The organism is Burkholderia sp. SJZ089, assembly GCF_007828315.1.
GTDB classification, from domain to species: domain Bacteria; phylum Pseudomonadota; class Gammaproteobacteria; order Burkholderiales; family Burkholderiaceae; genus Burkholderia; species Burkholderia gladioli.
In genome coordinates this window covers 1-57671 of sequence record NZ_VIUM01000001.1, presented here as the reverse complement: position 1 = coordinate 57671, position 57671 = coordinate 1, and the positions used below count along the sequence as shown (strand labels likewise).

Below are 57671 nucleotides of genomic sequence, written 5' to 3'. Positions count from 1 at the left end.
GACCTGGACGCCGCGATGCGCGAGGGACGCTTCCGCACCGACCTGTTCCACCGGCTCTGCGTGCTGCGCATCGACGAGCCGCCGCTGCGCGCGCGCGGACGCGACATCGAGGTGCTGGCGCGCCATATCCTGCAGCGCTTCGATGCCGACGGCGGCGGCCGGATCCGCGGCTTCTCGCCCTGCGCGATCGACGCGATGTACCGCTACGCCTGGCCCGGCAACGTGCGCGAGCTGATCAACCGGATCCGCCGCGCGATGGTGATGGCCGAGCATCCGGTGCTGTCGGCCGAGGACCTGGACCTCGGCGAGTTCGCCGCGCAGGCGCCCCGCACGCTGGCCGAGACGCTCGAGGCGGCCGAGCGACAGGCACTCGACGCGGCCTGGCGGCGGCACGGCGAGGACCCGGCCGCGGCGGCGGCCGAACTCGGCATCGCGCCGCCGCGGCTGGCGGAACTGCGGCAGCGGCACCGGCTCGATACGAGCCTCGGCACCGAGCTGGAGCATTGAAGAGAAAACGAGGCCGGAGCCGGCCTCGAAGAGAAAGACGACGCGCTCGTGCCACTCAGGCCATCTCGGCCTCGAACACGCGGTTGCGCCCGCTGGCCTTGGCGCGATAGAGCGCCTGGTCGGCCGCGTCGATCACCACCGCCACGTTGGTCGGGTAACCGGCATCCGGGCGCCAGGTCGCCACGCCCACGCTGACCGTCACATAGCCCGACTCGGCGCCGGCATGCTCGATCCCGAGCTGGCGCACCGAATCGCGGATCCGCTCGGCCACGGTACGCGCGCCGGCGCTGTCGGTGTCGGGCAGCACCACCACGAACTCCTCGCCGCCGTAGCGCGCCACCACGTCGTGCGAGCGCAGCGCCTGCTGGGCGATGCGGGCCGATACCGAGGCCAGCACCTCGTCGCCGAGCGTGTGGCCGTATTCGTCGTTGTAGCGCTTGAAGTGGTCGATATCGACGAACAGGATCGCCAGCGGTCGGCGCGCACGCACCGCGCGGCGCCATTCGCGCTCCAGCGAGGCATCCAGCGAGCGCCGGTTCGGCAGCCCGGTCAGGCTGTCGGTGCCGGCCAGGCGCGCCAGCGCCGCCTCGGCCTCGGACTTGCGCCACAGCGAATGGGCCAGGAACGCGCTCAACACCACGAAGGCGATGCCGAAGGCGCCGGTCAGGATCCCGAAGCGCCAGGCGCGGCGCCGCCATTCCGCATAGACGTCCTGCTCGGCCACCGCCACCTGCACGATCACCGGCAGCCGCGGCAGGCGCTGGAACAGGTAGCTGCGGCGCACGCCGTCGATCGAGGCGGTGTCGACGAAGGAGCTGCCGCCGCTGAGCATCCGCGTGTAGGGGCCGGTGCCGCGCAGGTCGCGGCCGATCAGGGTGGCGTCGCTGGGCGCGCGCATGATCAGGCGGCCATTGGTGTGGATCAGCGCGATCGCGCCGTGCGGGCCCAGCGTGAGCCCGGCGAACAGGCGCCGGAAATACTCGAGCCGCACCGACAGCACCACCACCCCGGCGAACTTGCCGTCCGGGCCGTTCAGGCGCCGCGACAGCGCGATGCTGGGATCCTCGCCGTGCAGCACCGTCGCGTAGGGGCTGCTGACGAACAGGCCGGCATCGGGATCGTCGCGCTGCACGGAGAAGAAATCGCGGTCGTCGAAGCGCTCGTCGCCGGTGTCGATCTCGTTCGAAGACAGCGTCATGCGCCCGTTCGCGTCGAGCACGTAGATGCCGCCGATGTCGTTGGCCGCTGCCGCGCGATCGAACAGCAGGCGCCGCCGCATGCCGACCGGCAAGCCCGCCAGCGCCGGGTCGCGCAGGCCTGCCGCGACGCCCTGCAGGACCAGGTCGTCGATATGGAGGCTGCGCGCCACGTCGCGCTCGATCATCAGCAGGGTGTTGCGCGCCCCGTCCTGCGCGCGTTCGAATGCGTCCACCCGGCTGTCCCGAAGGATCGCCGCGCAGATCGTCATCATCACCAGGGCGATCGCGACGCCGCCCGCGATCACCAGATATCCCAGCGGCATCCGGGGCGACGGATCTCTCCATCCGCGCCGTCCGGCAGTACTGTCATCCATCGTTGTCGTGCGGACCGCCGAGCGGAGCGGTATCCGTGAAGTGTGCCGAGCGGCCATTATCACCGATGCGGCGCCGCGGAACCACGTCGATTGCGGGTTCCCGTACGCCGTGTCGCGAAACGCGCGAAACGATCGCGCGCAACATTGCGCACCGCGTCAATCAATGCCTGCGCGGCGGGCGAGGGGCGCGCGTCGGTGCGCAGGATCAGCCCCACCAGCTCGTCGGCGCCCTCGGCCGGCAACGCCAGGCGCACCAGGGTGCGAGCAGCCAGATCGTATTCGGCCGCATATCGCGGCACGAACCAGACGGCATCGTTCTCCAGCGCCAGCGCCCGGCCCACCGAGACCGACAGCACCTCGACGAAGGCTTCCAGCGGCGGCGCCCCGCAGGCGGCCAGCATCTGCTCGGCCGACTGCCGGATCAGGGTGCCGTAGGGCGGCACCACCACCGGATAGCGGCCCAGTTCGCCGGCCGGCACGGGATGGCCGGCCAGCGGATGGCCGGCGCGCACCAGCGCCACCAGCGGCTCGTTGTAGAGCTGCTCGAAGGACAGGCCGATCATGCGTTCGGGCTCGGAGAGCCGGCCGATCGCGCACTCGATCTCGCCCGACTTGAGGCGCTCCAGCAGCCGCGCGTTGGGATCGGTCGCGATCCGCACGATCACGCGCGGCAGGCGGGCGGTCAGCGCCTTCATCACGGCCGGCGCGAGCGAGGCGGCCACGGTCGGCAGCATGCCGATCTCGAGCGTGGCGGCCGCCTCGCCGCTCTCGCCGGCCAGCAGGCCCACGCCCTGGCGCAGCGCCAGCACGCAGGCGCTCGCGTGAGGCAGGAACAACTGGCCCTCGCGGGTCGGCCGGGCGCCCTGCCGGCCGCGCTCGAACAGCTTCACGCCGAGCAGCGACTCCAGCTCGGCGATCGTCTTCGAGACCGCCGGCTGCGTGATCGACAGGCTTTCGGCGGCCTTCTGCACGCCGCCCAGCTGGGCCACGGCCAGGAAACACTGCAGGTGCCGGAACTTGACCCGGCCGTCGGCGATACGGTTTTCCATAACGTCTAGTTATACGAGATAAGACAAAACGTCATTTTGCATAACTTTCGCTCTTGGCTAAAGTCTCGTCATCCCAGCCAATACCAGACAGGAGACACCGCGATGGACGATTCCATCCTCAGCCCGCGCGACTGGCCCTCGCATCCCGCCTATGTGCACCCCGAATACCGTTCCTCGGTCAAGCGCGGCCCGACGCAGCCGCTGGTGCCGCTCAAGGAGAAGCTGCGCAACCAGTTCGTGCCGGTCTACGGCACCGACGACCTCGGCGCGCTCGACCACGACCTGACGCGCAATGCCGTGAAGAACGGCGAGCCGCTGGGCGAGCGGATCATCGTCACGGGCCGCGTGCTCGACGAGGGCGGCAAGCCGGTGCGCAATACCCTGGTGGAGGTCTGGCAGGCCAATGCCGCCGGCCGCTACGTCCACAAGGCCGACCAGCACGACGCGCCGCTCGACCCGAACTTCCTCGGCGCGGGCCGCTGCCTGACCGACGACCAGGGCCGCTACCGCTTCCTGACCATCAAGCCCGGCGCCTATCCCTGGGGCAACCACCCGAACGCCTGGCGCCCCAACCACATCCATTTCTCGCTGTTCGGCGATTATTTCGGCTCGCGCCTGGTCACCCAGATGTACTTCCCTGGCGACCCGCTGCTGCAATACGACCCGATCTTCCAGGGCACGCCAGAACAGGCGCGCGATCGCCTGGTGTCGCGCTTCACGCTCGACGTCACCGAGGAAGGCTACGCGCTCGGCTACGAATTCGACATCGTGCTGCGCGGCCGCGACGCCACCCCGATGGAGCGCTGATCATGACGACGCTGAAACAGACCCCTTCCCAGACCGTCGGCCCCTACTTCGCCTACGGCCTCTGCCCCGAGCAGTACAACTTCGACATGAAGAGCCTGTTCTCGCCCGACATCGCCGAGCCGCACGCGGCGGGCGAGCACATCGTGCTGATCGGCCAGGTGTTCGACGGCGACGGCAAGACCATCCTCGACGCCATGCTGGAATTCACCCAGGTGGACGCGAGCGGCCGCTTCCCGGCCTCGCGCGCCGAGGCGGCGACGAGCGGATTCACGGGTTTCGCGCGGGTCGGCACGGGCACCGATGCGCAGCATCGCTTCGTGGTGCGCACCGTGAAACCGGCCGCAACCGCGGCCGGCGCGCCGCATGTGGACGTCACGGTGATGATGCGCGGCGTGCTCACGCATGCCTTCACGCGCCTCTACTTCGACGACGAATCGGCCGCCAACGCGGCGGACCCGGTGCTCGAGACGGTGCCGGCGGCGCGCCGCCAGACCTTGATCGCGCGTCGCGAAAGCACGGTGAACGGCGTGAGCGTCTATCGCTTCGACATCCACATGCAGGGCGAGCGGGAAACAGTGTTCTTCGATCTGTGAAGCCGGCATGACCGGCCGGCGTGGCCGGCTCGGCAAGTCGATGAAGGCCGGGGCCGATGCCCCGGCTTTTTTCGTGCGCCGGCGGAAGCTGGGGAGCTGCCCCAGCCATGCCGTGCCGCTCAGCGCGCGTAGACGGCGTCGCGCAAGGCGATCGTCAGCGGGCCCGACATGCCCTCGTAGGCGGTATTGGTGAGCAGCAGCACGCTGAGCCCCAGCGCGCGGTCGATGAACCAGGAATGGCCATAGACGCCGCCCCATTGCAGCGTCCCGGCGTGCTGCGGGGTGCCGGCCGCGGCCGGATCGTCGAGCACCGCGCTCAGGTAGCCGAAACCCCAGCCGGGGCCGCGCGTCTCGGCGCCGATGCCGGCCTGGTCGCGCCGCGCCGCGTCGGCCAGCGCCTCGGGCAGGAACCCGGGATTGGCGCGGATCGCCTCGAGCGCGCGCAGGACGTCGTCGGCCGAGCCGTACATGCCGGCGCCGCCCGAGGGATAGGCGCCCGGCTCGAACACGCGCGAGGGCGCGAAACGCACGGCCGCGCCATGGCCTTCCGGCAGCGGCACCTCGATGCCGTCGCGCATGCGCACCGGCTCAGGCTGGCCGTCGTGGTAAGGCACGGCGAAGCGCTCGGGCTCTGCCGAGACGAAACCGCAATCGCGCATGCCGAGCGGCTGGGCGACCAGCGACGCCACCGCCGCGGCCAGCGGCTGCCCGGTGGCGCGCTCGACCACCGCGCCGAGCACGTCGAGCGCCAGCGAATACTGCCAGCCGCTGCCCGGCGCGAAGGCCAGCGGCGCCGAGGCGAGGCGGCGCAGGTTTTCGTCGAGATCGAAGTCGCGCAGGTCGATGCCGTCCGAGATGCCGAGCCGGTCGTACACGGAGCCGGCGCCCTCGAGCAGCCAGTAGCCGAGCCCCGAGGTGTGCGTGAGCAGGTGGTGAATCGTGACGAGCGGCTCGCTGCCGTCGGCCAGCCGCGGCCGGAATTCGGGCAGCCAGCGCGTGACCGGCGCGTCGAGCGCGAGTTCGCCGCGCGCCACCAGCCGCAGCACCGCCAGCGCGACGATCGGCTTGGTCACCGAGGCGAGCCGGAACAGCGTGTCCTCGCGCATCGGCCGACCTGCCTCTCGGTCGGCCAACCCCTGGGCGCGGCGATACAGGATCTCGCCGTGCCGCGCGACGATCGCCACCGCGCCGACCAGGCGCCGTTCGCGCAGCGCCTGGTCGAACACGGCATCGAGACGCGCGGCCAGCGAGGCGGCATCGAAGGAGAAAGCGGTCGGGTCGAGCGAGGCAGCGGTCATGGCGAGGTCCGATGGCGGAAAATCCCGATTCTAGACAGAGCGGCCCCGGCTTGCATCGGGCTTGCGTTCGCCCCCGCGCCGCCGATACAGTCACGCTTCGGGCTCGACGCCGCCTGGCTGCCGGCTCGCGGTCGATTCCCCCCGGGCGCCGCTTGCCTGTCGTGCTTGCCCGCGGCGCATGTCCACCAGCCACCGGCGTTTATCCGCTTGTCTCCGGCTGTTTATCCGCTTCCCGTCCCGCCTGACTTCTCCCCCATGCCCGCCTCCTCCAGCTTCGCCCAAGCCGCCACCGACCTGATCGCGCTCGGCACGCTCGCGCTGCTCTACCTGCTCGGCCTGGGCTGGGCCGGCTGGCACGCGCTGCGCGCCACACGCGGCCGGCTCTACTGGGTGGCCTGCCTCGCGCTGATCGCGGCCGGCACGCTGGCGGCGGTGTTCGCGCGCCCCGACACGCCCGACAGCGGCGAGATGCCGGCCGGCTTCGCGCTGGGCGTGATGGTGAGCTTCGCGGGCCTGGCCGCGACCGCGGCCGGCTGCGCCTGGCAGGCGATCCGCCGGCTGCGCGAGCCGCGCGCCTGAGCACGCGCAGGCAGCGACCGACGCGCGACGCGCGCCCCGCTCGACGGCCGCCTTCGGCCGGCCTTTTTCACCCGCGCGCGGTCATCGCCCACCCAAGCCCGCTATCATGTGCGCAATTTCAGCGCTCGCCGATTCGGCGAGCCTACGGTTGGAGAACTCATGGCCTTGCCTCAGGACAGCGTCAACATGGCGCTCTTTTGCGACTTCGAAAACATCGCGCTCGGCGTGCGCGACACGAAGTTCGAGAAATTCGACATCAAACCGGTGCTCGAGAAACTGCTGCTCAAGGGCAGCATCGTGGTCAAGAAGGCCTATTGCGACTGGGATCGCTACAAGACCTTCAAGGGCGCCATGCACGAGGCGAGCTTCGAGCTGATCGAGATCCCGCACGTGCGCCAGTCGGGCAAGAACTCGGCCGACATCCGTCTGGTGGTCGACGCGCTCGATCTTTGCTACACCAAATCGCATGTCGATACCTTCGTGATCATCAGCGGCGACTCGGATTTCTCGCCGCTGGTCTCGAAGCTGCGCGAGAACGCCAAGCGCGTGATCGGCGTGGGCGTGAAGAACTCGACCTCGGACCTGCTGGTCGCCAACTGCGACGAATTCATCTTCTACGACGACCTCGCCCGCGAACTGCAGCGCGCCCAGGCCAAGCGCGAGTCGCGCGCCGGCGCCGACAGCGGCAAGCGCGCGGCCGACGACAAGCAGCGCAAGCAGGACGGCGACGCGCGCAAGCTCGAGGCGATCACCATCGCGGTCGAGACCTTCGACGCGCTCGCCTCCGAGCGCAGCGACAGCGGCAAGATCTGGGCCTCGGTGCTCAAGAGCGCGATCAAGCGGCGCAAGCCGGGTTTCAACGAGACCTACTACGGCTTCCGCGCCTTCGGCAACCTGCTCGACGAGGCGCAGGCGCACGGGCTGCTGGAGATCGGCCGCGACGAGAAGTCGGGCACCTATGTGTCGCGTCCGGCCCAGGGCGCGGCGGCCGAGCCGGGTTTCGGCGTGGAAGCGGCGAAGGCCGACGAGGCGCTCGGCGGCGGCGAAGCCCCGGCAGCGGCGCCGCAGCAGCCGGCGCGGCATGGCGGCGGCTCGCGTCATCGCGACCAGAAGGAGCACAAGCAGCAGAAGGAGCGCCGCGCGCACCAGGACGGCGGCCGTCGCCACGAAAGCGAGGCGGAAGCCGAAGCGCTCGCCCAGCCGCTGCAGGCCGAGGCGAAGCGCGAATCGCGGCACGACGGCGAGCGCCGCCACGCCAACAAGCACGACGAAGGCAGGCACGGCAAGGGACGCGGCTCGCGCAAGCCGGAGCAGATGCCGCTGATCGAGGACGCGCCGGCCCACGAAGCGTCCACGCCGGCCGAGCCGGTGGTGGTCGAGAGCACGCCGGCCATGCCGGACGAAGTGGTGCCGGCCTTCGCCGATCACGGCGACGACCTGCCGGCGGCGACGCAGGCCGACGAAGCCCCGGCCACGGCCGCCAAGTCGACCCGAGCGAAGAAGACGCCGGCTCGCGCACGCAAGGTAGCCGCGAAGAAAACCGCGGCCGCGGCGGTGGAAACGAATGCCGCGGCCGAAACCATGGCGCCTGAGGACCTGTTGTCCGGCACGGGCGAAGCGGCGGCCGACGACGAGGCGGCACCGGCCGCCCCTGCCAAGCGCGCCCGCGCCACGCGCGGCGGCACCACGCGGGCACGCCGCCCGCGCGGCACGGCCGGGACCGGCAACGAGTCCTGAGATCGGCGCGGCGGCTCGGGCATGATCGACGACGCCACGCTCGACGTCCTGCGCGAGGAATGCGCGGCCTGCTTCGGCACGGCCGCCGTCTGGCCGCTGGTCGAGCAGGCCTATCGCGAGCCGCAGCGCCATTACCACACGCTCGCGCACCTGGCCGAGCTGTTCGCGCAGCTCGCGCCCTACCGCGACGCGCCACATCGGCTGGCGATCGAGCTGGCGGTCTGGGCGCACGACATCGTCTACGCCACCACGCTTGCCGATTACGCCGACAACGAAGCGCGCAGCGCCTCGTGGCTGGCCGCGATGGCGGCGGCGCTGTGCCCGCCCGCCTGGCAGCGCGAGCACGCCGACGCGCTGCGCTTCGCCTGCGAACTGGTGCTCGCCACCAAGTCGCATCGGCTGCCGGCTTCGGCGCTTGCCGATCCGTCGCGCCGGCAGGCGGCCGCGCTGTTCCTCGATGCCGACCTGGCGATCCTGGCCGCGACGCCCGAGCGCCTGCTGGCCTATGACCGCGAGATCGCGCTCGAATGGGGGCAAACGCCCGCGGCGCCTTCGGCGCCGTTCCGTGACGGCCGGCTTCAGGCGCTGATGCAGCTACGCTCGCAAACGCCGCTGTTCCTGTCCGATGAATTCGCGCCGCTCACGACGCTGGCGCATGTCAACCTCGATCGGTTGATTCGCCTCTACTCTCCCCGCCCCGGCGACTGACGCGACCGGCGCCGGGCGGCTTCGTTCAGGAAGTCGATCCGCCCTGCTTTCCCGCCGCCTCGTCGCGCGCTTCCTCGCTGCCCGCCGCCCGCGCGCCGCTCGCCTCGTCCGGCGCCGCCTCGCGCGTCGCGCTGATCACGCGGTGCACGAAGCGCAGCTTGGCCACCACCGCCGGCGACAGCGCGAACGGATAGGCATCGGCCACGCCCATGCTGCGATTCAGGCTGTTCAGCGCATAGGTCAGCGGAAACCAGCGCCGCATCAGGTTGCCGAAGCTGGCCTCGTCGACCGAGGTCTGGTCGTCCAGATGCGGCAGGCTGTCGTCGTCGGGATCGAGCACCAGCCCGCAGGCATTCGCGGTATCGAGCGTGTCGACCATGTGCAGGTAATGCGCCCAGGTTTCGGCCCAGTCCTCCCAGGGATGCATGCTCGCGTATTCGCTGATGTAGCTGTCCTCCCAGCCCGCCGGCGCGCCGTTCTGGTAATGCGCGTCGAGCGCGGCCTGGTAGTCGGCGCGCTCGTCGCCGAAACGTTCGCGGAAGGCCTCCTGCCAGTCGCTGCCGACGATCAGGCGATCGAAGTAGTAATGGCCGATCTCGTGGCGGAAATGCCCGACCAGGGTGCGATAGGGCTCGTGCATGGCCGCTCGAACGCGCTCTCGCTCGGCATCGTCGGCTTCGGCCAGGTTGAGCGTGATCAGGCCATTGGCGTGACCCGTCATCACCGGCTCGCTCTCGGTGGCCGCCTTGAAGGCGAAGCTCATGCCGCGCTCCGGCGCCAGCAGGCGCGATTCCACCGGCAGCCCCAGCATCGTCAGCGTGTAGACCAGGCGCCGCTTGGCCGCCTCGGTGCGATACCAGAGCGGGCGATTGTCCGGGTTGGAGAGGTCGGGAATGGTTTCCGTCAGCGCGCAGGACTCGCAATAGCTGGCCGGCGAATCGGCCGGGACCATCCAGTTGCAGACGTTCTCGACCGAATAGTTATGGCAGGGCCGGTAAAGCTGCCCGGCCACCGAGGGATGCAGGCTGCGCCACTGGCCCGAGGAGGCGTCGATCTCGAACGCCCCCACCTCGCCCACCTCGGGCAGGTAGCCGAGCGGCGCCTCGCAGCGCTCGCAGCGCACGTTCTCGAAGAACACCAACTGCCCGCAATTGCCGCAATGAAAGGTCTTCATCGATTTTCGTCCTCGCCTCGTCCTCGTTGTGGTCCGGTCCCGCCGCCGGCGGGCCCCTGCGCCGGTTCAGCGCCGGCCGCCCTCAGCGCTTGCCGGCACGCTGCGCCGCCACGCGGCGGCAATGCTCGAGGTAGCCCACCTCGTGGTTGCCCATCAATTCGATCACGCTGCGCCACAGCCAGAACGGCGCGTCGATGGTCTTCGAGCGCACCCGCTTGAGTTCCGCCAGCCAGCGCGCGCGCGTGCTCGTATCCATCTGCCGCGCGTGGGCGAGGCCCACCACGTGCGCCAGGTAGCGCGCGATGCGCAGCGCCTCGGCCTCGTCGACGCTGCCGATCTCGAGCTTGAGGTCGGCCGGCAGCAACTCGCGCACGATCACCGAACGCTCGGACAGCGTCGCCGCGCACATGCGGTTGCCGAGATAGGGCGAGAGATGGCGTGCGCCTTCCACCACGCGCTTGCCGTTGTCGCGCGGCATCTCGCTGTCGCGATAGCGCGGCGCCAGCGCCGTGGTGCCCTCCTTGATGTCGACCAGGCACAGATCGTCGCCCTCGCTGGCGGCGCCGTCGACGTCGAGCAGCACCGCGTAGCGCAGCCGCCCCAGCGAGCTGCAGCCCTTGACCCAGTAGGCGGCGTCGAGCAACTCGACGTGCTCGGCCGGCCGGTTGCCGCGCAGGCCGACGGCCAGCTCGGCGATGGCGGGCGTGTCGACCAGCGCGGCGATGCCGTTCGACTCGGCGCGCGAGAGCGGCCAGAAGCGCTTGCCGAGCGGCAGCACCGGCTTCACGCCCATCAGCCGCTCGCGCGCAAGGTGCTTCCAGGTGCGCTCCAGGGCGGTGCGCATCACGATGCGCACCACGTCGGGCTTGGGGATCGCCGCGCGCTTGCGCTTGCCGGCGGCCAGCGCATGCGTGTAGCCCTCGTGGACCTGCTCGATGATGCGCGCCGTGACGATGCCCGGCAGGTCGGAGCTGCGCGCGGCGGTGGCCAGCGACAGGCTGAGCCGGATCAGGTCGTGCACCGGATTGCCGATCACGGTCTGATCGAGATCGCGGATCTGGATCTCGATCTCGCCGGTATCGTTGGCCACCGGGCCGAGGTTGCCGGTATGGCAATCGCCGCAGATCCAGATCGCCGGCCCCTCGGGCAGCGTGCCGACCTTCGCGTCGGCCAGCCACTCGTAATAGCGCGCCGTGTTGCCGCGCACATAGGCATGCACCGAGCGCGCCATCTTGCGATTGCGGCGGATCGCCAGCGTCTGGGCGCGCTGGCGCGGACGAACATAGGTGACGACCGGTGGATTCTTCACGCGCACTCCTCGCGGCTCTCGGGGCTGAAGGAAATCCGGGCCCGCTCGGAACGCGGGCCGGCTGCAATCTCGAAATTTAAGCACATCCGACCCGATTCGAAAGTCGAGGCGCGGCTCGAATGCGCCGCAGCATGAAGCGCCGCCCTCGCCGGCCCGGCAGCCGGCCTGGATGGCGGGCGCGTCGCCGCCGCGCGTTTCATGCGGCGCAGCATGAAACGTGCCGCATCGCGCCCGGGAAGCAATCGAATCGCCTCATGCTCGCGGCGGAGGACGACATCGGCATGACATCGAGCGCGCGCTACGCTGCCGGCGTGTCGATCGCCTCGGCAGGCGCCGTGCCCTCCCCCGATCGACTCGTAAAGTCGTTTACCTCAAACCGATAGTTTGCTATCGAATGGAATTCCGATATCATCCGCCGGATGTCGAATCTCCATGCCCTGCGCCTGGCCGTCAGCAGCACCCTGGTCACCGCCGCCCGCAAGTGGCGCCGGACCAGCGACTCGCTGCTCACCGCCTACAACGTGTCCGAGGCCTGCGCCACGCCGCTGCTGATCGCCGGCCGGCTGGGCGAGGCGGTCCGCCAGGTCACGCTCGCCGAGCACGTCGGCATCGAGGGGCCCTCGCTGGTGCGGCTGCTCGACCAGCTCTGCGCGGCGGGCCTGGCGCGCCGCGACGAGGACCCGGCCGATCGCCGCGCCAAGACCGTCACGCTCACCGAGGAGGGCCGCGCCGTCACGGCGAAGATGGAGGAAGACCTGCGCGTGCTGCGTTCGCGCGTGCTGAAGTCGGTCAGTCGCGCCGATCTCGAGGCCACGCTGCGAGTCCTGAACGCCTTCAACGACTCGGGCGATGCCGGTGATCGGGGCACGCCATGACCTACCCGAGCCTGCGCGACTGGCTGTTCTCGGGCAAGACCTTCGCCGCCTCGATGCTGGCGCTCTACCTCGGCCTTTATTTCCAACTGCCACGCCCCTACTGGGCGATGGCCAGCGTCTACATCGTCTCGAATCCCTTCGTCGGCGCGACCCGCTCGAAGGCGCTCTACCGCGCGCTGGGCACCGCGCTCGGCGCCTCGGCCGCGATCCTGCTGGTGCCGCCCTTCGTCGAGACGCCCTTCCTGTTCAGCGTGATCGTGGCGCTGTGGACCGGCACCCTGCTCTACCTGGCGATGTCGGACCGCACCGCGCGCAGCTACGTGTTCCTGCTGGCCGGCTACACCATGCCCTTGATCGCGCTGCCCACCGTCACCGATCCGACCACGGTGTTCGACGTGGCGATCGCGCGCACCGAGGAGATCATCCTGGGGATCGTCTGCGCCAGCGTGGTGGGCAGCGCGATCCTGCCGAACCGGCTCGCGCCGACCCTGATCGAGCGCGCCGACGGCTGGTTCCGCGACGCCGCCTTCTACGGCCGCGAGACGCTCTCGGGCCACCTGGCCGGCAAGGCGCTGTCGGCCTGCCGGCAACGGCTGGCCGCCACCCTCAACGCGCTGGAATTCCTGCTCAGCCAGCTCGGCTACGATCACGCCCATCCGCGCGTGCTGGCCCGCGCCGAGGCCCTGCACGGCCGCATGCAATTGTTCATGCCGCTGATGTCGGCGCTCGCCGATCCGCTGGTCGCGCTGATGCGCGAGCTCGAGACACTACCGGCCGAGCTGGCATCGCTGCTGGCCGACGCGGCGCGCTGGTTCGACGCGCCGCTGCCGGCGCCGGCCGATGCCACGGGCGCGATCGCCGACCCGGTGGCGGACCGGCTGCGCGAGCGCATCGCCGCGCTGCAGCCGACCGGCGACGCGATGATGAGCTGGGACGGTGCGCTGCTGTCGAACGCGCTGTGGCGGCTGCGCCAGGTGGTGGACGTGTGGCAGGACTGCCGCTCGCTGCGCGCGCTGATCGACAACGAGGCCGGCATATGGCAGCCGCGCTACCGCCATTGGCGGCTCGGCGGCACCGAGCGCTTCTACGATCGCGGCATGATGCTGTTCTCCACGCTGACGGCGGCCGGGGCGATCGTGCTCGCCTGCTGGCTGTGGATCTCCTCGGGCTGGAACGACGGCGCCGGGGCGGTCACGCTGGCGGCGGTGGCCTGCTGCTTCTTCGCCGCGCTCGACGAGCCCGCGCCCCTGGTGTTCCGCTTCTTCCTCTCGACCTGCGCGAGCGTGGTGTTCGCCGGGCTCTACCTGTTCGTGGTGCTGCCGCACGTGCATGATTTCGTGATGCTGGTGCTGATCTTCGCCGGGCCCTTCATCCTGATCGGCACGCTGATCCCGCGCCCTCAGTTCAATCTCGTGACGATGCTGGTGGCCGTCAACACCGCCACCTTCATCAGCATCCAGGACGCCTACTCGGCCGACTTCCTGGTGTTCCTGAACAGCAATATCGCCGGTGTCGCCGGGCTGCTCTATGCCTTCGTCTGGACCCGCGCCACGCGCCCGTTCGGCGCCGAGCTCGCGGCGCGCCGGCTGCTGCGCTCGAGCTGGGAGGACGTCGCCAAGTCCGCCTCGCGCCAGCCGATCGCCGACCAGCGCAACCATGCCTCGCGCATGCTCGACCGCGTCACGCAATTGCTGCCGCGCCTGTCTGCGTCCGACGATCACCGCCATCCCTCGATCGAGACCTTCCGCGACCTGCGCGTCGCGCTCAACGCGCTCGACCTGCACCGCTCGCTGCGCCGCCTCGACGGCGACGTGCCCGAGGCGATCGACCGGGTGCTGGCCGGCGTGAACGCGCACTACACCGCCTGCGCCGAATCCAACGCACGCCAGCCGGCCTCGCCGGCCCTGCTCGAATCGATCGACGACGCGCTCGACGCGGTCGCGATCCGCCACCTGGTCGGCGCCACGCAGCAGGGCACGCCGCCGCGCGGCGAGCGCGCCCCGGGTGACGCGCAAGCCGGCGGCCCCGCCGCACCGGCAACGCCTGCCGCTCCGATTGCGCCCGACGCAGCGGCCTCGCCTGCCGCGTCCCGCGCCGCGCGCCCCGCCGCCGCGCTGCAGCGCGGGCTGCGCGACGCGCTGCATGCGCTGGTCGGCCTGCGCCTGTCGCTCAATCCCGCGCTGATGCAGGCGCTGCCGCCCGCCGCCGCGCCCGGCGCCCCGCGCACCTGATCCCGACGACACCATGCCCATTTCCTCGCGACCATGATCGGCGAATTCGACATCTTCGGCGTGTTCGTGCCGGCACCGCTGGTGCTGATGCTGATCGCCTACCTGATCAACATCGCGGTGCGCGCGCTGCTCACGCGCACCGGCATCTACCGCTTCGTCTGGCATCGCTCGATCTTCGACCTCGGCATCTACGTGTTCGTGCTGGCCGGCGTCGTGATCGCCTCCCATCATTTCGTGGCTACCTGACAACACCAGGAACCCAATAACGTGAACGCGAAAAGAACCTGGTTTTCGGCGGGGCAGATCCTGCTGACCCTGATCGTGGTGGTCGTCGCCGGCCTCGTGCTGTGGCGCATCATCAACTACTACATGTTCTCGCCCTGGACCCGCGACGGCCACGTGCGCGCCGACGTGATCCAGGTCGCGCCCGACGTGTCGGGGCTGATCACCGAGGTGCGGGTGGTCGACAACCAGGCCGTCTCGCAGGGCCAGGTGCTGTTCGTGATCGACCGGGCGCGCTACACGCTCGCGCTGCGCCTGGCCCAGGCGACGCTCGAGCAGCGCGCGGCGACGCTGGCCCAGGCGCGGCGCGAATACGCGCGCAATCTCAAGCTCGGCAACCTGGTGGCCAGCGAGCAGCTCGAGGAAAGCCGCACCCGCGTCGACCAGGGCGAGGCCGCGCTGGCCGACGCGCAGGTCAATGTCGATACCGCCAGGCTGAACCTGCAGCGCACCGCCATCGTCAGCCCGGTGGACGGCTACCTGAACGACCGCGCGCCGCGCGTGGGCGAATATGTGTCGGCCGGCCGCGCCGTACTGTCGGTGGTCGACCAGCATTCGTTCCGTGTCGACGGCTATTTCGAGGAAACCAAGCTGCACGGCATCCATATCGGCCAGCCGGTGGACATCAGCGTGATGGGCGAGCCGCGGCCGCTGCGCGGCCATGTGCAGAGCATCGTGGCGGCCATCGAGGATCGCGACCGCACCCAGAGCGCGAACCTGCTGCCCAACGTCAACCCGGCCTTCAGCTGGGTGCGGCTGGCGCAGCGGATTCCGGTGCGCGTCGCGCTCGACGAGGTGCCCGACGATTTCCGCATGATCGCGGGCCGCACCGCCACGGTGGCGATACGCGCGCCCGATGCGCGCGACCCGCGCAAGGCGCCTGGCGCGGCGCGGCCAGCCAGCGGCGCTGAGCCGGCTTCGGCTTCCAGCGCCCCTGGCACGCCCGGCTCCAGCGCCGCCATCAACACCCTTTCGCCGGCCGAGGCGACGGCGGCTCCCGCCAGCGGGGCCTCGCGATGAGCGGCCCGCGATCGCGCCGGCGCGCCGCGCTCGCGCCGCTGGCCGCCGCCGCGTTGACGGTGGCGCTGGGTGCCTGCAGCACGGTCGGCCCGAACTACCGCTTGCCGAAACAGGCCCTGGTCAACGCGCCGCTGGCGAACGCGCCGCTCGACGGCGCCGACGACGGCAGCTCGCTGGTCTCGCACGGCGCGGTGCCGGCCAACTGGTGGCGGCTCTACGACGATCCGGTGCTCGACGGCCTGGTGCAGCTGGCCCTGCAGTCCAATACCGACCTGCGCGTGGCGGCCGCCAACCTGGCCCGCTCGCGCGCCGCGCTCGACGTGGCCGACGCCCAGGGCGGCTTCTCCGGCGGTTTAGCGGGCGGCGCGCAGCGCGCCCAGGAATCGGCCGAGCAATACCTGCTGACCGAGAAGCTGCCGGTGGTGAACGAAGGCGCCTTCAATATCAACGTGTCCTACGAGTTCGACCTGTTCGGCAAGCTCAAGCGCGGCGTCGAGGCGGCGCGGGGCGATACCGACGCGGTCAAGGCCGCCGGCGACCTGGCCCGCATCACGGTGGTGGCCGACGTGGTGCGCGCCTATGTCGAATCCTGCTCGGCGGCCGAGGAACTCGAGATCGCGAAGCAGTCGCTGGCGCTGCAGCAGCAGCGCGTGTCGCTGTCGCGCCGGCTGCGCGACGCGGGCCGCGGCAGCCAGACCGAGGTGACCACCGGCACCACCCAGGTGCGCACGCTGGCGGCCGACATCCCGCGTTTCGAGGGCCGCCGCAAGGTCGCGCAATACCAGCTCGCGGCCCTGCTCGCGCGCGCGCCGGCCGAACTGCCGCCTGCCGCCCTGGCCTGCCAGCGGCTGCCCCGGCTGAGCCAGCCGATCCCGGTCGGCGACGGCACCGCGCTGCTGCGGCGGCGCCCCGACGTGCGCGAGGCCGAGCGCAAGCTGGCCGCCTCGACGGCGCGCGTGGGCGTGGCGATCGGCGACATGTATCCGAGCGTCAGCTTCGGCGCCTCGGTCGGCACCACCGGGATCTTCGGCGACCTGTTCTCGCCGACCACCAACCGCTGGTCGTTCGGCCCGCTGATCAGCTGGACCTTTCCCGCCAACGGCCAGCGGGCCCGCGTGCGCGAGGCCGAGGCCGCCACCGGCGGCGCGCTGGCCCAGTTCGACGGCGTGGTGCTGAACGCGCTGCGCGAGACCCAGAGCAGCCTGGCCACCTATGCCGCCGATACGCAGCGCGCCGACGCGCTGCGCACCGCGTATCAATCGGCGCGCGACTCGGCCGACGAAACGCATCGCCTCTATGCGGCGGGGCGCGAGTCCTTCATTTCGGACCTGGATGCCACGCGAACGCTGACCAGCGTGCATGCGCAGGTGGCCGCGGCCGAGGGCCAGGTGGCGGCGGATCAGGTGCGCCTGTTCCTGGCGCTGGGCGGCGGCTGGGATGGCGAGACGGGGGCGGGCGCCGAAGGCGGCGCGAGCGGCACGTCGGTGCCCGCCGCGGCGCCGGTGCCGGCCTCGGCCGCCGCGCGCTGATTCCGAGGCAAGACGGCGGCACGGCTTGCGCCGCCGCCTTGCCGCCGGGGTATCGAGTCACCACTGAAGAATCGCCACGCGGCATCGCGCGTGGCGATGCGGCTCGAAAATCCACCCTCTTCGCGGCGCCGCTGCCATCTCGCGCTATCGACGGCAAGCCGCGCCGCCATGACGATCACCTCGCGGCGCGCAAGGCGGCCTGGCTCAACGCACCGTCTCGACCTGCGGCCCGGCGGGCGCGACGGATCGCGCAATCGACCAGGAACCCGATCGCCAGCGCCGCCGCGCCGATCGCGAACAGCAACGCGTGCCGGCCGCCGCTCAGGCTGAAGATCGCCGAATAGGCATAACCGCAAAGCGCCTGCGAGGCCGCGAACACGGTGGTCGCCCGGCTCCACATCGCATGTTGCCGCGCATGCCGGTCGGGCAGCGTCTGGTGCACGCGGGCCAGCATCAGCGGCACGATGCCGGGCGGGAAGCTGCCGATCACGATCGTCAGCAGGCCCACCGCCACCAGCTTGGTCGACAGCGCGAGCGCCGCGACCACCAGCGCCTGCACCAGCATCACCGCGCGCATCGAGCGCGTGGGCCCGAACCGGTCGGCGAGAAAACCATACAGCGGCGGCCCGGCGATCGCGCCCACCCCGTACAGGATCCAGAACAGCGCGCCGAGATGGGCGCCCGCGCCCAGGCCGCGCGCCACGAAATCCACCAGGAACACCATCGCCGGCACCAGCCCGAGCGCCATCAGCCCGTATTCGACGTAGAGCAGCAGCACGGTGCGCGGCGTGTCCGCCGGTAGCGGCGGCAGCGCGGCCTGCGCACCGGCATCGCCGCCGGCCGCACCCGCCGCCGTCGCGGCCACGCCCGTGCCCGGCCAGCAGAACCAGCTCGCCGCGCTGAGCAGCGCCGAGAACAGCGCCAGGCCGAGCCAGGTATCGCGCAGCCCGAAGCCGAGCAGCAGCGGCACCAGCGTGCCCGAGCCGGCGATGCCGAGCCCCAGCCCGAGGAACACCGCCCCGCTCGCGGTGCCCTTGCGCGCGGCCGGCACGTGCGGCAGCACGGTGGCCGCCACCAGCACCATGATCGCGCCGCCGGCGATGCCCGAGGCGAGCCGCCAGACGAAGAACCAGGCTTCGGAAACCGGGAACGCGCAGGCGGCGAAGGCCAGCGTGACCAGCAGCATCATCGCGCGCAGCACCGCGCGGTTCGAGAAGCGCCGCGCCAGCGGCCGCCCGGCCAGCGCGCCGAGCAGGTAGCCGGCGAGATTGGCGGCGCCGAGGAACACCACGTCGGTGGCGGCGAACCAATGCGCCTCGATCAGCGACGGCAGCAGCGGCGTATAGGCGAAACGCGCCAGGCCGATGCCGACCAGGCTCGCGCACAAACCCGCGAAGATGGCTCGCCAGATGGCGGCGGCGCCGGGCGCGGCCTGGGCGCCGGCCAAGGATGGGGTGGACATGAGGCAAGGACTCCTGTGACGCCGCGCGAGATTCGCGCCGGCGCATGACGGAAAACGACCGGGGAAAGCATGGATGCCGGCTTATTCTTGACATCGATGTCAAGTTCGACACTCTAGTCAAACTTGACAGTGCCGTCAAAGATTTGTTTAATGGCGCCCGACAGTCGTTTCAAGCAGGAATCGGGAGGACCACCATGGCCGGCGTAAGACAGTTCGACGAAGGCGAGATGCTCGACAAGGCGCTCGCCCTGTTCTGGAAGAAGGGCTATGCGGATACCTCGATGCAGGAACTGGCGGCCGCCACCGGCGTGCAGCGCGGCTCGCTCTACAACGCCTACCAGGACAAGGAAACGCTGTTCCTGCGCGTGTTCGAGGTCTATGCGGCACGCTTCCTGGAAGGCGCGCGCCGCACGCTCGAGGCGCCGCGCCTCGACCAGGCGCTCGAGGCCTTCTTCGCCTACGTGATCGCCTCGATGACCACCGGCACGCCCACCCGCGGCTGCCTGTCGACCAAGACCGCGGTGGCCGGCGATCGCATCGACGAGCCGATCCGGCAGGCGCTGGCGGCCATGCTGGACCGTTTCGAGGCGGTGCTGGCGGCGCGCCTGGCGCGGCCCGACCCGGAGCTGGAGCCGAGCGTGCCCGCGAAGGAAGCGGCGGCGCTGATCATCACCTTCACGCGCGGCATCGTCGTGATCGAGCGCGTCTACCAGGAGCCGCGGCGCCTGCATGACAATGCGCGCACGCTGGTGGCGATGCTGCTGCGCCCGCGTCGAGCCGCAGCGGCGCCGGCCTGAAACGTGGCCTGGAACGTGGTTTGGAAAGCGGGCCGCGACGCCGCCCGGAACAGCGGCCGGACATCGGCGGGAACCGCTCCCGCCCGGCGCGGTTCGGCCCGGCATGGCCGCCGCGCGTAACGGAAGTGTCACGCGCGACGCCCAACCGCTGTACCATCGCGGCTCGAACCGCACCACCCAGCATCATCCGCCATGCCAGCCAATTCGCAGCCGCGCACCTATGCCATGCCCGAGCGCAGCGACCGCCTCGACTTCTACATCCGGGACCAGACCACCCGGCAGCCGATCACCGAGCCGCATCGCCACGCCTATTTCCAGATCCAGTTCAACCTAGGCGGCGACACGCAGCAACGCATCGGCGGCGTCACGCGCCCGTTCCCGCGCGGCGCGCTGGCCTTCATCCTGCCGTTTCGCGAGCACCTGATCCCGCATCCGCCGGGCGCGCACTTCATCGTCATCAACTTCTCGCAGCAGTTCCTGCGCAGCGATCTCGACGTCGATCCGCTCGACCTCGACGACGTGCCGGTGCAGCGCGTACCGGAACTCGCGCCGTTCCGCTTCCAGGAGCGGCTCGACTACATCCTGACCGGCGACGCCTTCGAGGACGCGCGCCGGCTCGCGCAGCGCATGCTCGACGTGAACCGGGAACGCAGCTTCGGCTCGGTGACCCTGCTGCGCGGCTACCTGCTGCAGTTGATCGGCCTGGTCAGCACCCAGTACGCGGGCGCGCTCGGCAAGCTGGCGCAGAGCCACGGCGCTCAGAAGGCCGGCCGGCGCGACGCGCTGGCCCGCGTGATGCGCCACATCCGCGCCAACCTGACCAGCGGCGAGCTGACGCTGACCGGCACCGCCGAGGCCGCCTTCCTGTCGCCGAACTACCTGGCCCACCTGATCCGCAAGGAAACCGGCAGCACCTTCACCGAGCTGGTGACAGAGCGGCGCATCGCGCTCGCGCAGTCGCTGCTCGCGCATACCACGCGGCGCATCGCCGATATCGCGCACGACGTCGGGTTTCGCGACGAGGGGTATTTCTCGCGGCGCTTCCGCGCCTGCGTGGGGATGTCGCCGAAGGACTATCGCGAGGCCAACGGCGAGGATGCCGAGGCGCGCGCGGCGGGCTTGGCGGCCGCCGAGGCCGAGGCCGGCGCGGGTGCCGCGGCGGGTTCGGAGCGCGAAACCGAAGTCGATGCCGATGCAGAAACCGGCGCCGCGGCGGCCGGCATCGATGCAAACGCCCCTGCCGGCGACTCGCGCGCCGCCGGCACCGAAACCAAGGCCGCAAACACATCCGACGCCCCCAGCGGCGCCTGAACCCGCGATCGGCCCGCCCCGGCGCGCCGGCCGCGCGAAACGTAGATTTGTCCAGAATCTCGACAGCTTCGTCGCATCGCGCCCGCCGGCGGCTTGTTATCGTTGCATCGTGCCGCGAGCCGCGGCCCCCGCCAACCGTCCAAGCCAGGAGTTACGCCATGAGCGCCCATTCCGCCGACTACGTCGTCACGCCGCCGGCCCCCGTTTCCGTCGCGGTCGCCGATTCGTCCGCCCGCTTCCCGCTGCGCCGCGTGTTCTGCGTCGGCCGCAACTACGCGGAGCATGCCCGCGAAATGGGCGCCGATCCGAGCCGCGAGCCGCCGTTCTTCTTCGGCAAGCCCGCCGACGCGGTGGTGCCCGCCGAAGGCACGATCCCCTACCCGACGCTGACCTCCGAGCTGCACCACGAGATCGAACTGGTGATCGCGATCGGCCGGGGCGGCAGCCGGATCGCGGCGGCCGACGCGCTCGACCACGTGTGGGGCTACGGCGTGGGCGTCGACCTGACGCGTCGCGACCTGCAGGCCGAGGCCAAGAAGCTGGGCCGCCCCTGGGACTGGGCCAAGGGTTTCGACGCCTCGGGCCCGGTCACGCCGCTGCATCCGGCCGCCAAGCTCGGCCATCCGCAAAACGGCCGGATCTGGCTGACCGTCAACGGCCAAGCGCGCCAGCAAGGCGACCTGGCCGACATGATCTGGCCGGTGCCCGATATCGTCGCCTACGTGTCGCAGGCCATCGAGCTGAAGGCGGGCGACCTGATCTTCACCGGCACGCCGGCCGGCGTGGGCGCGCTGCAACCGGGCGACCGCGTCGCGGGCGGCGTCGACGGCGTGGCCTCGTTCGAGTTCACGATCGGCGCGAAACCCGAATCGGCGTCCTGAAAACCGAGCCCCGGCGGACCCGCGCGGCGAGTCCGCCGCAGCGCCGGCGCCTTCCCGACGACGGCGGGCCCGCGGCGGCGGCCTGTCGGGGCTCGCCCGCCATGCCGGCCGCTCGGACCGCATTGACCCGCATGGCCCATGCCTCGATCGACAGGCCGCGACGGCTTCGCGCCCTGCCGGCCGCCGTCCTCGCTACATTTCCTCGACGCGGAAACCGCCCGACGCAGGCTATGATGAGCGCCCGTTTGGCTCATCCTTCCCCGAAATGTCCGATTTCCCGACGACGATGCTGCTGCCCTGGGCAGCGATCTTCGCCGCCGCGCTGCTCGCGTGGTGTCCCCGGCTCCGAGTCGCGAGCCTGATCCTGGCCCTGGTCGGCTATGGCGCGGCCTTCGCGCTGGGCCAGCTCGCGCCGATCGCGCTGGCGCCGCTGGCCGGTCTCGCGCTCGCCGCCTGGGCGATCGCCGGCACGCGCGCCTGGCCGCTGCGCATCGCCGGCGGCGTGCTGTTCACGGTGCTGGGCTACGCCCTGTCGCAACACTGGCTGCCCGGCTTCCACAACCTGCGCGTGATCCACGCGCTGCGCATCACGCCGGACGCGGTGCCGTTCACCATGTACCTGAACGCCGACAAGGCGCTGGTCGGGCTCTGGCTGCTGTGGGTGCTGCCCTCGGCGGTGCGCGCCGCGCGCTGGAGCAAGGCGGTGCCGATCGGCGCGGGCGCGGCCGCGGGCACCGCGCTGGTCTGCCTGGCGGTCGCGCTGACGGCCGGCGCGGTGGGTTTCGCGCCGAAATGGCCAGCGTTCGGCTGGCTCTGGCTGGTCAACAACCTGTTGATCGTGGCGTTGGCCGAGGAGGCCTTCTACCGCGGCTGGGTGCAGCGCGGCCTGGAAATCGCGCTGGCGCGCGTGGGCGGCGGGCAATGGCTGGCGGTGCTGGTCGCCTCGCTGCTGTTCGCGGCCACCCACGCCTCGGGCGGCATCGCGCTGATCGGCTTCGCGGCGCTGGCCGGCATCGGCTACGGCCTGGCCTACCGCTTCGGCGGCCTGCGCGCGGCCTGGCTCGCCCACGCGGGCTTCGACCTGATCCACTTCGCGCTGTTCACCTACCCGCTGCGCGCCGCCACCGGTGCCTGACGCATCAACCCGGCGCCCGCCCGCGCGGCGCGGCGCCGTCATCCTCCGCGGCTCGATTCCGAGCCCCGGCGCACGCCGCGCGTCCATCCGACCGCGAGCGCGCCGCCCTTCCAGGAAGACTTACTTGATCTGGTCGGCCAGCGGCTGCAGGAAGGCCGAGAAGCCGGTCAGCATGATCTGCACGCCGACGCACAACAGCAGGAAGGCCGACACGCGCTGCGCGACCTTGGTGCCCTCGGTGCCGAGATAGCGGGCCAGCACCTCGGCGCGACTGTAGGTCTGCCAGATCACCAGCGCGACCAGCGCCGACACGGCCACCGAGACGATGCTCGAGAGCAGGAATTCCGAGAGCTTGTGGGTGCGATTGGCGTTCAGCGCGATCGCGGTGGCAATCGAGCCGGGGCCGACCGTGAGCGGAATCGTCAGCGGGAAGAAGGCGCGCGCCATCACGTTGCGCGGGTCGATCGGCTTGACGGCCGCGTCGCCGCCCGGCACGTCGGGCGCGTTCAGCATCTGCCAGCCCGACACGGCCACCGCGAAACCGCCGCCGATGCGCAGCGCCTCCATCGAGATCCCGAAGAAATGCAGCACCGGCGTGCCGAGGAAGAAGGCCACCAGCAGCACGATGAAGGCGTTGATCGCCACCTTGCGCGCGAGCACGGCGCGCTGCCGCTCGGTGAGCGAATCGGTGCGCTCGAGGAACAGGAAGGCGATGCCGAAGGGGTTGATGATGCCCATCAGGCCGGTAAAGCCGAACAGGATCTCGGAAATCAGGCGGTCAATGATCATCGGTCGGAAGGATCAAGGGATCGTGCGAAAGCGGGATGCGGATCGAGCCTCGGGGCCGCTCGCGAAGGCGGCCGAATCCCGGGCCGGCGCCATTGTAGTGCAGCGCCGCGCGCCCGCGCTGGCCATTTGGACGAATGGGCCGCGGCGAGCGCGGGGTTCACGGTCGAGGGGGCTCGCGGGCAAATCCGCACATCTGCGCGGATTGGGTCGCGTATTACTTTACACGTTATACCCACTCCATTATGATCCAGTCATTCTGATGCAAGCGCACCGCCGCGCTGTTCGCCGGCGAATCGCCGCCGGCCTGGCGTGCCGTGGCACAAGTGGCCCGGCGCAAGCTGGCCATGCTCGATGCGGCCCAGGCGCTGCGCGACCTGGCCGTGCCGCCCGGCAACCAGCTCGAAGGCCTGTTCGGCGATCGCGCGGGGCAATACAGCATCCGGATCAACGAGCGCTGGCGCCTCTGTTTCGTCCGGAGCGGCCGGGGGCCCGAGCTCGTCGAGATCGTCGATTACCACTGATTCAGCCGCGAGGTCCGCATGAATGCCAAGAGTGTGAAGCCCGTCAACGCGATGCCCGCCATCCACCCCGGCGAAATCCTGCGCGAGGAGTTCCTGGTGCCGCTCGCGCTCAGCGTCAACGCGCTGTCGCTGGCGCTGATGGTGCCGGCCACCCGCATGCACGAGATCGTCAACGAGCGGCGCGGCATCACCGCCGACACGGCCTACCGCCTGTCGCGCTACTTCGGCACCACGCCGGAGTTCTGGCTGGCCCTGCAGGCCGACTACGACATCAAGACCCTGCCGAACCGCGACGAGATCGACCGCAAGGTCGATGCGCGCCCCAACGGCGCGGCGGCCTGAGCCGGCGCCGGCCGCTCCATTGGTCGCATCCGGGTATCGCGGGGCCGGAACACCGGCCCGCGCCTGTTAGAATTTCCCCCGCCTCCACCCCGACCCAAGGATCCCCGATGCCGCACTCCTCGAATGCCCTGCCTCGCTGGACCCTCTGGGCGCCTATCGCCGCGTGGCTGATCCTCGGCCTGTCGCGCTTCATTCCCGGCGAGAGTTTCGCGATCGCGCTGATCGCGGTGGCGCTGGCCGGCTCGGTGTTCGCGGCCGTCCACCATGCCGAGGTGGTCGCGCACCGCGTCGGCGAGCCGTTCGGCACCCTGGTGCTGGCGGTGGCCGTGACCATCATCGAGGTCGCGCTGATCGTCTCGGTGATGCTGTCCTCCGGCCCCGAGAAGGCCGGCCTCGCGCGCGACACGGTGTTCGCGGCGGTGATGATCGTCTGCAACGGGATCGTCGGCCTGTGCCTGCTGGTCGGCGGCTGGAAGCACGGCGAGCAGGATTTCCAGGGGCGCGGCGCCAACAAGGCGCTGGCCGTGCTGGCCTCGCTGTCGGTGCTCTCGCTGGTGATGCCGAACTACCTGAGCGCGGCGCCCGGCCCGCAGTTCTCCACTTCCCAGCTCGCCTTCGCGGGCGTCTCCTCGCTGGTGCTCTATGGCATGTTCGTGTTCGTGCAGACAGTGCGCCACCGCGACTATTTCCTGGTGCCCGACACGGCCGACGAATCGGTCCACGCGGTGCCGCCGAGCAGCAGGACCGCGCTGACCAGCCTGGGCTTCCTGTTCATCAGCCTGGTGGCCGTGGTGCTGCTCGCCAAGCTGCTGTCGCCGGCGGTCGAGCGCGGCGTGGCGCAACTGGGCGCGCCCGAGGCCACGGTCGGCATCGTGATCGCCGCGCTGGTGCTGTTGCCCGAAGGGCTGGCAGCGGTCGGCGCGGCCGGCGCGAACCGGCTGCAGACCAGCCTCAACCTGGCACTGGGCTCCGCGCTCGCCAGCATCGGCCTGACCATCCCCACCGTGGCCGCCGTGTTCGTCTGGACCGGCCAGCCGCTGACGCTCGGCGTCGGCCCGATGGAAACCGCCCTGCTCGCGCTCACGCTGCTGGTCAGCACGCTCACGCTCGGCACCGGCCGCACCACGGTGCTGCAGGGCGTGGTCCACCTGTCGCTGTTCGCGGCCTATCTGTTCCTGTCGATCACGCACTGAACCCGCAAGCGGCGGCGCGGCGTTCCCGCGCCGCCGCGTTCCTCAGGCGCCCGTCGCGACGGGGCTGGCCAGGCGCTCCAGTTCGACCAGGTCGTGGGCGAGCGCCGGCGTCAGGGTGGTGCGCAGGTGGTCGAGAAAGGTCCGCGTCTTGGCGTCGAGGTAGCGACGCGAGGCGTAGACGGCATATACGTGGATGGTGTGCAGCCGGTAGTTCGGCAGCACGCGCACCAGGCGCCCCGAGCGCAGGTCGTCGATTGCCGTGTACAGCGCGATCGAGCCGATCCCTCGTCCCGAACGCAGCGCCACCGCCAGCGCATCCGGCACGTTCACCTGGAACGGCGAGGGCGGCAGGTCGAAATGCTGCTCCTCGCCGTCGTTGCGCTCCAGCCGCCACTCGCCGCCCGGCGAGGACGGCGTGTCGAGCCGCAGGCACACATGCTTGCGCAGGTCGTCGGGCGTCTTCGGCGTGCCGTGGCGTGCCAGGTAATCGCGCGAGGCCACCAGCACGCTGCAACTCTCCCCGCAGGTCTGCGCCACGTATCCCGAATCCGGCAGTTGCGCGGCGGTCACGATCGACACGTCGTAGCCTTCCTCGACCAGGTTCGGCATGCGCTGCGCGAGCGTCAGGTCCACCGATACCTCGGGATTGTCGTCCTGGTAGCGGACCACCGCCGGTACCACGTGGCTCTGCCCCAGCCCCGTCATCGCGTGGATGCGCATCCTGCCGCTCGGCTTGAGCAGCGCGTTGCGCGCCTCGGCATTGGCGTGGTCGATCTCGGCGAGGATCGATTTCGAGCGCTCGAAATAGCGCTGCCCGCTTTCGGTCAGGCCGAGATGGCGCGTGGTCCGATGCAGCAGGCGCGTCTGAACGTGCGCCTCGAGATTCGAAACGGCGCGGGATACCTGCGCTGTGGTGGCGGCGATTTCCTTGGCGACGGCGGTGAAGCTGCCGGCCTCGACGACGCGCACGAACAGCCGCATGTTTTCGAGCATGTCCATGGGGGGATCAGGGAAACGAGGGATCGAGCAAAGCCGCGACGGCCGAGGCCGCGCGGCACGTCCGGCGATGGCTCGACCTCGGCCGGTGAAGCAGGCTGGGGATCGGGATCGCGGGCGGCATGTTTATGGAATTTGATCTGAAACAATCGAAGTTGGCGCGAATTGTACGCCTGAGCAGGTGAAATCGTGCGCGGGTTCATCACGATTTCATTGTGTTCAGCTAGGCGACAGGACCGTGCCGAGTGCGTCGGCCATCGTCACGATACGCACCATCATGGCCGTATGGTGCCTCGAATCGGCACATATCCGCACCACAACCACCCGTCGCGCACCATGATAAATATCATATTGCGATATAATTCGCGGCTACCGATCGCCGCCCTTCGCCTGACTCATGCCACCCGCTTCCCTGCCGCCATCGCCGCCCTCACCGTCCCCGTCGTTCGCCGCCCGCCTGCGCGCCTGGTTGCTGGCTTTCGCGCCCTCGCCGGTCACGCTCGGCGCGCGCGAGCGGCTGCGCTCCTGCCTCGGCGCGCTGGTCGGGATCGCCTGCGTGGGCATCAGCATGCGCCTGCTGCCCGGTATCCCCGAGGCGGTGCCGCTGCTGGTCGCGCCGATGGGCGCCTCGGCCGTGCTGCTGTTCGCGGTGCCGGCCAGCCCGCTGGCGCAGCCGTGGTCGCTGATGGGCGGCAACCTGGTGGCGGCGACGGTCGGCGTGGCCTGCGCGCGCTGGATCGCGGACCCGGTGCTGGCCGCCTCGCTGGCGATCGCCCTCGCGATCGGCGCGATGCTGGCCTTGCGCTGCGTGCATCCGCCCTCGGGCGCGGTGGCCCTGACGGCGGTGGTCGGCGGCCCCTCGGTGCATGCGCTCGGCTTCGGCTTCGTGCTCGAGCCGATCGCCGTGCAATCGGCCGCGCTGCTGGCCGCTGCGCTGGTCTATCACGCGCTCACCGGCCATCGTTATCCGCATCGCGCGGCAGCCCCGCGTGATGCCCGGCGGCCATCGGCGCGCGGCTTCTCGCGCGAGGACCTGGAGGCGGTCCTGAAGCGTCGCACCGAATGGCTCGACGTCTCCACCGACGATCTCGACGCGCTGCTGCGCGAAACCGAGCTGCACGCCTACGCGCGCACCTTCGGCGCCATGAGCTGCGCCGACCTGGTGGCCCGGCCGGCGGCGAGCCTCGGCCCGGAAACCCGCGTGTCGAGCGCGCTCGCCATGTTCGATCGACACGGCACCGAGACGCTGCCGGTGGTCGACGCCGCGCGCCGGGTGCTCGGCATCGTCACCCGCGCGCGGCTGGCCCCGCTCGCCGCGGCCGCGAGCCCGGCATCCCGGCGCGATCCGGCCATCCTCGACGCGAAATGCGACCCGGCCATCCAGCAGGCGATCCTCACCGGCGTGCCGAGCATCCTCTCGACCGAGCCGGTCACCGACCTGGTGCCGCTGTTCGCCGAGGCCGGCGAGCCGGTGATCGTGGTGGTCGACGCCGCGGCGCGCCTGGTCGGGCTGGTCACGCAGGCCGACCTGATCTCGGCGCTGTACCGGCGCACCCAGGTCCTGCAGGCCGCCTGAGCGGCAAGCCGATCCTTCATATCGTGTTTCCCCGTTTCCAGCCCGGATTTCGGCCGCATATATCATGTCGTGATATATTCGCCGATTCTTTACTGACCAGAGCTTCGATGACCGATCCGAACCACGTCCTGCACAAGCGCGACTTCGAGCAGTTGTCCGAATTCCGCTACCAGATGCGCCGCTTCGAGCGCTTCTCCGAGCGCGCCGCGCAGAGCGAAGGCGTGACGCCGCTGCAATACCTGCTGCTGCTCCACATCAAGGGCTTCCCCGCGCGCGCCTGGGCGACCATCGGCGAGCTGGCCGAGCGGCTGCAGGCCCAGCATCACGGCGTGGTCGCGCTGGTGTCGCGTTGCGAGGCCGCCGGCCTGGTCGAGCGGCGCAGCAGCGCGAGCGACCGCCGCCAGGTCGAGGTCCATCTGCTGGAGGCCGGCGAAGCGGTGCTGACGCGGCTGGCCGCGCTGCACCGCGCCGAGCTGAAATCCCTGCGCGGCGCCTTCCAGGTACCGCGGATCGACTACTGATCACCCCTTTCTTCTCCTGCCCGCCATGCACCTCGCCGCCCCGCACAAGCGCGATTTCGCGCCGAATGCCCGCCTGCCCCGCATCGCCCTGCTCGCGGCCGTGATCGGCGTGACCAGCACGCTCGCGGCCGTGGTGCTGCTGAACCTGATACACCTGTTCACCAACCTGTTCTTCTTCGGCCACTGGTCCTTCGCCGACCGCTCGCCGGCCGGCAATACGCTCGGCGCCTGGGTGATCGCGGTGCCGGTGGCGGGTGGCCTGATGGTCGGCCTGATCGCGCGCTTCGGCTCGGAGAAGATCCGCGGACACGGCATCCCCGAGGCGATCGAGGCGATCCTGTTCGGCAAGAGCCGCATGTCGCCGAAGGTGGCCGTGCTCAAGCCGCTGTCCTCGGGGATCGTGATCGGCAGCGGCGGGCCGTTCGGCGCCGAAGGCCCGATCATCATGACCGGCGGCGCGCTTGGCTCGCTGATCGCGCAATGCTTCAAGCTCACCGCGGCCGAGCGCAAGACGCTGCTGGTGGCCGGCGCCGCGGCCGGCATGACCGCCGTGTTCGGCACTCCGGTGGCGGCCGTGCTGCTGGCCGTCGAGCTGCTGCTGTTCGAATGGCGCCCGCGCAGCTTCCTGCCGGTGGCGCTGGCCTGCGCCGTGGCCGGCTTCGCGCGCGCGCTCTGCTTCGGCGGCGAACCGCTGTTCCCGCTCGTCACCGCCGCGCCGTCCACCTCGGCGCTCGGCGTCTGCCTGCTGGCGGGCCTGTTGTCCGGCGCGCTGGCCAGCGGCCTGTCGGCCGCGCTCTATCGCACCGAGGACGCGTTCGGCAAGCTGCCGCTGCACTGGATGTGGTGGCCCGCGCTGGGCGGCATCGTGGTCGGCGTCGGCGGCTGGCTGGAGCCGCGCGCGCTGGGCGTCGGCTACGACGTGATCGGCGATCTGCTGCACGGCCACCTGGCCTTGCAGGTGGTGGCCGCGATCCTGGCGGTGAAGGCGGTGATCTGGGTGGTCGCGCTCGGCTCGGGCACCTCGGGCGGCGTGCTGGCGCCGCTGCTGATGCTCGGCGCCGGGCTCGGCACCCTGCTCGGCGCGGCGCTGCCCGGCACCGATCCGGCGCTGTGGCCGCTGGTGTGCATGGCCGCCACCTTGGGCGCCACGCTCGGCGCGCCGCTGACGGCCGTGGTGTTCGCCTTCGGCCTCACCCACGACGCCAACGCGCTGCTGCCGCTCCTGGCCGCCACCCTGGTGGCGCACGGCTTCTCCGCGCTGGTGATGCGGCGCTCGATCATGACCGAGAAAATCGCGCGACGCGGTTATCACATCTACCGCGAATACGGCGTCGATCCGCTCGAACGCCACGACGTGGCCGAGGTGATGACGCGCGATGCCGCCGCGATCGATGCGCACGCAACGATCGCCGCGACGCGCCTGGCCCAGTTCGGCGCCGACCAGCGCCATCGCGCCTATCCGGTGCTGCGCGACGGCGTGCTGCTGGCCATGCTCGACCGCGCGCGGCTCGACGCGCTGGACGCCGCCCATGGCGGGCAAGCCACGCTCGAGGCCGCGCTGCGCGGCGTCTCGCCCGGCGCCTGCGCGCAGCCGAACGAAACCTGCCGGCTGGTGGCCACGCGGCTGGCCGTGCACGGGCTCGAGCGGCTGCCGGTGCTCGACGATCCGGTTTCGCGGCGCCTGCTCGGCATCGTCTCGCGCAGCGACCTGGTCAAGCCGGCCCTGCGCCATTTCGACGAGGAGCACAAGCGCGAGCGCTTCCATGCGATGCGCCCGATGCGCCCCGCGCGCCGCGCCGCACGGGCGCGATGAACGGCGCGCGAGCGGCCTGGCCGGGCACGCGACGCGCCGCGCGAAAATCCCGTCCGGCCCCGAGCACGAAGCGTCACAATCGACGTGATGGATTTAAATGTGCTTAACAATCCTCCCTGCGTTTTTTTGCGATCATGCAGTCAAACGCGACGGGGCCACCGTTCAGCACCGACACTACGCCAGCGATCCCAGAACCGCGGCGTAGGCTGACGGCCACCTCGCTTCCCTCGATCGATCGCGCCGGCGCAGCCGCTGCCGAGCCGATCGTCACCGCCGGTTCGACGCAGCATCCCCACCGGCCCTCCATGCCACTTCGCAAGACCAGCGACCAGGGCACCCCGTTTTCCGAAACACCTGGAAACGTCTCGTCACGTTTCGGCAAGCAACTTAACAAACTGTTGCGCAATCGACCGGAACATGATGGGAAACTGGCGATCTGACACTTTCGTAGTCCCTGCCGACATCGACGTACAAGATGCCCGGCATGTCCCAACGACCGAACAAGGAGAGAACATGAAGAAACTGCTGCCGCTCATCGCCCTGACCGTCGCCGCTTCCGCCTTTGCGCAACAGCAACCGCAATGGACCATCCAGAACGTCGGTCAGAGCCAGAAGCCCGCGAACCAGGTGGCCGCCTGCATCGCCAAGACCTGGGCCGACAAGTCCCAGCAGCAAGTGATCTCGCAGGACGTGCTCGCCAACGACATGGCGATGGACGTCTACGTGCCGGGCCAGCAGCCGCCGAACGGCGCCGCCGCGATGGTGCGTCCGGCCCGCGTCTCGGGCGCCGCGACCTGGGTGGGCTTCCGCTCGGTGGGCGATGCCGCGAATCCGGCCGCCGCGGATCTCAGCACCTGCCTGTAAGCCGCATCGGCTTCGCCGGGCGCCGGGTGTTCCGGGGCGCCCGCGCCCGGCACTCGAAAACCTCGCTTCGGCGAGGTTTTTTGTTTTGGCGCGTAGCATCACGCGTGCCCGCCCCTCACATTCATGAGGATTCCGATCATTTTCACGATGCCGGCGCAGGCGGCGGGGCCAACCCGGCACGGCGCGCCGCATCGCGCAGGCAGTCGATCAGCATCGCGGCGGCCGGCGTGAGCGGCGTATCGCGCCGCCGCACCACCTGGATCGACAGCGCCGGAATCGTCTCGCGCACCGCCAACTCGACGAAACGCTCGCGCGCCAGCGGCGCATCGAGCAGTTGCACGGGCAGCGCGGCCACCAGGTCGGTGCCGGCCATCAGGGTCTGCGCGACACCGAAGCTCGGGCATTCGACGATCCGCGCCGGCACCGGCAGGCGGTTCGCGCTGAAGCAGTCGCAAAGCATCTGCGAGGAGCTTTCCGGAGAGGGATTGAGCAGCCACTCGGCCTCGACGAGCTGGGCCAGCGAGGTGGCGCCCGCCAGCGGATGGCCGCGGCGCGTGGCGATCGCCAGGCGGCTGGTGTAGAGGGTGTCGTGGTCGAACTCGGCGGCCAGCAGCTCGGGCACCACCACCGCCACCGCGAAATCGAGCGTGCCGTCGTGCAGCCTGGGCAGCGCCACGCCCGGGAAACCTTCCTGCAGGCTCACGCGCGTGAGCGGGAAGCGGCGCCGGAATGCCCGGTAGGCATCGGGCAGCAGGGACAGCGCCACCGCCGGCGTGATCGCGGCCGCCACCGAGCCATGGCTCGCGCCGAGCGCCTGCTCGATGTCCTCGCGGGCGCGCTGCATCTCGGCCACGATCAACCGCGCGCGCACCAGCAGGCGCTGGCCGAAGTCGGTCAACTGCACGCCGCGCGCGGTGCGCAGCACCAGCGAGACGCCCAGCGCCTGCTCCAGTTCCTTCAGCGATTTGGTCAGCGCGGCCGGCGACAGGTTCTGGCTGCGCGCGGCGGCGCGGATGCTGCCTTCGTCGGCCACCGAGAGGAAGGCCTTGAGCTGATGATATTTCATGGCGGGGAGGCGGGTCCGGCGGTTGGGCCGGCGCGTGTATCGAGGGTTTTCCCGAGGCAACCACGGGTTGTCATCGACGCAATTTATCAGCTTATGGTGAGCGACGGAAATCCCTATGCTTGAGCGCGATCGTTCGATATTTCGCCTGATCCGAGCCCGCCGCCGGACGGCTTCCAGGCGCTCACCCACGGAGTTTCCATGACCGCCACCGAGCCCATCCTCGCCGGCATCGCCGACCTCGCCCCCGAGTTCGTCGAGATCCGCCGCCGCATCCATGCCCATCCCGAACTCGCCTTCGAGGAAACCGGCACCAGCGAGCTGGTGGCCGGGCTGCTCGACCAATGGGGCTACGAGGTGCATCGCGGGATCGGCCGCACCGGGCTGGTTGGCGTGCTGCGGGCCGGTGACGGCCGGCGCACGCTGGGGCTGCGCGCCGACATGGACGCGCTGCCGATCCACGAAGCCACCGGCCTGCCCTACGCGAGCCGCCGCGCCGGCCAGATGCACGCCTGTGGTCACGACGGGCACACGGCGATGCTGCTCTGCGCGGCGCGCCACCTGGCCGCCACGCGGCGCTTCTCGGGCACCCTGAACCTGATCTTCCAGCCCGCCGAGGAAAATTTCGGCGGCGGCAAGGCGATGATGGACGACGGCCTGTTCGAGCGCTTTCCCTGCGACGCGATCTTCGCGCTCCACAACATGCCGGGCCGCGCGGCCGGCGAGATGGCGTTCCGCAGCGGCCCCGCGATGGCCTCCTGCGATCGCGTCACGATCCGCCTGAAGGGCGTGGGCGGCCACGGCGCGATGCCGCACATGGCGCGCGACCCGATGTCGGCGGCCGGCAGCCTGATGCTGGCCCTGCAGACCGTCGTCGCGCGCGAGATCGACGCGCAGCAGGCGGCCGTGATCACGGTCGGCAGCGTGCAGGCCGGCGAGACCTTCAACATCATTCCCGAGACCGTGGTGATGAAACTCTCGGTGCGCGCGCTCGACGCCGCCGTGCGCGCGCAGCTCGAAACGCGGATCGGCGAACTGGTGCGCGGCCACGCTGCCGCCTACGGGCTCGGCGTCGAGATCGACTACGACCGCGGCTACCCGGTGCTCGTCAACCACGAGGCGCCGACCGAATTCGCGGCGAGCATCGCGCGCGCGATGCTCGGCGAGGCGCGCGTCGAGATGGACGCGGCCCCGCTGATGGGCAGCGAGGATTTCGCCTACATGCTGGAGCAGCGCCCCGGCTGTTACGCGCTGCTCGGCAACGGTACCGGCAGCCATGGCGGCTGCATGGTCCACAACCCCGGCTACGACTTCAACGACGCGATCCTGCCGATCGGCGCGAGCTACTGGGTGCGCGTCGCCGAGGGCTGGCTGGTCGACTGAGCGAGCAAGGCGCGCGACGCCGCTTGCTCCCGCTTCGCCGCGGGATGACAGGCCGAGGCGCCGCGAGCCGTTTGCCTTGCGCGCCTGCTCCGCGGCTTCTCCAGTGCTGCTGCACTGCTTCTCCGTTCCTTCCCCCGCTTCCGTTCCCGCTCCGAGGTGCCGATGGAATCGCCCGCCGTCGAAGTCGCCCTGCCCGCCGCCCGCGCCTCGCGCCGCCAGGCCCGCCGCCTGATCGCGGCGGCCGCCGTCGGCAATGCGCTCGAGTTCTACGATTTCACCGTCTACAGCTATTTCGCGCTGCTGATCGGCCGGCTGTTCTTCCCGGTCGGCTCGGCCTTCGGCGAGTTGATGCTGGCGGTGGCCAGCTTCGGCGTGGGTTTCGTGACGCGCCCGCTGGGCGGCATCGTGATCGGCATCTACGCCGATCGGGCGGGCCGCCGCAGCGCGATGATCCTGACCTTGCTGCTGATGGCGCTGGGTACCGCGATGATCGCGGCGGCGCCCACCTACGCGCAGGCGGGCCTGGCCGCGCCGGTGATTCTGGTGCTCGCGCGCCTGCTGCAGGGCTTCGCCTCGGGCGGCGAGGTGGGCGCCTCCACCACGCTGCTGATCGAGCAGGCGCCGCCGCACCGGCGCGGCTTCTACGCCTCATTCCAGTTCTCCAGCCAGGGGCTGGCGGCGCTGGCCGGCGCGCTGACCGGCGCGGTGCTGAACGCGACGCTGAGCGCGCCGCAACTGGACAGCTGGGGCTGGCGCGTGCCCTTCGTGATCGGCACCCTGTTCGTACCGCTCGGCTACTGGCTGCGGCGCGGCATCGACGAGGCGCATCGGCCCGCCGCGAGCGGCAGCGGCAGCAGCGCCGGCGATGCTCCCGCGCCGCTGCCGCTGGCGGCGGTACTGCGCCGCCATCGCCGCGCGCTGTTCGCGGGCCTGGGCCTGACCATCGGCGGCACCGCCACGCACTACATCATCGTCTTCTACATGGCGATCTACGGCGTGCGCACGCTGCACCTGCCGGCCTGGATCGCCATGCTGGCCGGCTGCGTGGCCGGCATGGCGCTGATGCTGGTCTCGCCGCTGGGCGGCGCGCTGGCCGATCGCATCGGCCGCAAGCCGGTGGCGGGCTGGTCGCGCCTGGCGCTGACGCTGGCGATCTACCCGGCCTTCGTCGCGCTGAACCGCTGGCCCGGCGCCGCCTCGCTGCTCGGCGCCATCGCCGTGCTGAGCGTCGTGCATGCGCTCTATTGCGGCGCCACCGCGCCGATGCTCGGCGAGCTGTTCCCGCGCGCGGTGCGCGCCACCGGCGGGGCCCTGGTCTACAGCCTCGGCGTGGCGATCTTCGGCGGCTTCGCGCAGTTCATCGTGACCTGGCTGATCGCCGCCACCGGCGATCCGACCGCGCCGGCCTGGTACGCGATCGCCTGCGGCATGCTCAGCTTCGCCGCGCTCGCGAGCATCGAGGAACGTGCCGGCAAGCGGCTCGATTGAGGGGATGCGACGCAGCGCCGATCAGGTCGATCGGCGTCTTCCGCAAGGGGTCGGAACCGCAGGCCGGCCCGCGCCGCGCCCGGGGCCGCCGGGCAGCGATTGCGCGCGCCCCTGCGTCGAAACGATGGCATGATACGAACCTTGCGCCATCTCTCATTCCAAACGCGCCGAACCATGTCGAATCTGCTAGTCCACGGCGGCACCCCGCTTCGCGGGGAAATCACGCCGTCCGCCAACAAGAACGCCGTCCTCCCGATCCTCTGCTCGACCCTGCTGACCGACCAGCCGCTGAAGCTGATCGGCGTGCCCGACATCACCGACGTGCGCAAGATCCTCGACATCTTCCGCACGCTCGGCAGCGATGTGTCGATGGACTACACCACCGGCGTGCTCGACCTGCATCATCGCGCCACCCAGTTCGACCCGGCCGTGCACCGCCTGCCCGAGGAAATGCGCTCCTCGATCATGCTGGTGCCGCCGCTGCTGGCCCGCTTCGGCGTGGCGCGGCTCGAGAGCGACGTGACCGGCTGCACGCTCGGCGTGCGCGAGATCGACCCGCACGTGGAAGTGTTCGAGCGCTTCGGCGCGACGCTGGAGCAGACCTCCGATTCGCTGATCCTGCGCGTGGCCGGCCCGCTCCAGGCCAACGACCACTGGCTCGACTACGCCTCGGTCACCACCACCGAGAACTTCGTGCTGTGCGCGACCGCCGCCGGCGGCGTCTCGACGCTCGTGAATGCCGCCTCCGAGCCGCACGTGCAGGAGTTCTGCCGCTTCCTGACGATGCTCGGCGTGCCGATCGAGGGGATCGGCACCTCGCATATCCGGGTCCAGGGCGGCGGCAAACTGGGCGGCGGCGAGCACCGCTTCGCCGAGGATTTCCACGAGATCGCCACCTTCCTCGCGCTCGGCGCGATCACCGGCGGCGACATCGCGGTGCGCAACAGCGGCCCCGAGATGTTCCCGCTGATCGACCGCACCTTCGCCAAGCTCGGCGTGCAGGTCACGCACGAGAACGGCTGGTCGCGCGCGGTGCGCGACGGCGTGATGCGCGTGCGCAAGCCCTTCACGCAGAACATCCTGACCAAGATCGAGGCGGCGCCCTGGCCCTACCTGCCGGTCGACCTGCTGCCGATCTTCATCGCGCTCGGCGTGAAGGCCGAGGGCAGCGTGATGTTCTGGAACAAGGTCTATGACGGCGCGATGGGCTGGACCGGCGAGCTCTCGAAGTTCGGCGCGCACGTGTTCCAGTCCGACCCGCATCGCCTGATCACCTTCGGCGGCCTGCCGCTGTCGCCGGCCCGCGTCGAGAGCCCCTACATCATCCGCGTGGCGATCGCGCTGCTGATGGTGGCCGCCAGCATCGAGGGCCGCTCCGAGATCCTCAACGCCCAGCCGATCCGCCGCGCGCATCCGCACTTCGTCGAGAACCTGCGTTCGGTCGGCGCCAACGTGGAGTGGACCGCCGGCGACTGAAGCACGGCGCCGCGCCCAAAAACAATCAGCCCGGCATGGTCGACACCATGCCGGGCTGATTGGCATTCGCGCCGAGCGAACCGGCTCGAACCGAGCCGGCCGTCCCGCCGCTTAGAAGTTGTGCATGATGCCGACGTAGGCGCCGGTCTGCGATTCGCCCGTCAGCGGGTTGGTGCCGTTGGTGGCGTCGCGCGAGGAGGCGATCAGCGAGAAGTTCGAGTTGCCGCTGTTGCGCATGTAGGCCACCGTGCCGTACAGGAAGGTGCGCTTGGACAGGTTGTAGGTGGTGCCGAGCACGTACATGATCGCGTGGCCCGACGCGTCGTGCGTCGCGTCGCCGTTGCCGCTGCCGACCCGCACGTAGTAGCCGCCGCCCGTCACCGCCCAGGCCGGCGTGGCCGTGTAGGTCGCGCCCAGCCAGACGTGGTCGGCGCGGTCGGCCAGGCCCTGCGGCGTGTCCGGTGCCTGGTAGTGCGTGTAGGCGGCCTGGATCTTGAACTTCTGCACGTAGATGTTGGTGCCGACGAAGTATTCGCGCGAGGCGGTGAAGATGTTGTCCATCTTGCCGTTGTTGTTGCGCAGCTCGTCATAGATGCCGCGCACGTCGAACAGCGCCGAGTGATACGACAGCATGATGCCGTCCGAACGACCGAAGTCGTTGGCCGGGCCGGTGTTGAAGCTGGTCTGGTTGCCGAAGGCATACTGCCCCTGCACGTCGAAGCCGTTCCACACCGGGCTGTGATACTCGATGTTGTTGCTGGTCTGCTGCCAATTGCGGCCGCGCACCAGCGAGGCCGACGAGAACGCCTGCTGCACGAACGGATCGAATTCCCACACGCCGTCGCTGTCGATGAACAGGTTGCGACCGGCCTGCAGCGTGCCCCACTCGTTGTTCTTCAAGCCCACGTAGGCGCGGCGCGAGAACATCCGGCCGCCGCCGGTGGTGCCGTTCATCACCTGGAACGCGGTCTCGAGGTCGAAGATCGCGGTGTTGCCGCCGCCCAGGTCCTCGGTGCCCTTCAGGCCGAACATGCTGGTGCCCCAGTCGCCGCTCTCGGCGCTCCAGCGCGTCGCGCTGCCGGTGCGCGTCGCGTTCGCGACGTGGTTGAGGTACTCGACGCCGCCGTCGATACGGCCATAGAGCGTGACGCTCGATTGCGCGAAGGCCGCGGCCGGCACGGCCACGCTCAGCGCCGCGATGGTTTTGATTCGAAGTTTCATATCCCCTGCCTGTAGATCTCTCTCAGATTTGACTGGCACTTTCCGTGCGGCCCGCTTGTGGTTCGCGACCGGCAAGGAAGGTGCCCCGGGCCACGCATGGCGCGTGGCGCGAAACGGTTCGCGCACGCGCGGTTGTTGTTCAGTCGTCGACGATCCGGCCGTTTCGTCGATTTCCCGGCGGCGCGAGGGCGGCAGGCGCCTCGCGTCCGGCATCGGGTGCCGTTCCGGCCCCGCGCGTCGACGCGGACCGGAAATGTACGCGTTTGCGAGCCGCCGGACAATGTCTTTATAGGATATGAATTCTTACGCTCTCCTCGATAAACGGAATCGACGCACAGTCTGTCGGCTGTAAGCCACAGTGCTTCCCGCGACGACGCAATCATGCTATGGCTGGCGCCGTCGCGCGCCATGGACAGGCGCCAGGACAGGACAAAATCGCTCCTGACCGATGTAAGGGCTCGGTTAGAATCGCAGGCATTCCGAAAAGCATCTCTCCGAGGGCGGGCGAGCGATGAAGCAAAGCACATCAAAAAAAATCCTGTATTGGAGTGCCGTGTCGGCGCTCGCGGCGGTCATGATCGGCGGCGCCGGCTGGCCGGCCGACGCGGCGAAGATCGTCAGCGTCTCGCCGCAAGGCTCGGTGCCCGAGATCCGGCAGGTGACGCTCAAGTTCGACGAACCGATGGTGGCCTTCGGCTCGCCCTCGCTGCCCGCCCCGGCCCGCCTGCAATGCGATAACCCCGCGGCCGCGAAATTCGACGCGGTCTGGAACGACGATCGCACCTGGTTGGCCCAGTTCCAGCAAGCCCTGCCGGCCGGCACGCGCTGCACGCTGACGCTCGAGGACGGCCTGAAGTCCTCGGCCGGCCACGCCGTGACGGGCCCGCGCCGCTTCGCCTTCCAGACCAGCGGCCCCTACCCGGTCGAGATCCGCCCGGGCCGCAGCGAAATCGAGGAACGCCAGTTGTTCGTGCTGAAGCTGACCGGCCCGGCCACCGAGGACTCGTTGCGCGAGCACATCTGGTGCGAGGCGACCGGGGTCGGCAACCGCATCCCGATCACCTTCGCCAATGCCGCCACGCGCGCGCAATTGCTCGATCATTTCCACTGGAAGGCCGACGCGGCGCGCGTGCTGACGCTCGGCTGCGCGCAGACCCTGCCGCCCGGCCAGCCGGTGCAACTGGTCTACGGCGCCGGCGTGCAGAGCCCCAGCGGGGTGGCCAACGGCAGCGAGAAGCGCTTCGACTTCCGCGTGCGCGAGCCCTTCGCGGCCTCCTTCAGTTGCGAGCGCGAGAACGCCAAGGCGCCCTGCACGCCGCTGCGTCCGCTGCGCATCGAATTCAACGCGCCGATCTCGCGCGCCAACGCCGAGAAGCTGCGCCTCCAGGGCCCCGACGGCGCGATCTCGCCGAGCTTCAAGCCCGACGACAAATCGAGCGACACGCGCACGGTCGAGTTCGCCGCGCCGCTGCCGGCCAGCGCCGAGCTCAGCGTCACCCTGCCCGACGGCCTGACCGACGACAGCGGCCGCCCGCTGTCCAACGCCGACCTGTTCCCGCTCAAGACGCGCACCGCCTCGATGCCGCCGCTGGCGAAATTCTCCTCCTCGACCTTCGGCATCATCGAGCGCTACGCCGAGCCCGATTCGCCGGCCCTGGTGCCGGTCACGCTGCGCAACGTCGAGGCCGACCTGAAGATCGCCGGGCTCAACGCCGGCCAGGCCGAGTTCTCGAACATCCGCGTCGAGGACGACAGCGCGATCCGCGAATGGATGCGCGTGGTCGACCAGATGGACGGCATCGGCATGTCGGTGGCCAGCATCGACGCACTGCGCCCGGGCCTGTTCGAGCGCGCCAAGCACCCGGTGTTCGTGCCGCCCGCGGCCGGCGAGAAGCCGCCGGTGGGGGTGCACCGGATCGTCGACGTGCGTTCGCTGTCCTTGCTGGACGGCCAGCAGCACGTCGAGCGGCTGGTGCTGCCCAAGGCCGACCCGGCCACGCTGCGCCCCTTCGAGGTGGTCGGCGTGCCGATCGCCAAGCCGGGCTTCTACGTGCTGGAACTCGCCTCGCCGGCGCTGGGCCGCTCGCTGATGGCCAAGCCCGGTTCGATGTACGTGCGCACCACGGTGCTGGTCACCAATCTCGGCGTGCACTTCAAGCGCGGCCGCGACAACAGCCTGGTGTGGGTCACCACGCTCGACAAGGGCAAGCCGGTGCCGAACGCCGAGATCCGCGTGTCCGACTGCAACGGCGAGCCGCTCGCCTCGGGGCGCACCGATGCGCAAGGGCTGCTGAAGATCGACGGGCCGCTGGCCGAGCATCGCCGCTGCGACTACGAAACCGGCTATCGCAACACCTTCGTGTCGGCGCGCGTCAACGATCCCGTTACCGGCCCCGACATGGCCTTCGTGGTGGACGACTGGAACCGCGGCATCGAGTCCTGGCGCTTCGACGTGCCGAGCGACTACGGCACGCGCCCCGGCACGATCGCGCATACCGTGTTCGACCGCACCCTGGTGCGGGCCGGCGAGACGGTCTCGATGAAGCACTACCTGCGCGTCGAGAAGCTCGACGGCCTGGCGTTCCCGAAGCAATACCCCAACCGGGTGACGATCCGCCATGAAGGCAGCGGCGACGTCTACCGGCAGCCGCTCGTGTGGGCGGCCGACCACACGGCCGATTCGAGCTTCACGCTGCCGCCGGGCGCCAAGCTCGGCGAATACACCGTCACGCTGGACACCGGCAAGGCTGGCGACAAATCCGACGATGCCGAAGCCAACAACGGCGACGACGACCAGGACGACTCGAGCAGCGGCTCGGGCGCCAGCTACGGCAGCGGCTCGTTCCGCGTCGAGGCGTTCCGCCTGCCCGTCTTCAAGGGCAGCGTGAACGTGCGCGATACCAGGACCAGCCCGCTGGTGGGCGCCAGCGAGGCCGCGGTGGCGGTCCAGCTCGACTACCTGTCGGGCGGGCCGGCCGCCAACCAGCCGGTGCGCGTCTCGGCGCTGCTGCGCCCCACCTCGCCGGCCTTCGGCGACCGTTATCCCGACTTCTCCTTCACGCCCTGGCGCGCCGAGCAGCCCGGCTCGGATGCCGGCGCCAGCGACGACGAGGACGACAGCGGCGACACAGCCGCCTCCAGCGCCGACCCCGACGCGCCGAAGCTGGTGGCCGACAAGCTGCCCGTCACGCTCGATCGCAACGGCAGCGGCACCGTCTCGCTGAAATCGCTGCCCAAGGTGGATGCGCCCAAGCGCCTCGCGCTGGAGGCGACCTTCGCCGACCCGAACGGCGAGATCCAGACGATCCGCGGCGACACCACGCTGTGGCCCGCCGCGCTGGCGGCCGGGATCAAGGCCGGGCACTGGGTGGCGGTCGGCGATTCGGTGCCGGTCACGGCGCTGGCGGTCGACCTCGACGGCAAGCCGCACGCGGGCGCCGAGATCGAGGTGCATGGCTACGCGCGCGTCACCACCTCCTCGCGCAAGCGCATGGTGGGCGGCTTCTACGCCTACGACAACCGCAGCGAGACGCGCGACCTGGGTGCGCTGTGCAGCGGCAAGACCGACGACAAGGGGCGCCTGGCCTGCGACGCCAAGCTCAAGGAAGCGGGCGAAGTCACCCTGGTGGCCCAGGTCAAGGACGGCTCGGGCCGCGCCGCCACCGGCAGCACCTCGATCTGGGTGGTGCGCGAGGACGAGCTCTGGTTCGGCGGCAACAATACCAATCGCATCGACCTGATTCCCGAGAAACCGTCCTACGAGCCGGGCGAGACCGCCCGCTTCCAGGTGCGCATGCCGTTCCGGCAGGCCACCGCGCTGGTCGCCGTCGAGCGTTCGGGCGTGATGGAAACCCACGTGGTGCAGTTGAACGGACGCGACCCGAGCATCGAGCTGAAGGTGGACGCGAGCTGGGGGCCGAACGTCTATGTGTCGGTGCTGGCGCTGCGCGGCCGGCTGCGCGAGGTGCCCTGGTACTCGTTCTTCACCTGGGGCTGGAAGACGCCGGTCGAATGGGCCCGCGCCTTCTGGAACGAAGGGCGCCGCTACGTGCCGCCCACCCCGCTGGTCGACCTGTCGAAACCTGCCTTCCGCTACGGCCTGACCGAGATCAAGGTCGGCACCGCGCCGCACAAGCTCGCGGTGAGCGTCACGCCCGACGCGGGCAGCTACCCGGTGCGCGGTACCGCCCACGTGCGGATCGCCGTGAAGCTGCCCGACGGCAAGCCCGCGCCGGCCGGCACCGAGGTGGCGGTGGCCGCGGTCGACGAGGCCCTGCTCGAGCTGATGCCGAACGACAGCTGGGACCTGCTGGGCGCGATGCTGCAACGGCGCGGCTACGGCGTGGAAACCGCCACCGCGCAGATGGAGATCGTCGGGCGCCGTCACTTCGGCCGCAAGGCCGTGCCGGCCGGCGGCGGGGGCGGCACCGCGCCGACCCGCGAGCTGTTCGACACCCTGCTGCTGTGGAACCCGCGCGTCGCGCTCGATGCGAACGGCGAGGCGCGCGTCGACGTCAAGCTCAACGATGCGCTGACGCGCTTCAGCATCGTGGCGATCGCCTCGGTCGGCGCCGATCGCTTCGGCACCGGCCGCGCCAGCGTGCGCAGCACCCAGGACCTGCAGCTGATCTCGGGCCTGCCGCCGCTGGCGCGCGAGGGCGACGCGCTGGTCGCGCCGTTCACGCTGCGCAACACCACCTCGCGCGCGATGAAGGTGCTGGTCACGCCGAACGCGCCAGGGCTCGCGCTGGCGGCCCAGACCGTCGAGCTGGCGGCCGGCGCCTCGCGCGAGCTGAGCTGGCGCGTCGCGATCCCGGTGGGCGCGGCCGACGGCGGCGGCGCGCTGCCGTGGTCGATCTCGGCCGCCGAACAGGGCGGCGCGCACGCGGCCGATGCGCTGAAGATCACCCAGAAGATCGTGCCGGCCGTGCCCGTCACGGTCCAGCAGGCCACCCTCACGCAAGTCGACGGCAGCTTCTCGCTGCCGGTCGCGGCGCCGGCCGACGCGGCCGCCGATCGCGCCGGCCTGCCGCGCGGCGGCATCTCGGTCGCCCTGCAGTCGAAGCTGGCCGACGGCCTGCCCGGCGTCACGCGCTGGTTCCAGCAGTATCCGTATCGCTGCCTGGAGCAGCAGACCTCGCGCGCGCTCGGCCTGCACGACGCGGCGCTGTGGCAGTCGGTGATCGCGCAGATGCCGTCCTATCTCGATGCCGACGGCCTGGCCGGCTACTTCCCGCTGTCGGCCGACAGCGGCGAGAAGGGCAGCACCGCGCTGACCGCCTACCTGCTGTCGGTGACCGACGAGGCCGGCAAGCTCGACCCGCGCTTCGCCCTGCCCGACGCGCTGCGCACGCAGCTCGAGGCCGGGCTGGCCAGCTTCGTCGACGGCCGCATCACGCGCGACAGCTGGGCGCCGCGCGAGGATCGCGACCTGCGCAAGCTGTCGGCGCTGGAAGCGCTGTCGCGCCACGACGCGGCCCAGGCGCGCATGCTCGGCTCGATCGCGATCACGCCGGAGCGCTGGCCGACCTCGGCCCTGCTCGACTACTACGCGATCCTGTCGCGCGTGGCCGACATCCCGCAGCGCGAGGACAAACGCGCCCAGGTCGAGCAACTGCTGCGCGCGCGGCTGGCCTACCAGGGCACCCAGCTGGTGTTCTCGACCGCGCGCGACGACGACCTCTGGTGGCTGATGAGCGGCAACGACAGCAATGCCGCGCGGCTCGCCCTGGCCTTCAACGGCAACCCGGCCTGGAAGGACGAGATGCCGAGGATCGTGGCCGGGCTGCTGGCGCTGCAACGCAATGGCGCCTGGCAGACCACCACCTCGAACCTGCTCGGCGAACTGGCCGTCGAACGCTTCTCGCGCACCTACGAGACCACGCCGGTCACCGGGCGCACCACGCTGCGCCTGGGCGATGCGGAACGCAGCATCGCCTGGGGCGGCGGCGCGGCGGCGGCAGCACCGGCCAGCGCCGCATCACCGGTCGCGACGGTGGCCGCCGCGCCCTCGGCGGCCGCCTCGACGCCGGCCGCCACGCGCAACGCGACGGCACGTTCGACCCTGCTGCCCTGGCCGGCCGCGCCGCATGCGCCGCTCACGCTGTCGCTGACCCAGGACGGCACCGGCAAGCCCTGGGCGACGATCCAGAGCCTCGCGGCGGTGCCGCTCAAGCGCCCGGTGGTGTCCGGCTACCGGATCACCAAGACGCTCACCCCGGTCGAGCCGGCCGTGAAGGGCGCCTACACGCGCGGCGACCTGGTGCGCGTGCATCTCGACATCGACGCGCAGGCGGCCATGACCTGGGTGGTGATCAACGATCCGGTGCCGGCCGGCACCAGCATCATGGGCTCGGGCCTGGGCCGCGATTCCGAAACCGCCACGCAGGGCGAGAACAATCGCGACGGCGCCTGGCCGAGCTTCATCGAGCGCGACTTCGACGGCTACCGCGCCTATTACAGCTACCTGCCGGCCGGCAAGACCTCGATCGAGTACACCATGCGGCTCAACGCGGTCGGCAGCTTCGGCCTGCCGCCGACGCGCGTGGAAGCGCTCTATGCGCCGTCCGCCTACGGCATGCTGCCGAACGCGCCGATCGTGGTGCAGCCGGTGGCGGGCCAGCAGCCATGAGCATCGGCATGCCGCCGCGGCCCGCGCGCCTCGCCCTGCTCTGCTTGCGGCGCGCGCCGGGCGCGCTGCGCCTGCTGCTGGCCGGCGCCCTGCTCGGCACCGCCTGCACCGCGCAGGCGGTGCCGAGCTACGACAGCGTGCGGCGCGACTTTCGCAGCTCCGACTGGGTCCTGCTGGCACGCGACGGCACGCCCTTGCAGCGCACCCGCGTCGACACCGGCGAACGGCGCGGCGACTGGGTCGCGCTGGCCGACGTCTCGCCAGCGCTGCGCGAGGCGATCGTGGTGTCCGAGGACAAGCGCTTCTACGAGCACAGCGGCGTGGACTGGCGCGGCATCGCCGGCGCAGCCTGGGCCAACCTGTGGAACTCGCGCACGCGCGGCGCCTCGACCGTCACCATGCAGCTGGCCGGCCTGCTCGGCGACAGCTCGCGCCATTCAGGCCAGCGCTCGCTGCCGCAGAAGGCGGGCCAGGCGATCGACGCGCTGTGGCTCGAACGGACCTGGCGCAAGGACCGGATCCTCGAGGCCTATCTGAACCTGGTGCCGTTCCGCGGCGAGACGGTGGGCCTCTCGGCGCTGTCCTGGTCGCTGTTCGGCAAGGCGCCCTCGGGACTCGACGAGCGCGAATCGGCGGTGGCCGCCGCGCTGATCCGCGCGCCCAACGCCAGCTATCCGAAGGTGGCCGAGCGCGCCTGCCGGATCCTGCGCGACATGCAGCAGGGCAGCGCCGGCTGCAAGGGCCTGGACGGCTTCGTGCAACTGGCCTTCGCACGGCCCGCGCCGCCCTCCTCGGCGTTCCAGGACGGCGAATCGCTGGCGCCGCACTTCGCGCGCCGCGTGGCCGCCGAAACCCATCCCCAGCCCGGCGCGCGAATCCGCTCCACGCTCGACGCGGGACTGCAGCGCTATGCGCGCGACACGCTCACGCGCGCCCTGACCGAGCTGAACGCGCCGCCGCAGTCGCGCAACGTGCAGGACGGCGCGGCGGTGGTAATCGACAACGCCAGCGGCGAGATCCGCGCCTGGGTGGGTTCCTCGGGTGCGCTGTCGGCGGCGCGCGAGGTCGATTCGGTGCTGGCGCTGCGCCAGGCCGGCTCGACGCTCAAGCCCTTCCTCTATGCGCAGGCGATCGACGAGCGACGCCTGACCGGCGCCACCCTGCTCGACGATTCGCCGGTCGACCTGGCCGCCGGCGGCGGCCTCTACGTGCCGCAGAACTACGATCACGACTTCAAGGGCTGGGTCAGCGTGCGCAGCGCGCTCGGCTCCTCGCTGAACGTGCCGGCGGTGCGCACCCTGGTGCTGGTCACCCCGCATCGCTTCTCGCGCACCCTCACCTCGCTGGGCCTGCCGCTGACCGAGGAAGGCGACTACTACGGCTACAGCCTCGCGCTGGGCAGCGCCGACGTGTCGCTGCTGACGCTCGCCAATGCCTATCGCGCGCTGGCCGACGGCGGCCTCGCGCTGCCCACCTACGACCTGCCGCGCGACCCCGCGCAGGCGGCCTCCAAAGCGACGCCGCAAGCGGCTTCACGAGCGGCCACGCAAGCGGGCGCGAGCCAGGCGGCCAGGCGTGTGTTCAGCCCCGAGGCCAGCTTCATCGTCACCGACATGCTGGCCGACAACAACGCGCGCACGCGCACCTTCGGCTTCGACAGCCCGCTCGCCACGCACGTGTTCTCGGCCGTCAAGACCGGCACCAGCAAGGACATGCGCGACAACTGGGCGGTCGGCTTCACCTCGCGCTACACGATCGGCGTCTGGGTCGGCAACGCCGACGGCTCGCCGATGCGCGAGGTATCGGGCGTGACAGGCGCCGCGCCCGTATGGGCGGCGCTGGTCGCTCGCCTGCATCGCGACGGCGGCAGCGTCGCGCCGCGGCCGCCGGCCGGCGTGGTGCGCGAGCGCGTGGACTTCGAGCGCGCGATCGAGCCTTCGCGCGACGAGTGGTTCGTGCGCGGCACCGAAACCAGCCAGGTACGGCTGGCGGCCGGCGCGGGCGGCTCGCCCGCCACGGCCGCTCAGTCACGCGCAGGCACGGCGCGGATCCGCAACGTCTCGACCGGCGCCGGTTCGAACGCGCGTGCGCCGCTGGCGATTGCCGCGCCGACCGACGGCACCATCTTCGCGCTCGACCCCGACATCCCGCCGCACAACCAGCGCGTCTGGTTCGAGCGGGTAACGGGTAACGGGGGGCGCGGCAGCTGGCGGCTCGACGGCCGCGTGATCGGCCATGGCGAGCGCCTGGCCTGGCTGCCCTGGCCGGGGCGGCATCAGTTGGAATTGCTCGACGCGGGCGGCAAGCCGGTCGACCAGGTGGCCTTCGAGGTACGTGGCGCGGTGGCCCGGCCCGGCGCGAACGCACGCGGCAGCCGTTGAACGAGGCAAGCCGGCGCGGCGAGGCTCGGCCGCGCCGCCCGGCATCGAGCGACGCGGCTCCACGCGAACCAGCCCTGACCAGCCGGAATCAGCGCCGGTTGCGAGCCGCGCGCCCCCGGATCAGCCGCCCGGCCATCACGCCGATCACCACGGTCGCGCCATAACCGGCCGCCAGCACCACGGACGTATCGATATCGGGCCGCCGCGCGGCGACCAGCGCCGTGCCGAGCAGCACGATCAGCAGTCCTGTCAGCCATCTCATCCCGGCCCTCCCCCGTGCGAACGTCGATTCGCCCGTTATAGCGGCTCGACGCGACTTGCGCAGGACGGGAAAACACGGGATCGCGCCGATTCCGCGCGTCGCGGGCCGCGCGCCGGCGCGGCACGAAACCTGCGTCGGCGCGAGCGTTCATGTCTGAGGAATCGATGCCTGCGATGGTTGCGCGCGCATCGAGCACGACGCGGTCAGCGCCGCGTCGTGTCGGCTCGTCGTGTCGGCTAGCCTTGTCGGCTTTTACCCGCCGCCGTGCCTCACGACCCGCCCATCGCCACCACGCCGCGGCTCCCCGCCCGCGCGACGGTCGGCATCGTCACCGCCTGCGGCCCCGACGAGGCCTGCCACCAGAACTTGCCGGCGCGCGTGCCGGGATCCTGGATCGCCAGGTAGGTGGTGCTCCAGAGCTGGGCGGCATTGGCCTCGGTCGCGTCGGCGCTGCGCGTGCCGAACGCGTCGGCCTGGTACTGGCCGTTGGCCCAGGACCAGGTCCACATCTCCGAGGTCCGCATCTCGCGCGCATTCGAGATCACCTGCCAGATTCGTTGCCGCGCCTGGCTCAGCAGCGTGCGCGTGGCGTCCGACAGATCCTGGCGTGCCAGTTGCCGGTCGAGTCCGGCCACCCACATCGCCTGCTGCCAGGACCAGATCACCGTACCGTGATAGGCCGAGCTGGTGAACTTCGGCCAGAGCGCGGGATCGGCATAGGCGGGGTTGGCGATCAGCATGCCGACGTCGGTGATCAGGCCGTTCGGGAACGGCTGGATCGCATCGGTGACGATGCGCTGTAGTTCGTCCTCGGGTGGCGTGCCGAGCAGCAGCGCGAAACCGCCGTCCGAGTTCATCACAGGGATCGGCTTGCCCTGCGCGTCGAGCGACAGCGCATAGAAATCGAGCGGCGCGGCCGGCGCGGTGCCGGCCGGCACGCCCGCCGAGGCGGCATAGCTCGAGGCGTCGCTGGCGGCCTGGGCCACCGGCACGCCGACCCGGAACAGCGGCGGCGCCTGCTGCTCCCAGGCGTTCGCCTGGTTGGCGGCGTTCTGCAGGATCGCGCGCTGGTCGGCGCTCAGGTAGGGATCGAGCAGGCCGCGCGCCAGAAAATTGCTGGCGGCGCGCAACGCGGCCGGCACCAGCACCGCGTTGACGTCGAACGGCACCACGCCGCCTGCCAGGCCGTCGGTGCTGTCGCGCCAGTTGCCGACGATCTCGCCGCTCCTCAGGTGGATCAGGTTGGCGGCCGTGGGCTGCTGCACGAAGGGCTGCGCGGTGCTGGCCACATGCAGCAGGTTGCTCACGAACAGGCTGCCGTTGGTCGCGCCGGCGCCCGCCGACTGCGCCAGGAAGGCCGCCGCGCGCGCCTGCCCGCGCGTGTCGTCGAGCAGCCAGGCGGCCATCACCGGCGCGAGCAGGTAGTCGCCGTCGATCATCTTGTAGTCGTAGGTGGGCGTCGCATCGTTGGGCCGGCCGTTCTTCGCGTTGTCGATCAGCGCGAATTCGCCGATGCCCTCCTCGTGCGCCACCTTGCCGTCAGGCGAGAGCCGATTCAGCACCGAGCGCAGGCCGGCCTCGATGGCCGGCGCCTTGAGCACCGGCATCAGCATCTGCACCGAGATCAGCGTGTCGCGGCCGAAGTAGGTGTCGTATTGCCAGGAGCCGGCCAGCAGCTTGTCGTTGAAGCTCAGGAACTCGACCACGTCCTGGCTGACCGGATCGGCGCCCACCGAGGCCTCGAACAGATCGTCGTGGCCGATCGCCGAGAGCGGCGTCTCGCCGGTCAGCGCCTCGACGTGCAGCCGCAGCCGCTGGCTGCCGGCCGGCGCCTGCAGCACCAGCTTGCCGTCGGCCGTCGTATTGATGCTGCCGCCGTCGCGCAGCGTGATCCGCAGCGCCTGGCCCGGCGCGCCATCCACGCGGTCGCGCTGCCATTGCGCGGTGCTGCCCTGCACGCCCGGCGCCACCACGATCTGCGCCGGCACCGTGGCGCCGCCGTTGTAGTCACGCAGGAAACGCACGTTGCTCAGCAGGCCCTGGCGGATCGTCAGCGTGCCGGTGTCGACCGACACGTCGGACGCGATCCCGTACAAGGGCCGGCCGAGATGGTCCTGGTTCGAGATCGCCGAGGGCGCGGTGTCGAGGTTCCAGTTGACGGCCTGCGCCGTGTCGTCGAACCACAGCCCGGTGCCGCTGTTGCCGGCCGGGAACACCACCAGCAGGCGCGGCTTGGTCGACGAGCGCACCAACAGGTGCGCGGCCACCTTGTCCTGGCGGAAGAATGCGTTGATCTGGCCGCCGGCATCCATCCGGAACGCCAGCGCGGCGGCGCCCGGCTGGCTGCCGATGCCCTCCGACTGCGTGCCGTCGTCGTTGCACGCGGCCAGCAGGCCCGCGCACAGACAGGATGCGATCAGCGATTTCACGAAACGACGTGCTGCGCGATGTGTTGCCCGATGTGTTGCCATGTCCCCCTCCAGTTCTGATGATGTTTTTCAAGCGGACTGACGCACGCAGGCGACGTGCGGATGCCGGCTGCCTCGGATTGCCGGCGCGTCGCCTTGCGGCGGATGCGGGAAGCCATGCGATGTGGCCCGGTTATTGATCGCGTGAGCGTAAAGCAAACGGAAGCGCGCTGTAATGCGCGAACTGACAGGGGGATGGCCGGGCGACGATGGCAGGGGCGCGACGGCGGACGTGGGGGTTCGGCGCGATTCGAGCGCGCGTGGCCTCGCGCAAGGCGCTCGCGCGGCCGATGGCGAAGCGCAAGGCGGCCGAGCGATCCGGCGGCGCGATGCCAGCCAGAGCAAGCCATGTGCCGCGATCGCCTGCGCGCAATCACGTCGGGCTGGCCAGGACGCGGCTATGCGCAACCGCGGCAACCGGCGAGGTACACTGCGCGACGCCGGCCGCATTTCCCGCCGGCGGGCGGCGCCGCGACGCGCCGCCCGCATCCGACGCGCCACGCATGGACCACACCTCGCCCCCTGCCCCCCGATCCAGCAGCCAGTTGCATGCGCACGCGGCCGCCCGCCAGCTCGACGCGGCGCTGCAATCGCGCCGTTATCCGCTCGCGCAGGGCGAAGCCGACCTCGATCGCGCCGCGCTGCTGCTGCTCAGCGGCCGCGCCGAGATTGCCGCCGGCCGGCAGCTCCATCGATTGCAGGCGCCCGCGCTGCTGTGGACGCCCGCCACACCGGACGATCATCTGCGCCTCGCGCCCGGCTCGACCGGCATCCTGCTGGCGGTATCGGGCGAACTCGCCCGCGAGGCGCTCGGCCAGAACGCCGAGGCCGTGCAACTGCGCTACCTGGCCGACCGGACGACGGCGATCGAGACGATCGGCTCGGCCGAGGCGCTGGGCGACCTGCGCCACAGCTTCGACGCGTTGCTGCGCGAGATCCGCCGCGAGGAACGCGGCTCGTGGAACCTGCTGTCGGCGCATCTCGCGCTGATCCTGATCCAGTGCTGGCGCCTGACCGGCTGCGAGGACCTGAGCCAGCAGGGCCAGGGCGCGGGCGCCTCGCTGCTGTTGCGCTTCCGGCACCTGGTCGAGCTGCATTTCCGCGCGCACTGGACCGTCGAGCACTATGCGCGGCAGCTCGGCATCTCCGCCGACCGGCTGCACGATCTCTGCACGCGCAGCCTCGGCCGCACGCCGCTCGCCCTGCTGCACGAACGGGTGGTGCACGAATCGCGGTTGCGGCTGGTGCGCTCGGGCCTGAGCATCGAGCAGGTGGCCGACCACCTCGGCTTCAAGTCGACCACGCACTTCAGCCGCTTCTTCCGCCGCAAGACCGGCCTCACGCCGGCCGGTTTTCGCCGCCAGGCGCAGGACGGGCCGGATGTCGCCCACGACGCGACACGCAGCTACGCCGACTGGCCCTGACGCCGGCGGCCCGGGCGGCGTTGGCGACAGGCAAGGCGCGTCGCCTGCCGCCGCCGCATGCCGACCTCGACCTCAGATCGGATACGCGAGCGGCCCCGACTGGACCGTGATCCAGCGCAGCTCGGTGAATTCGTCGATCGCCGCGGTGCCGCCGAAGCGGCCGTAACCGCTCGCCTTGACCCCGCCGAAGGGCATCTGCGCCTCGTCGTGGACGGTGGCGCCGTTGATATGGCAGATCCCGGCCTCGATGCGCCGGCCGACCGCCAGCGCGCGCTGCACGTCGCGCCCGAACACGGCCGAGGACAGGCCGTACTCCGAATCGTTGGCGATCGAGATCGCCTCCTCGATATCGCTGAAACGCGTCACGGCCGCCACCGGGCCGAACGATTCCTCGCCGTAGAGCCGCATCGCCGGCGTCACGCGGTCGACCACCGCCGGCTGCATGACGCTGCCCTGCAACTGCCCGCCGGCCGCCAGCACGGCACCCTTGCCCAGCGCGTCGTCGATCAGCTGGCGCACGCGCGAGGCCGCCTCGGCGCCGATCATCGAGCCCAGCACCGCGCCCGGCTCGCCCGGCAACCCGGCCTTGAGCGCCGTCGCCCGCGCGGCGAGCCGCTCGACGAAATCGTCGGCCAGCCTGGCATCGACGATCACGCGCTCGGTCGACATGCAGATCTGCCCCTGGTTGAAGAAAGCGCCGAAGGCGGCCGCCTTCACCGCCTCGTCGAGATCGGCGTCGTCGAGCACCACGAAGGGCGCCTTGCCGCCCAGCTCGAGCAGGCAGCGCTTGAGATGCCGCGCGGCGAGTTCGGCGATGCGGCGGCCGACCCGCGTCGAGCCGGTGAAGTTGATGCGCCGCACCGCCGGATGCGCGATCAGCGCTTCCACCACCGGCGCGGCATCCTCGGGCGCGTTGAACACCACGTTCAGCACGCCGGGCGGCAGGCCCGCGTCGCGCAGCGCCTCGCCGATCAGCCAGTGCGTCATCGGGCACAGCTCGGAACCCTTGAGGACCACGGTATTGCCGCAGGCCAGCGCCATCGCCAGCGCGCGCACGCCGAGGATCACCGGTGCGTTCCAGGGAGCGATGCCGAGCACCACGCCGGCCGGCTGCCGCAGCGCCATCGCCATCGTGTTCGGCAGGTTCGAGGGAATCACCTCGCCGACGATGCGGGTGGTGATCGCGCCGGCCTCGCGCAGCATGTCGGCCGCGATCCGGCAATTGAAATGCGCCCAGCTCGCGGCCGCGCCGGTCTCGGCCGCCATCGCCTCGGCGAAACGCTCGCCGCGCGCGTCGATCAGCTCGGCCGCGCGGAACAGGATCGCGCGCCGCTCGCCCGGCGTGGTGGCGGACCAGCCGGCGAACGCGGCCGCCGCGCTGTTGGCGGCGTCCAGCGCATCCTGCACGGTGGCCGCGGCGGCCTCGGTGCGCGCCTCGCCGGTGACGGGATTGGCGCGCGTGAAGCTCGCGCCGTTGGCGGCCTGGCGGTCCTGGTTGTCGATCAGTAGTGAAGCTCGCAGCATCGGGTTGTCTCCTTGGATTGGGCATGGCCTCGCGATTCGCGCCAGCGCCGGACGGCGCGGCGGATCGGACCGGGCAAGCCAGTCTAGAAGCATGGGCGCGCGGCCTCAATGCACGAAAACGGGAAAATCTGTCACGTTTCTGGGCGGGGCGCGTGCCTGGAAATGGCGGGGTGCGGGCGGGGGCGCTGGTGTCGCGCGATATCGTGGTAGCGCGTCGGCCGGGCGGGCGCCGGCTGCGCTTCGGCGCCGGTGGTTTCGCGCCGGATCGACGCCGGGAACCTCAATTCGATCGATTCAGGCGAGGCGCAAACGTTTGACCTGTCATTCGAAAAAAAATCCGGCGCGCGAATCGCACCGAAACCTCACCTGCAGCGTCGATTACCTCTTGCCCGCCGTCGTTCGACTGACAGCCGCCGCGGCGGGACGGCGGAACGCTGCCGCCGCATCATCCGCCACGGCAGCGGGCGCGCCCGCCGGCGCCGCTCAGGAAATCAGGAAGCGCTCGCGATCCTGCCCGGCGATCCAGCCCGGCACGCGGCCGCGGCCGGTCCAGGTGGCGCCCGTTTCCGGGTCGCGATAGCGCGGCTTCGGCTTCTGGTCTTCCTTGCGCGGCCGGCCCAGGCGCGGCGGGAACAGGTCGCGTTCGGTCAGCCCGTATTCGGCGATCGCGCGACGGATATCGGCGATCACGATCTTGAGCTCGGCCTCGCGGGCCTCGCCGGCCTGGCGGGTCAGCTCGTTCAGTTGAGCGAGCAGCTCGTGGTAATTCGACATGACAGCTTCCTCGTAGAACACCGTCGTCCCCGCTCGCCCTGTATGGGTTGTGTCGAGTCGATGCGCGCGCGACGGTTGGTAATGCTCAAACAGGTCTCAATCCACTATTTTGAGATAGTGGCTCGCTTTTTTACATGCTCCTGTCCCCGCCCCCCTGTGATGCCGATGCGGGAATTGCCGGGTCGATCCGGCCACCTCGATGCCGCAACCGCGCACGCGATGCGACGCCACGTGAAGGCAGACGGTCGGCCCCGCCCGCGACGCGCCTGTCTGCGCGACGCGAGCCCGACCACGGCGGCCGGCGCGATTATCCGCCGGCGCCGTCCTCGCTGCCGCGAACTGGCGAAACCGTGTACGACCGACCCGAACTGTTCGCGAAAACGGGACGCGCGGCGCGCGGCGAATGCGTCGATCGCCGTACGTCACGCGTCGAACCACGGTATTGCCGCGGGCTCGGCCGCCCGTTTTCGCGCGGGCGACGGCCGTGGCACCCGGCATCGCCCGGCTCGCGCCGAACCCGTTGATCTCTTGTCCTGCATCGCAAGCGCATCGCGATGCCTCATGTCTGCATCATGTCCGGCTCGTGACGCCCACCTAGCCACGCGGCGGCACCTCGCCGGTACATCGCGCCGGCATCGCCGACCGCTTCACGCCACGCGGAATCGCGCCACCGTCGCCGCCAGCGCGCCGGCCTGGCTCTGCAAGGCGGCGGCCGCCGCCGTCGACTGCTCCACCAGGGCCGCGTTCTGCTGGACCATCTCGTCGAGCTGCGTGACGGCGTGATTGACCTCCTGGATCCCGCGCGTCTGCTCGTTGGCGGCGTGGCGGATCTCCGAGATGATGGTCGTCACGTTCGCCACGTTGCCGACGATCTCGTCCATCGTCGCGCCGGCCGAGCGCACCTGCGAGGCGCCGTCGCCGACCCGCTCCACGGTGGTCTCGACCAGCGCCTTGACCTCGCGCGCGGCCTGCGCGCTGCGCTGCGCGAGGCTGCGCACCTCCTGCGCGACCACCGCGAAACCACGCCCCTGCTCGCCCGCGCGCGCCGCCTCGACCGCCGCGTTCAGCGCCAGGATATTGGTCTGGAACGCGATCCCGTCGATCACCCCGATGATGTCGCCGATCCGGCTCGAGGCCTGCTCGATCTTCTCCATCGTCGCCACCACGCGCGACACCGCCTCGCCGCCGTGGGTGGCGATCCGCGAGGCCTCGCCGGCCCGTTCGTCGGCCTGCGTGGCGGCGCTCGCCGACTGGCCCACGGTGGCCGTGATCTGCTCCATCGAGGCCGCCGTCTGCTGCAGGCTGGCCGCCGCCGATTCGGTACGCGACGACAGGTCGGCATTGCCGGCCGCGATCTCGTCGGCCGCCGCGCGCACCGATTCGCTGGCATCGCGCACCTCGCGCATCACGTCGTGCAGCTTGCCGACGAAGGCGTTGAACGAACGCGCGATGTCGGCCACCTCGTCGCGCCCCTCGGCCGGCAGGCGCTGCGTCAGGTCGCCCGAGCCCGAGCCGATCGCGGCCATCGCCTCGCGCACCTGCGAGAGCCGGCGAAACGCCGTGCCCGTCAGGGCCACCACCACCGCCGAGGCCAGCAGCACGATCGCGACGAACACGATCGCGAAGGTCACCAGCAGCGAGCGGATCCCCGCCATCGCCTCGGCCTCGTCGATCGCCACCACCAGCCGCCAGTCGGTGCCCGCGATCGGTTGCGCGCGCAACAACTTGTTGGCGCCGCCGATGCGTGCCACGAACGGCTTGTCGGTCGCGTCGAGCGCGGCCAGCGGCAGGTTCGCGAGATCGGGCGACAGCGTCGACAAGGCCTTGCCGGTCAGCGCCGCATCGGGATGCGCGACGATCTGGCCGCTGCCGTCGACCAGCATCGCGAAGCTGCCCGGCGTCGGCCGGATCGACTTCACGTTCGCGATCACGTTGTCCATCGTCACATCGCCGCTGACCACCGCCTTCAACTGGCCGTCGCGCATCACCGGCACCGCGAAGGTCACCACCACCTTGCCGGTGCGCGCATCGGCATAGGGCGTGGTCACCACCGAGCGGCCGGCCTCGGCCGCCTGCCGGTACCAGGGGCGCGCGGTCGGGTCGTAGCCGTCCGGGATGCCGGTCGGGTCCGAGAACTTCGAGGTCTTGTCGGGGTAGCCGGCATAGACGTTCAGGAAGCTGCCGGCCGCCGCCATCTGCAGGAAGCCCGGCACCGGATCGGCCGACAGCGCGGTGTCGCCGAGCGACTCGATCATCCGGCGTTTCGAGGCGACCCAGTCGCGTATGCCGTTGCCGTTGCCGAGCGCGGTAGCGCTCAGGTTGCGGTTCAGGTCCTCGAGGTTCGCCGCGCGGGTGACGACATAACCGATCACGGTGCTCGCGCAAAGCGCGAACACCACGATGGCGACACAGGCGGCGACGATACGGGCGCGCAGGGACGAAAGCATGGTGAAAGCTCAGTCTGACATTAACGGGCTTGTGGCCCGGTTGATCGATGGACCGGTAAACGGATGGGGGTGGATAAAACTTGAGGGTTGCTGCCAAAAATTGAGAGTTGGCTCTGGAAAGTGATGAGCGAATCGCGGTTATCGCGCCTCGTGCACCGGGTTGGCGCGATGGATCCGATTTGATCCGATGATTGCGTGCCCGCGGGTCGACACTTTTGCCCTTGTCGCGCAACGAAACGTCGAGGCCCTGTCGCGCCGACGCCCGCCCGGCAAAGAACTTTCAGTCGATCGGGACGAAACCGGGCGCCGGGCTGCTACAATCGCCGTCCAACCTGAATGATCGTGCGAAATGGGTTTCGAACAACTCGCAGAATTGAAGAAGCAGCTCGCCAAACAGCGAGCCGACGCCAAGCCGCAAGGCAAGTCCTCCACCCAAGCTCCCGCCAAGTCGTCCGGCAAGCCGGCGCACAAGCCGGGCGGGCGGCCTGCCGCTGCCGGCGGCAAGCCGTCGTCGGGCAAGCCCGCGCACGCGCAGACGCGCCGGCCGGCACCCGCCGCCGACGCGAAGCCGGTCAACCCGACCGTGCTGGCCATCGGCAAGCTGCAGCGCCGCTTTCCCGCGGCCTTCCCCAAGAGTCCCGCGCCGAAGCTGCCGCTCAAGATCGGCATCTTCAAGGACCTGGTCGCGCATACCGCCGAGCTCGGCCTGGACGAAGCGCAACTGCGCGACGCCATCAAGGAATGGTGCCGCGGCAGCCGCTACTGGGCCTGCCTGGTCGACGGCGCGAAGCGGGTCGACCTGAACGGTGCCGAAGCCGGTGACGTGACGGCCCAGCAGGCCGCCGGCGCCGTACGCCTGGACCAGGCACGACGCTCGCGCGCGGCCGCGAAGGCCAAGGCCGGCGACGCCGCCAAGCGCGGCGAAGCGGGCAAGGACGGCGACGCCGCCAAGGACGCAGCGGCCGGCGACGAAGCCGGCGCGGCTCAAGCCGTGGCGGCACAGGATCAGGCCGGCACGCCGGCCTTGGTCGAGGCATCGGCGGCAGCGGATGAGGCCCAGGCGGCAGCGCCGGCGGCCACCGAGGCGGCGCCGGCAGCCGATGCCGGCGAGCCCGCGCCCGCCGCGCCCGAAGCAACCGAACCGAAGTAAGGACGTCGCCCTGCTGGCCTCTTCCGAGGCCAGCAGGAACGACAAGGCCCCGGCGCCGTTTCCGGCCGACCGGGGCCCTGCCCGAACGTCCCACGACGCGCCCACGGCGAAAGCCGTCGGCGCGTCGTCGTTTTCGCCTCAGCGGAACATGGTCGTCGCCAGCTCCACCACCTCGTTGCCCTTCGCGTTCAGCACGGCCTTCAGCATGTAGAGGCTGAAGCCCTTCGCCTGCGCCCATTCGATCTTCGGCGGCAGCGCGATCTCCTGGCGCGCGATGCGCACGTCCACCAGCACCGGATGCGGGCGCGAGAACGCATCCTTCAGCGCCGCCTCCAGTTCGTCCGAACGCTCGACGCGAATCCCGTCGATGCCGGCGCCGCGCGCGATCGCCGCGTAGTCGGTATCGGCCAGCCGCGTATCGTCGTCGAGGTAACCGCCGGCCTTCATCTCCATCGATACGAAGCCCAGCGAGCTGTTGTTGAACACCACCAGCGTGAGCGGCAGCTT

General features: G+C 70.7%; 45 protein-coding genes (1 of these 45 running past the window's edge). 29 read left to right on the top strand and 16 right to left on the bottom strand.

Annotated elements, in window-relative coordinates; translation table 11 throughout:
• Positions 1-507, top strand: the 3' portion of a protein-coding gene (locus FB600_RS00220) for a sigma-54 dependent transcriptional regulator (protein WP_145756018.1). It extends 960 nt beyond the left edge of the window; 507 of the gene's 1467 nt are visible here — the last part of the coding sequence; its start codon lies off the left edge, out of view; its stop codon occupies positions 505-507.
• 55 nt (positions 508-562) lie between these two features.
• Here FB600_RS00220 and FB600_RS00215 read toward each other — a convergent pair whose 3' ends face one another.
• Both FB600_RS00215 and pcaQ read right to left on the bottom strand, forming a co-directional pair.
• The gene (locus FB600_RS00215; RefSeq protein WP_175427801.1) at positions 563-2029 is read right to left on the bottom strand and encodes a sensor domain-containing diguanylate cyclase; all 1467 of its coding nucleotides are present in this window, start codon (positions 2027-2029) and stop codon (positions 563-565) included.
• Positions 2030-2139: 110 nt separating this feature from the next.
• Positions 2140-3129 (bottom strand): pca operon transcription factor PcaQ, encoded by a 990-nt coding sequence (gene pcaQ / locus FB600_RS00210; RefSeq protein WP_098182906.1) that lies wholly within the window; start codon positions 3127-3129, stop codon positions 2140-2142.
• A 102-nt stretch (positions 3130-3231) separates the two neighbouring features.
• Between pcaQ and pcaH the strand changes: the two genes are divergently transcribed.
• Together pcaH and pcaG are read left to right on the top strand one after the other, a co-directional pair.
• Positions 3232-3936 carry a protocatechuate 3,4-dioxygenase subunit beta gene (pcaH, locus tag FB600_RS00205; RefSeq protein ID WP_036037467.1) on the top strand — a complete coding sequence of 235 codons (705 nt, stop codon included), beginning with the start codon at positions 3232-3234 and terminating at the stop codon, positions 3934-3936.
• A gap of 2 nt (positions 3937-3938) precedes the next feature.
• Positions 3939-4529, top strand: coding sequence for a protocatechuate 3,4-dioxygenase subunit alpha (gene pcaG / locus FB600_RS00200; RefSeq protein ID WP_145756017.1), 591 nt, complete (start codon positions 3939-3941; stop codon positions 4527-4529).
• 119 nt (positions 4530-4648) lie between these two features.
• Here pcaG and FB600_RS00195 read toward each other — a convergent pair whose 3' ends face one another.
• Positions 4649-5827: a serine hydrolase domain-containing protein gene (locus FB600_RS00195; protein ID WP_145756016.1), complete on the bottom strand. Its 1179-nt coding sequence runs from the start codon at positions 5825-5827 to the stop codon at positions 4649-4651.
• Between the two features lie 255 nt (positions 5828-6082).
• Between FB600_RS00195 and FB600_RS00190 the strand changes: the two genes are divergently transcribed.
• The 3 genes from FB600_RS00190 (at position 6083) to FB600_RS00180 (ending at position 8851) form a co-directional block, all read left to right on the top strand.
• Positions 6083-6406, top strand: coding sequence for a hypothetical protein (locus tag FB600_RS00190; RefSeq protein ID WP_098152278.1), 324 nt, complete (start codon positions 6083-6085; stop codon positions 6404-6406).
• 159 nt (positions 6407-6565) lie between these two features.
• Positions 6566-8143, top strand: a complete 1578-nt coding sequence (locus tag FB600_RS00185) for an NYN domain-containing protein (protein ID WP_145756015.1) — start codon at positions 6566-6568, stop codon at positions 8141-8143.
• Between the two features lie 21 nt (positions 8144-8164).
• The gene (locus tag FB600_RS00180) at positions 8165-8851 is read left to right on the top strand and encodes a hypothetical protein (RefSeq protein ID WP_145756014.1); all 687 of its coding nucleotides are present in this window, start codon (positions 8165-8167) and stop codon (positions 8849-8851) included.
• 25 nt (positions 8852-8876) lie between these two features.
• Here the strand turns inward: FB600_RS00180 and FB600_RS00175 are convergent, their stop codons facing one another.
• On the bottom strand, positions 8877-10025 hold the full coding sequence (locus tag FB600_RS00175; protein WP_105820012.1) for a putative zinc-binding metallopeptidase: 1149 nt from the start codon (positions 10023-10025) through the stop codon (positions 8877-8879).
• A gap of 82 nt (positions 10026-10107) precedes the next feature.
• Positions 10108-11334, bottom strand: coding sequence for a DUF2252 family protein (locus tag FB600_RS00170; protein ID WP_096752854.1), 1227 nt, complete (start codon positions 11332-11334; stop codon positions 10108-10110).
• Between the two features lie 419 nt (positions 11335-11753).
• On the opposite strand from FB600_RS00170, the gene FB600_RS00165 reads away from it, so the two are divergent.
• From FB600_RS00165 to FB600_RS00145, 5 genes are read left to right on the top strand one after another with little or no spacing between them, the layout of a single operon-like run.
• Complete coding sequence (locus FB600_RS00165) at positions 11754-12209, top strand: MarR family winged helix-turn-helix transcriptional regulator (RefSeq protein WP_098182900.1); 456 nt, start codon at positions 11754-11756, stop codon at positions 12207-12209.
• Positions 12206-14440, top strand: a complete 2235-nt coding sequence (locus FB600_RS00160; protein WP_145756013.1) for an FUSC family protein — start codon at positions 12206-12208, stop codon at positions 14438-14440. Before FB600_RS00165 ends, FB600_RS00160 begins: the two co-directional genes overlap by 4 nt.
• Before the next feature lie 33 nt (positions 14441-14473).
• Positions 14474-14686 (top strand): DUF1656 domain-containing protein, encoded by a 213-nt coding sequence (locus FB600_RS00155; RefSeq protein ID WP_013690214.1) that lies wholly within the window; start codon positions 14474-14476, stop codon positions 14684-14686.
• A 21-nt stretch (positions 14687-14707) separates the two neighbouring features.
• The gene (locus tag FB600_RS00150) at positions 14708-15742 is read left to right on the top strand and encodes an HlyD family secretion protein (protein ID WP_145756012.1); all 1035 of its coding nucleotides are present in this window, start codon (positions 14708-14710) and stop codon (positions 15740-15742) included.
• Positions 15739-17271 (top strand): efflux transporter outer membrane subunit, encoded by a 1533-nt coding sequence (locus FB600_RS00145; protein WP_145756011.1) that lies wholly within the window; start codon positions 15739-15741, stop codon positions 17269-17271. Before FB600_RS00150 ends, FB600_RS00145 begins: the two co-directional genes overlap by 4 nt.
• A 175-nt stretch (positions 17272-17446) precedes the next feature.
• Here the strand turns inward: FB600_RS00145 and FB600_RS00140 are convergent, their stop codons facing one another.
• Entirely contained in the window at positions 17447-18733 is a 1287-nt protein-coding gene (locus tag FB600_RS00140; protein ID WP_145756010.1) for a YbfB/YjiJ family MFS transporter, read from the bottom strand.
• Between the two features lie 194 nt (positions 18734-18927).
• On the opposite strand from FB600_RS00140, the gene FB600_RS00135 reads away from it, so the two are divergent.
• The 4 genes from FB600_RS00135 (at position 18928) to FB600_RS00120 (ending at position 22857) form a co-directional block, all read left to right on the top strand.
• Positions 18928-19530 carry a TetR/AcrR family transcriptional regulator gene (locus tag FB600_RS00135; RefSeq protein ID WP_096751072.1) on the top strand — a complete coding sequence of 201 codons (603 nt, stop codon included), beginning with the start codon at positions 18928-18930 and terminating at the stop codon, positions 19528-19530.
• A gap of 225 nt (positions 19531-19755) precedes the next feature.
• Positions 19756-20841 (top strand): helix-turn-helix transcriptional regulator, encoded by a 1086-nt coding sequence (locus FB600_RS00130; RefSeq protein ID WP_277426037.1) that lies wholly within the window; start codon positions 19756-19758, stop codon positions 20839-20841.
• A 158-nt stretch (positions 20842-20999) separates the two neighbouring features.
• The gene (locus FB600_RS00125; protein WP_096751070.1) at positions 21000-21722 is read left to right on the top strand and encodes a fumarylacetoacetate hydrolase family protein; all 723 of its coding nucleotides are present in this window, start codon (positions 21000-21002) and stop codon (positions 21720-21722) included.
• A gap of 265 nt (positions 21723-21987) precedes the next feature.
• The gene (locus tag FB600_RS00120; protein WP_096751069.1) at positions 21988-22857 is read left to right on the top strand and encodes a CPBP family intramembrane glutamic endopeptidase; all 870 of its coding nucleotides are present in this window, start codon (positions 21988-21990) and stop codon (positions 22855-22857) included.
• 120 nt (positions 22858-22977) lie between these two features.
• Here the strand turns inward: FB600_RS00120 and FB600_RS00115 are convergent, their stop codons facing one another.
• Positions 22978-23646 carry a MarC family protein gene (locus tag FB600_RS00115; RefSeq protein WP_025100406.1) on the bottom strand — a complete coding sequence of 223 codons (669 nt, stop codon included), beginning with the start codon at positions 23644-23646 and terminating at the stop codon, positions 22978-22980.
• 314 nt (positions 23647-23960) lie between these two features.
• Between FB600_RS00115 and FB600_RS00110 the strand changes: the two genes are divergently transcribed.
• The 3 genes from FB600_RS00110 (at position 23961) to FB600_RS00100 (ending at position 25702) form a co-directional block, all read left to right on the top strand.
• Positions 23961-24167 carry a type II toxin-antitoxin system RelE/ParE family toxin gene (locus tag FB600_RS00110; protein WP_409995208.1) on the top strand — a complete coding sequence of 69 codons (207 nt, stop codon included), beginning with the start codon at positions 23961-23963 and terminating at the stop codon, positions 24165-24167.
• A gap of 18 nt (positions 24168-24185) precedes the next feature.
• Positions 24186-24509: a HigA family addiction module antitoxin gene (locus FB600_RS00105; RefSeq protein ID WP_029951048.1), complete on the top strand. Its 324-nt coding sequence runs from the start codon at positions 24186-24188 to the stop codon at positions 24507-24509.
• 107 nt (positions 24510-24616) lie between these two features.
• Entirely contained in the window at positions 24617-25702 is a 1086-nt protein-coding gene (locus tag FB600_RS00100) for a calcium:proton antiporter (RefSeq protein ID WP_036056417.1), read from the top strand.
• Between the two features lie 42 nt (positions 25703-25744).
• On the opposite strand, the gene FB600_RS00095 is transcribed toward FB600_RS00100, so the two are convergent.
• Positions 25745-26701, bottom strand: a complete 957-nt coding sequence (locus FB600_RS00095) for a LysR family transcriptional regulator (protein WP_013690202.1) — start codon at positions 26699-26701, stop codon at positions 25745-25747.
• A 394-nt stretch (positions 26702-27095) separates the two neighbouring features.
• On the opposite strand from FB600_RS00095, the gene FB600_RS00090 reads away from it, so the two are divergent.
• The 4 genes from FB600_RS00090 (at position 27096) to FB600_RS00075 (ending at position 31472) form a co-directional block, all read left to right on the top strand.
• Positions 27096-28274: an HPP family protein gene (locus tag FB600_RS00090; RefSeq protein ID WP_098152253.1), complete on the top strand. Its 1179-nt coding sequence runs from the start codon at positions 27096-27098 to the stop codon at positions 28272-28274.
• Positions 28275-28381: 107 nt separating this feature from the next.
• Positions 28382-28795 carry a MarR family winged helix-turn-helix transcriptional regulator gene (locus FB600_RS00085; RefSeq protein WP_013690200.1) on the top strand — a complete coding sequence of 138 codons (414 nt, stop codon included), beginning with the start codon at positions 28382-28384 and terminating at the stop codon, positions 28793-28795.
• Between the two features lie 25 nt (positions 28796-28820).
• Complete coding sequence (locus FB600_RS00080) at positions 28821-30608, top strand: chloride channel protein (RefSeq protein ID WP_098152250.1); 1788 nt, start codon at positions 28821-28823, stop codon at positions 30606-30608.
• Positions 30609-31121: 513 nt separating this feature from the next.
• The gene (locus tag FB600_RS00075; protein WP_013690198.1) at positions 31122-31472 is read left to right on the top strand and encodes a hypothetical protein; all 351 of its coding nucleotides are present in this window, start codon (positions 31122-31124) and stop codon (positions 31470-31472) included.
• Between the two features lie 142 nt (positions 31473-31614).
• Here the strand turns inward: FB600_RS00075 and FB600_RS00070 are convergent, their stop codons facing one another.
• Entirely contained in the window at positions 31615-32538 is a 924-nt protein-coding gene (locus FB600_RS00070) for a LysR substrate-binding domain-containing protein (protein ID WP_013690197.1), read from the bottom strand.
• Between the two features lie 198 nt (positions 32539-32736).
• Between FB600_RS00070 and FB600_RS00065 the strand changes: the two genes are divergently transcribed.
• The 3 genes from FB600_RS00065 (at position 32737) to FB600_RS00055 (ending at position 36882) form a co-directional block, all read left to right on the top strand.
• On the top strand, positions 32737-33918 hold the full coding sequence (locus tag FB600_RS00065; RefSeq protein ID WP_145756009.1) for a M20 aminoacylase family protein: 1182 nt from the start codon (positions 32737-32739) through the stop codon (positions 33916-33918).
• Positions 33919-34080: 162 nt separating this feature from the next.
• The gene (locus FB600_RS00060) at positions 34081-35406 is read left to right on the top strand and encodes an MFS transporter (RefSeq protein WP_098182892.1); all 1326 of its coding nucleotides are present in this window, start codon (positions 34081-34083) and stop codon (positions 35404-35406) included.
• A gap of 174 nt (positions 35407-35580) precedes the next feature.
• Positions 35581-36882 (top strand): UDP-N-acetylglucosamine 1-carboxyvinyltransferase, encoded by a 1302-nt coding sequence (locus tag FB600_RS00055; RefSeq protein WP_096751062.1) that lies wholly within the window; start codon positions 35581-35583, stop codon positions 36880-36882.
• Between the two features lie 111 nt (positions 36883-36993).
• On the opposite strand, the gene FB600_RS00050 is transcribed toward FB600_RS00055, so the two are convergent.
• Positions 36994-38103, bottom strand: coding sequence for a porin (locus tag FB600_RS00050; RefSeq protein ID WP_096751061.1), 1110 nt, complete (start codon positions 38101-38103; stop codon positions 36994-36996).
• A gap of 511 nt (positions 38104-38614) precedes the next feature.
• Here FB600_RS00050 and FB600_RS00045 point away from each other — a divergent pair.
• Together FB600_RS00045 and pbpC are read left to right on the top strand one after the other, a co-directional pair.
• Complete coding sequence (locus tag FB600_RS00045) at positions 38615-44734, top strand: Ig-like domain-containing alpha-2-macroglobulin family protein (RefSeq protein ID WP_145756008.1); 6120 nt, start codon at positions 38615-38617, stop codon at positions 44732-44734.
• 8 nt (positions 44735-44742) lie between these two features.
• Entirely contained in the window at positions 44743-47115 is a 2373-nt protein-coding gene (gene pbpC, locus FB600_RS00040) for a penicillin-binding protein 1C (RefSeq protein ID WP_233630315.1), read from the top strand.
• A gap of 88 nt (positions 47116-47203) precedes the next feature.
• Here pbpC and FB600_RS37025 read toward each other — a convergent pair whose 3' ends face one another.
• Complete coding sequence (locus tag FB600_RS37025) at positions 47204-47377, bottom strand: hypothetical protein (protein WP_186059178.1); 174 nt, start codon at positions 47375-47377, stop codon at positions 47204-47206.
• Between the two features lie 269 nt (positions 47378-47646).
• Positions 47647-49848, bottom strand: coding sequence for a hypothetical protein (locus FB600_RS00035; RefSeq protein ID WP_145756007.1), 2202 nt, complete (start codon positions 49846-49848; stop codon positions 47647-47649).
• A gap of 500 nt (positions 49849-50348) precedes the next feature.
• Here FB600_RS00035 and FB600_RS00030 point away from each other — a divergent pair, with 500 nt between their 5' ends.
• The gene (locus FB600_RS00030; protein WP_186047221.1) at positions 50349-51269 is read left to right on the top strand and encodes an AraC family transcriptional regulator; all 921 of its coding nucleotides are present in this window, start codon (positions 50349-50351) and stop codon (positions 51267-51269) included.
• Between the two features lie 72 nt (positions 51270-51341).
• On the opposite strand, the gene FB600_RS00025 is transcribed toward FB600_RS00030, so the two are convergent.
• From FB600_RS00025 to FB600_RS00015, 3 genes are all read right to left on the bottom strand, one after another.
• Positions 51342-52793 (bottom strand): aldehyde dehydrogenase, encoded by a 1452-nt coding sequence (locus FB600_RS00025; protein ID WP_096751056.1) that lies wholly within the window; start codon positions 52791-52793, stop codon positions 51342-51344.
• A 483-nt stretch (positions 52794-53276) separates the two neighbouring features.
• Positions 53277-53567 (bottom strand): H-NS histone family protein, encoded by a 291-nt coding sequence (locus tag FB600_RS00020; RefSeq protein ID WP_013690187.1) that lies wholly within the window; start codon positions 53565-53567, stop codon positions 53277-53279.
• A 647-nt stretch (positions 53568-54214) separates the two neighbouring features.
• Positions 54215-56014, bottom strand: a complete 1800-nt coding sequence (locus tag FB600_RS00015) for a methyl-accepting chemotaxis protein (RefSeq protein ID WP_145756005.1) — start codon at positions 56012-56014, stop codon at positions 54215-54217.
• Positions 56015-56363: 349 nt separating this feature from the next.
• Between FB600_RS00015 and FB600_RS00010 the strand changes: the two genes are divergently transcribed.
• A complete protein-coding gene (locus tag FB600_RS00010) occupies positions 56364-57164 on the top strand; it encodes a ProQ/FinO family protein (protein ID WP_145756004.1) in 801 nt (266 codons plus the stop codon).
• Positions 57165-57302: 138 nt separating this feature from the next.
• Here the strand turns inward: FB600_RS00010 and FB600_RS00005 are convergent.
• Positions 57303-57671, bottom strand: a 369-nt coding sequence (locus FB600_RS00005) for a thiamine pyrophosphate-dependent enzyme (RefSeq protein WP_261383275.1), incomplete at its 5' end; no start/stop codon positions are given.

What these genes read in the sequence shown, in the direction of transcription:
- FB600_RS00215 (WP_175427801.1), bottom strand. Translation starts at nt 2,029, where the DNA reads ATGCCGCTGGGATATCTGGTGATCGCGGGCGGCGTCGCGATCGCCCTG.
- pcaQ (WP_098182906.1), bottom strand. Translation starts at nt 3,129, where the DNA reads ATGGAAAACCGTATCGCCGACGGCCGGGTCAAGTTCCGGCACCTGCAG.
- pcaH (WP_036037467.1), top strand. Translation starts at nt 3,232, where the DNA reads ATGGACGATTCCATCCTCAGCCCGCGCGACTGGCCCTCGCATCCCGCC.
- pcaG (WP_145756017.1), top strand. Translation starts at nt 3,939, where the DNA reads ATGACGACGCTGAAACAGACCCCTTCCCAGACCGTCGGCCCCTACTTC.
- FB600_RS00195 (WP_145756016.1), bottom strand. Translation starts at nt 5,827, where the DNA reads ATGACCGCTGCCTCGCTCGACCCGACCGCTTTCTCCTTCGATGCCGCC.
- FB600_RS00190 (WP_098152278.1), top strand. Translation starts at nt 6,083, where the DNA reads ATGCCCGCCTCCTCCAGCTTCGCCCAAGCCGCCACCGACCTGATCGCG.
- FB600_RS00185 (WP_145756015.1), top strand. Translation starts at nt 6,566, where the DNA reads ATGGCCTTGCCTCAGGACAGCGTCAACATGGCGCTCTTTTGCGACTTC.
- FB600_RS00180 (WP_145756014.1), top strand. Translation starts at nt 8,165, where the DNA reads ATGATCGACGACGCCACGCTCGACGTCCTGCGCGAGGAATGCGCGGCC.
- FB600_RS00175 (WP_105820012.1), bottom strand. Translation starts at nt 10,025, where the DNA reads ATGAAGACCTTTCATTGCGGCAATTGCGGGCAGTTGGTGTTCTTCGAG.
- FB600_RS00165 (WP_098182900.1), top strand. Translation starts at nt 11,754, where the DNA reads ATGTCGAATCTCCATGCCCTGCGCCTGGCCGTCAGCAGCACCCTGGTC.
- FB600_RS00160 (WP_145756013.1), top strand. Translation starts at nt 12,206, where the DNA reads ATGACCTACCCGAGCCTGCGCGACTGGCTGTTCTCGGGCAAGACCTTC.
- FB600_RS00155 (WP_013690214.1), top strand. Translation starts at nt 14,474, where the DNA reads ATGATCGGCGAATTCGACATCTTCGGCGTGTTCGTGCCGGCACCGCTG.
- FB600_RS00145 (WP_145756011.1), top strand. Translation starts at nt 15,739, where the DNA reads ATGAGCGGCCCGCGATCGCGCCGGCGCGCCGCGCTCGCGCCGCTGGCC.
- FB600_RS00140 (WP_145756010.1), bottom strand. Translation starts at nt 18,733, where the DNA reads ATGTCCACCCCATCCTTGGCCGGCGCCCAGGCCGCGCCCGGCGCCGCC.
- FB600_RS00135 (WP_096751072.1), top strand. Translation starts at nt 18,928, where the DNA reads ATGGCCGGCGTAAGACAGTTCGACGAAGGCGAGATGCTCGACAAGGCG.
- FB600_RS00130 (WP_277426037.1), top strand. Translation starts at nt 19,756, where the DNA reads ATGCCCGAGCGCAGCGACCGCCTCGACTTCTACATCCGGGACCAGACC.
- FB600_RS00125 (WP_096751070.1), top strand. Translation starts at nt 21,000, where the DNA reads ATGAGCGCCCATTCCGCCGACTACGTCGTCACGCCGCCGGCCCCCGTT.
- FB600_RS00120 (WP_096751069.1), top strand. Translation starts at nt 21,988, where the DNA reads ATGTCCGATTTCCCGACGACGATGCTGCTGCCCTGGGCAGCGATCTTC.
- FB600_RS00115 (WP_025100406.1), bottom strand. Translation starts at nt 23,646, where the DNA reads ATGATCATTGACCGCCTGATTTCCGAGATCCTGTTCGGCTTTACCGGC.
- FB600_RS00105 (WP_029951048.1), top strand. Translation starts at nt 24,186, where the DNA reads ATGAATGCCAAGAGTGTGAAGCCCGTCAACGCGATGCCCGCCATCCAC.
- FB600_RS00100 (WP_036056417.1), top strand. Translation starts at nt 24,617, where the DNA reads ATGCCGCACTCCTCGAATGCCCTGCCTCGCTGGACCCTCTGGGCGCCT.
- FB600_RS00095 (WP_013690202.1), bottom strand. Translation starts at nt 26,701, where the DNA reads ATGGACATGCTCGAAAACATGCGGCTGTTCGTGCGCGTCGTCGAGGCC.
- FB600_RS00090 (WP_098152253.1), top strand. Translation starts at nt 27,096, where the DNA reads ATGCCACCCGCTTCCCTGCCGCCATCGCCGCCCTCACCGTCCCCGTCG.
- FB600_RS00085 (WP_013690200.1), top strand. Translation starts at nt 28,382, where the DNA reads ATGACCGATCCGAACCACGTCCTGCACAAGCGCGACTTCGAGCAGTTG.
- FB600_RS00080 (WP_098152250.1), top strand. Translation starts at nt 28,821, where the DNA reads ATGCACCTCGCCGCCCCGCACAAGCGCGATTTCGCGCCGAATGCCCGC.
- FB600_RS00075 (WP_013690198.1), top strand. Translation starts at nt 31,122, where the DNA reads ATGAAGAAACTGCTGCCGCTCATCGCCCTGACCGTCGCCGCTTCCGCC.
- FB600_RS00070 (WP_013690197.1), bottom strand. Translation starts at nt 32,538, where the DNA reads ATGAAATATCATCAGCTCAAGGCCTTCCTCTCGGTGGCCGACGAAGGC.
- FB600_RS00065 (WP_145756009.1), top strand. Translation starts at nt 32,737, where the DNA reads ATGACCGCCACCGAGCCCATCCTCGCCGGCATCGCCGACCTCGCCCCC.
- FB600_RS00060 (WP_098182892.1), top strand. Translation starts at nt 34,081, where the DNA reads ATGGAATCGCCCGCCGTCGAAGTCGCCCTGCCCGCCGCCCGCGCCTCG.
- FB600_RS00055 (WP_096751062.1), top strand. Translation starts at nt 35,581, where the DNA reads ATGTCGAATCTGCTAGTCCACGGCGGCACCCCGCTTCGCGGGGAAATC.
- FB600_RS00050 (WP_096751061.1), bottom strand. Translation starts at nt 38,103, where the DNA reads ATGAAACTTCGAATCAAAACCATCGCGGCGCTGAGCGTGGCCGTGCCG.
- FB600_RS00045 (WP_145756008.1), top strand. Translation starts at nt 38,615, where the DNA reads ATGAAGCAAAGCACATCAAAAAAAATCCTGTATTGGAGTGCCGTGTCG.
- pbpC (WP_233630315.1), top strand. Translation starts at nt 44,743, where the DNA reads ATGCCGCCGCGGCCCGCGCGCCTCGCCCTGCTCTGCTTGCGGCGCGCG.
- FB600_RS37025 (WP_186059178.1), bottom strand. Translation starts at nt 47,377, where the DNA reads ATGAGATGGCTGACAGGACTGCTGATCGTGCTGCTCGGCACGGCGCTG.
- FB600_RS00035 (WP_145756007.1), bottom strand. Translation starts at nt 49,848, where the DNA reads ATGGCAACACATCGGGCAACACATCGCGCAGCACGTCGTTTCGTGAAA.
- FB600_RS00030 (WP_186047221.1), top strand. Translation starts at nt 50,349, where the DNA reads ATGGACCACACCTCGCCCCCTGCCCCCCGATCCAGCAGCCAGTTGCAT.
- FB600_RS00025 (WP_096751056.1), bottom strand. Translation starts at nt 52,793, where the DNA reads ATGCTGCGAGCTTCACTACTGATCGACAACCAGGACCGCCAGGCCGCC.
- FB600_RS00020 (WP_013690187.1), bottom strand. Translation starts at nt 53,567, where the DNA reads ATGTCGAATTACCACGAGCTGCTCGCTCAACTGAACGAGCTGACCCGC.
- FB600_RS00015 (WP_145756005.1), bottom strand. Translation starts at nt 56,014, where the DNA reads ATGCTTTCGTCCCTGCGCGCCCGTATCGTCGCCGCCTGTGTCGCCATC.
- FB600_RS00010 (WP_145756004.1), top strand. Translation starts at nt 56,364, where the DNA reads ATGGGTTTCGAACAACTCGCAGAATTGAAGAAGCAGCTCGCCAAACAG.